We start from the raw sequence: 57671 nt of genomic DNA, 5'->3' as shown, positions 1-57671 counted from the left end.
TGCTCAACTTCCTCGCAGGATTCAAGATCCTGTTCCATAACAGCAATGGCTTGGGCCAGACTAAGGCCGGAGCGGTACAGAATCTTGTAGGCTTTCTTAAGATTGCGGCGTGCGACATCGCTTACACCGGCGCGGGAGATACCCACACTGTTTAAACCGCATACTTTAGCTGGATGACCGTCAACAATAACAAACGGTGGAATGTCCTGTACAACCTTAGAAGCACCGCCTACCATGGTGTTACGGCCAATCTTCACAAACTGGTGTATACCGGCTAAACCGCCAATAACAGCGCGGTCCTCGACGACCACATGGCCTGCCAGTGTTGCCGCATTGGACATAACAACATGGTTGCCAACAACGCAATTGTGAGCCACATGGGTATAAGCCATCAGGAGACAGTTAGAACCAACCCGGGTCTCTTCCCCTTCGCCTGTCGCCCGGTTAATTGTAGCAAATTCTCGAATTTTAGTATTATCACCAATAAATACGTAGCTCTTCTCGCCACGGAATTTCAAATCTTGCGGATCAGCGCCGATGGACGCACTAGGGTAGATAACGCAGTTTTTACCAATGCTGGTCCATCCTTCAACAACAACATGAGCCCCAATTTGTGTCCCATCCCCTATGAGTACGTTTTCGCCAATCACAGCATAAGGCCCGATTTCTACGTCTTTACCAATACGGGCGTTAGGGTGGACTACTGCAGTTTCATGTATTTTACGCAACGGTATTACAACCGATTCCGGTTTCATATTAAAATCAACTCCCCACTAAATTAGAACTTATATAAGCAGGTCCTGTGTGTCGTTTATTGTTATATATATTCCGACTGGACAGTCGAAAAATGGCATACTGAAATTAGGCAAAATTAACCTAAATCACCCGAAAACAACCATTATTACCGTTTAACAACCAGTTTTCAGTGGTTATATCAGTATTTCAACTATTATCGGGAGGTAAGCGCAAACAAAAACTCGGCTTCAGCCACGACCTGACCCTCGACAAAGGCTTGAGCCCACACTTTGCCAGCTGAGCCGCGCAGTTTAATTATCTCGGCCACCATGTATAGTTGGTCGCCAGGGGTTACAGGTTTTCTAAATTTAACCCGGTCCATGCCGGCAAAGAAGGCCAGTTTTCCCCGGTATTCTTCTGGATAAAGCATAGCTACCCCGCCAACCTGGGCCATGGCTTCTAAAATAAGCACGCCTGGCATAACAGGCTTTTCGGGGAAATGCCCCATGAAAAAGTGCTCATTAATTGTAACGTTTTTTATGCCTACTGCCCGTTTCATTGGCTCAAGCTCAACAATACGGTCAACCAGCAGCATGGGAAAACGGTGCGGAATAACCTCTTGAATCTCGGTTGATGATAAAATCACAGGAAAGCGCCTCCTCATAAATCAATCACATACTTGCTTTTACTATTTCTTTTGCCAGCGCGGTATTGAGCGCATGACTGGATTTTACTGCAATAACATGACCGGCAATACGTCCAGCCAGCGCCAAATCGCCAATTACATCTAAAATTTTATGCCGAACCAGCTCATCAGTGAACCTAAGCGGCGTTAGGCAATTTTTGTCGTCATATACTACTGCATTCTCCAGGCTGCCACCCAAGGCTAAGCCTTGCGCCTTAAGTGCCTCGACCTCGTGCATAAAACCGATGGTGCGGGCCGGAGCCAGCTCCCGGGCAAAAACTTCAGGAGTGATCTCATAGTCGCCAAACTGAACACCTAACAGCGGATGCGGGTTAATTGAGGTAAAAGTGATGCGAAATCCGTCATAAGGCAAAATGGCAATAAATTTATCAGGATAACGCACTGAGATGGCTTCTTTAACAACAATCGGCGGCTGGCGCAGTTCATCTTGACAGGCAAGGCCTGCTGACTCAATCAGTTGAAGAAAAGGCAGAGAACTGCCGTCAGCGACTGGCGGTTCCACCGATGATATCTCCACCAGGCAATTATCAATACCCATCGCGTAAAAGGCAGCCAACAGGTGTTCTACGGTAAAAACCTTGGCTTCTCCTCGCTCTAGGGTAGTAGCGCGCATTGTATTGGTTACATTGACAGCTTGAGCAGACACACGTGGCAAGCCAGCAAGGTCAGTGCGCTCAAATACAATGCCACTATCAGCAGGGGCCGGATTGAGTGCAATTGTCACGTCCCGCCCAGAATGCAGGCCAATGCCTGTATACACTACGCGCGAAGCGACTGTGGTTTGGCGTTCCATTAGGGTTCCTCCTGAATTGTCTAATTCCAATTTATTCTACAGGAATTTATCCTTTTGTGCAAGCATGAGATTAAAAATTATGGAGGGGAGATTGCTCCTATGCTATACGTTTGCCAGCCAGGGTACGGGCGCTGGTATTCAGCTGATACTCGATAAGCTCTTTATACTGGCAGCCAACGTGGGAAACCGGATTTACAAATACCTGACTGGGTATGCCAGACTCGACAATCGCGCCCTTTTCCATAAGCACAATGCGGTCGGCCACATGCAGGGCAAAGGCAATTTCATGGGTAACTACCAGCATGGTGGCAGCCCGGTATTTTGCCAGTTCTTCCATGACTACTAGTACCTCTCTGACAAGCATGGGGTCAAGCGAAGCAGTTGGCTCGTCCCATAACATGAGCTCAGGTTCGAACGCCAGAGCGCGGGCGATACCCACCCGCTGCTGCTGACCACCAGATAGTTGACCTGGTTTGTGATCAATCAACTGCTCCATACCTACTTTTGTCAGTGCCGCCAGGGCTTTATCATAGGCTTCTTCCTTGGATTGGCCGCCCATGACCAGGCCTAGCATGACATTCTCCACCGCGCTGAGGCGGTTGATGAGATTGAAGTGCTGAAACACATACCCGATGCGTTTGCGCATGTTTCTTAGGGTATGATCATCTAATTGGGTAATATCTACTCCGTCAAATAGGATTGAGCCGCTATCAGCCTCAATCAGCCTGTTGATCATCCGGATTGTTGTTGATTTGCCGCAGCCTGATGGCCCCATAATAACGACTGTTTCCCCTGGAGCCACGGACAGGTTCAGGTTGTTAACTGCGACAAGGCTGCCAAACGTTTTATACAGGTTTTGGATATTGAGCACCTAGCTCACCTCCTATCTATTTAAATTTTACTTTACGTTGATTGAGTTTTTGCATTAGACCTGGACGACCGCTGGGGATAACGATCTCGCGCATTACTTCATCCATAGAAAGGCCTAGTGCCTCGCCGGCCATAACTTCCTCACCGGCAATCGGGCTGATTTTTTCGGTATAACAGGCAACCACCAGACCAAGCATGGCTCCCAGGAATGGCACGCCAATCCAGGGAAGATACGGGATACCGCCGCCTGACAGAATGAACATGGCTGTTAGCATTACCGCCCCTACACCCATACCATAGCTGCGTTCAGGGGCACTAAAGGTGATTGTCATGCGTTCAACTACTTTGCGCCAGCCGGTAAGAGGTACTTTTTTGCTTAGACGCTTACGGCGTATGACTGTCATAATCGCGGTGTGGTCAAGCCCCAGGAATAAGATGGTAATAATTATGGCCGTCATACCGGCCAGAATACTCTTAACCTCGGTGAGCACCTGATACAGCTCACCACGTGGATCAGGTTCGATTACCCCCAGCGCTGTCGAATACAGTGATACATTTTCATGGCCTGCCTGCTTATGAACAACAGGAGCGACCGAGTTAACATCAATGCTGCTGGTAGTCAAAATCTGGATTCGTGCACCAGGAATTACTTGTCCGGCAATGAATTTATCCAACAAATTGATTGAGTGGTTAATTTCTTCGTCTTTAAGGTTAGGAACAGCACCTGCCAGGTACTGAACCTGGGTAGTAATTATGGGCACATTCAATTCCTGCAGTGCCCCCAGACGGGTATTAGCACTTGTGAGACTGGTTCTTGCACCATTCACGTCAAAGGCTTGCAAAGTAGCTATGGTATTTTGACCATTGGCGACAATATTGTCAATGGCTGACTTAGCGCGTCTGGCATTGGCTGCTACATCGTCCAGCTGAGACAGGTTGGAGCTTAAGTTACTCAAATTCTGCTGGGCTCCACTAAGATTACTGATGGTTGTACCAACATCACCATTGACCAAACGAAGTACCTGCAAGCTATTGGCCAGGCCTCCGAGTGTGCGGGACGAATTGTCAAGCTGGTAGCGGATACCGCTGGTATCGATCCCAGCAAGCGCACTGGTCGCTGCCTGAATTGTGCCGCCAGCTACTTGCAGACTGGACAGTATCTGTTCCAGCGCAGCAACACCGCTGCCATAGTTATCTAGAGCTCCAAGGGCCACAGAACTAAGACTCTTAGTATCTTGGGCAAAGCCGGGGATTTGTCCGACAAGTTTGCCTGTTTCGCTAAGAGCGGTTCCCAATTCCTGACGCGGATTTTTGTATGTCGCTGTTACTATTTGTCCACTTACAGCATTTTTCTCGAGTTTATAGCCTTGGGCATTGCCTGTCTGGTTGCCTAACCAGGAGGCATCACCTTCGGTGATACGGCCTTCGGCTGCACCATTAGCACTAGTTGCTGTAATTTCCACAACAACATTGCCTTTTGCCGGGGCACTCCCAGCTTGTGGAGCTGTAGCAGCCGTTCCCTGAAAGACAACAATATCCCCTTTAGCCAGTTGAGTACCGGCGCCTGGGGTAACTGTAACTTGAGCCGCATATGCCTGTAGGAAACGTTTCAGTTCCAGCATGGTGCTAACCATGTAGGTCATATCATCATTTTTACCGTCAACAGATACGTTTTGGGCATATTCAAGGCGGAGGTCTTTCTGCATGGTTTCAGCAATAGCTTCACCCAGTCGCACTGGGTTGGAAGGCTCACTGCCTACTGGGAAACTGATTTCAATTACCTGATAGTCCTTCAACACTGTCTTGATCGCAGCACTAACAGTAGAAGATTTGTCAAGCGAGCTTAATATTACGCCCACTGATCCACCATCCCGGAAAGCAAAGCGGACGCCTTCCATCTGCATAATGCGCTCGATTAGCATATTTCTTGCACCTTCCGGTACACCCCGGACAGTCAAACGTGGTTCGGTCATAACGCCGACACTGCCGCCGCCAGGGATGCCGCCAAAGCTTTTCGTCAAATCTTCGTACACTTTTTTAGTTTTATATTGGTCCGGTAAAGAAACAAAAAACGGCGTCTTACCAGTAATGTTTGGACCAGCTTTCACTTTACCACCTGGAAACACTTCATTTACAATCTTTTCGATGTGAACAGCTGCATCTTCGCGATTTTCTTCTCTGACTTGAATGATTACGTCATATTCACCATAATCGCCCACAAGATTGGACAGGGTTTTCGAAAAATAAGTATTCGCGGCCATGGAGACCGAACCAGCCAACAATGAGCCTATGAGTACACTGACAGTAATCAGTGTCAGAATATCGCGTTGAATCGAGTCTTTAAACATACTTTTCATGAATTTAATGATTTTGTTTCCTTGTGTTAACATGGATTCAGTCACCTCATTTCTGGTGTACATTATATCACGTATATCATTTTATTGTCTATAAGTATATCAAAAAATGTGTTTTTGTATATATTGTAAGTAATTAAAAAGAGATTGCTTCGCTGATGCGAAGCAATCTCGACTTTTACATGGCAGGCGGCGGTGTCTTCCAGCGGTTGTGCAGCCAAAACCATTCATGTGGATATTTTCTAACATGGTTTTCAATAATCTGTGTCAAACGCTGTGTAGTAATACGAATATCATAGTCGCGATCTGCTGTTTTTTCCACGATAAGGTGGGGATGAATGATTGCCGTGTGAGTTCCGTCTGGGTTCGTTGTAATAAAGGCCGGAACTATCGGGGCATTATTCAGGCGGCCTAAGGCTGCAGCTCCCTGTGGAGTGGAAGCAGGCCTGGAAAAGAATTCGATAAACACACCATCCCGGTGATTGTCTTGATCCATTAACAGCCCGATAATCTTGCCTGAACAAAGCAACTTCACCATCTCCCGGACGCCTTGCTTATAGGTAACATGCATGCCGGCTTTGGTTCGGTATTCATTGATAAAGCTGTCCATGGCGGCGTTTGTCTGCCGCTGAACAACAGCAACCAGGGGAAATCCATGCATAGCCAGGGCCGCGCCAAGCAGTTCCCAGTTACCGCTGTGCGCGGTGGCCAATACGGCTCCCCGCCCCAGCTTTAAAGCGGCTTCAAGATGCTCGTGGCCGCTTAGTTTGACAACCTGTCCAATGTTATCTTTCGTTAAGCGCGGCATATAGAGAACTTCCATAAACATCGGGCCAAACCGCACTGCGCTGGCCTTTGCCAGCGCGTATGCCTGGCGTTCATCAACGCCAAGACTGCGGCAAATATTATTAATCGCCATGTTACGCCTTTTGACCGGAACAAATGGCCAGCATAGGTTACCTATCAGACAGCCCAGACCCCGTCTAAGCCTGGCTGGCAACAAACAGACCAGGCTGCTTAGACATTTCACCAAATGATACTGCATATCGCTACTCCTAATATGTGTAACTTAACCCAAAGTAGGTTTCACTATGACGCCAGCCGGCATCAATTTTTAGACCTGGAACAATTGCCATGCGTGCCCCATAGTTCATCCGGTCGCCATCCCACTCGGCAATCAGGGTAGTAGCAGGGAATACGTTGTTGCCGGTAATAATACCGACTGGGTTAATGGTTTTTTCTACAGCGGCAAATACACCGTCATAACGCCCGTCACCAATACCGGCATGTATGCGGAAACCGAACGGAAGTGCTTTGCTTGCTGCGGCATAATAGGTGCGCTTGTCACGATTACCAGCATCTTCTACCCCAATGGCCAAGCCTGGAGTAAGAATAGTCTCTGGCACCAGACCAAATTTGGCATTAAAATAGGTTTGATTTTCTTTGTTGCTATCGTTGTCATAGCGGAATCCGGCTACACCAACTTCCAGCTTGTTAGCCAGACTGATGTTAAAACTACCAACACCGCCCTCTTTTAAGTGATGATAACCAAGGGAAAACTGGCCCTCCTGCAGGACGTCAGCTGATGGGGTATTGATTAGACCTGTTGAGCCGTTGATTGATGGTGCGGCATATACGGGAGCTGCTGCCAAAAGTAATACTGCAGCTGCAAGAATGGTTTTTTTCATAAATATTCTCCTTACTAAGATTGTATATAGTGTGCTATAAGTTTATATTAATTCCCTGTTATGCGAAAAAATCCTGCTAGCTGGTGTCCGCCAATTTGTGGGGATAAAAAAATCGAGGCATACACACGTATACCTCGTTGTTTCTGTTATTTTTCAACCTCTGCTAAGCGCTGTTCAAGTTCACGGACTTTCTTGATGAGTTCCGGCAACCGGCCAACCGCCGCTTCAGAGCGCAGCCATTCTCTATGAGGCCGGGCAGGAAAACCAGCACAAAAGGAGTTGGCCGGGGTGTCGTTGATAGGTGCTGATCTGGCGGCAAATACGCAATTATCACCAATGGTCAAGTGACCGGCACTACCTGATTGACCGGCAAAGGTTACGTTATTGCCAATCTTTGCGCTGCCGGCAATCCCGGTTTGAGCAACAAAGAAACAGTTTTCACCCACCACCACATTGTGAGCCAAATGCACTAAATTATCAATTTTGGTGCCTTGTTTTACAATGGTGCTGCCGGTAGTGGCCCGGTCAAGACAGGTATTGGCGCCAATCTCAACATCATCTTCAATGATTACATTACCTACTTGCGGCACTTTCTGATGTTTGCCGCCTACGGTAACAAATCCAAAGCCGTCGCTGCCAATTACAGCACCGCTTTGAATAATCACCCGGTTGCCCACCTGGCAGTTTTCCCTGATGGTCACATTGGGATAAATGAGCGTATCACTGCCAACAATAGCATGGCGTCCTATATACGTATGCGGATATAGGATTGTGTTATCGCCAATTACAGCGTTATCATCAACAACTACATGGGCCATGACAGCCACATTAGCACCCAGCTTAGCTGAGGCACTTACAACCGCAGCAGGATGGACGCCAGGAGACACGTCCGGCTTGGGTGTAAACAGGCTCAATAACGTGGTAAAGGCCATCCGGGGATTAGCCACCCGGATAGCCGGTTTGGGAAATGATTGCGTGGTATCAGGAATGATTACGGCTGCAGCGCCGCATTTACCTGCTTTTTCAATGTGTGGCGGCACTGCAAAAGTAATATCACCAGAACCGGCATCATCAATATTGGTGATACCGGTGATTTCTATGCCGGCAGCCTCGGTGGCCGTACCGTTCAGCAGGGCGGCAAGCTCAACTAACGTCTTCTTCACAAAAGCTGCCTCCTGCTTATTGCATTTTCTTAATTACATCATCAGTTATGTCAGTGCCGCCTTGGGCTACACTGTTTTTGTAGAGAACAACGCCAAGTTTTTTCTCTTTGCTTACTTGCTCAATGGCTTGTTTAATAGCGTTGTCAATTTGTGTTTCCAGGTCTTGTTTAATCTTGAGGAATTCACCATACGCTGTTTCCTGGCGCTTTTGGAACTCTTCAGCGCTGATGCTGGCTTTGTCTTTTTCCAGTTGATCGCTCAATTCTTTGCCTTTGACATTAAGCTGATCCTGAAATTGCTTTACCTTAGGGCTATCAGCCATGACTTTGTTTACATCAAGGACGCCAATGGCTGCTTGGCCGGTATTGCACCCTGTCAACGCTAACCCAGCGACAAAAACCAATACTAATACTAATATCATTCTAATTTGTTTGTTCATCACAGAATCCTCCTTCGGAACCTCCAACGAGACGCATTTATTCCTGCCCTCGCGGGTCTCTCTCTATTGCTCCTAGTATGCGCAGGCAAATTATTTCTTAAACGCGCCAATAACCGCTTCAGTAATATCTACTGCGCTTACGTTTACTTTATGCCCGGTCAGTACGACCTCCAGGCCGCGTTCAGTAGCCACTTTGGCTGCTTTATCCCGGATATCGTTCAGGATATATTCTTCCAGAACGCTAATCTCCTGTTGTTTCATCCCCAGCTGTTGATCAAGAGCCTGGATGCTGGCTGATGCAGCAGGCGCTTTGGGTAACTGTGCTATTTTTCCAGCCATATCTGACGTTTGAGCTGCGATTTTATTGCTGAGTTCAACGTTCAGCTGTTTAGCATAGGCGGCCAATTCTTGTTCGATAGCGGCTTTATCTGGAGTTAGAGCTGCATCCATACTCTGAACCAACTCTTTCTCCCTGGCTGCCAGCTTATTTGCTTGTTCGGCTTTCAGGGCATCAAGGGCTTTTTTAAGCTCAGCAGATTCTTTTTCATCCATACGGACAGTTTGCATTTTTAACTGCAGGTTAAACAGCTGTGGCTGATATTCTTTGTCAAGCTGCTCAGCATAGGTATTAAGCTGAGCGGATAACTCGCCATGGATTTTGTTCGCCTTGCCGGCAAGTCTCGCCTGGAGTTCCTGCTGTTTTGCCGACATTTTAGCATTAAACTCTTGCTCTGCGGCTGATTTTAGGCCGTCTGATGCGCTCCCTGGCAGATTCATCGCCGGCAGTTGTGCTGTAGTGTTTGAAGCCTTACCGGCCTCGGTAGCCAGTTGCTGTTGCAGTGTGTTCGCTTGCTGTTTAAGTTTTTGCCATTCCTGGTGTTTAGGATGAGCATTAATGGCTTTGTCCATGTCAATTACGCCTACCCTGGGCGCTTCGGGCGTTTTGGTTTCAGGTGTCGAACGGGCGCAGCCTGCTAAAAGTACAGCACCAAGAAGTAGTGCGGCCAGAAACCTAATTGGTGTTGTAGATTTTTTAAGATTAAACACCAAATCACCCTCTCTAATCTTAAGGTTAAAGCCGAGCACAGACTAAACCGGCTCGGCTCAATTATACACCGGAATTATGTGATTATCCGATGACTAACCCGCTCTAAGACTCCCTCTTCTACAAGTGGGAGTTAAGAGCGGCTAAGTCCCTGGATAAGGGCGACTAACCTTCAGGTGGGGTTAAAATCCCATCTGAAGCTAAGTCTACTTTATTTACCGGTAAGTTTTTTCAGAACATCATCAGTGATATCCTGGGCACCGTAGACGATGTTGTTGACATCAAGCACTACGGCAAGACCCTTAGTATCAGCTACTGATTTAACGGCGGCATCAATTTGGCTAAAGATCGGGGCTTTGAGTTCTTGTTCTTTAAGGGACAGTCTTTCACGCAGCTGGTTACTATATGCTTCTTTTTCTTTATCATTCATAGTTTTGGACTTTTCTTCAAAATCCTTTTGCGCTTGAGCAACTTCACCTTGCATGGTTTCTTTGAATTTACTGAGCTCAGGGCTTTCATTAATTAAGCGTTGGTAATTGACTTTGCCAATATTGGATGCAGTACCGGCACTGGCTGCGTAGCCTGTACCGCTCTGTGAGATTGCCAGACCAAATACGCCTAACAGAAATACTCCGACTACGGCAATCGCCACAATCCTAGCTACTTTTTTGTCTTTAAACATTCTTAAACCTTCTTTCCTGCCACTTGGCAATAAATTCCCCTCTACCTTATCAATTATAACAGGCAGTACTTTATTGAGCAAGTCTTACAAGTTCGCCACAAGTCTAAGCCAGTTTTCTTTTTCTGTAATAACATATTCAGCGCTGAGGAAATCATGCAGCTTATATCTTACCCCAAATTCATTAAACTCAGACTTTGGCATGTGTTCAAAACGGATGGTCCAGTTAGAACCAACATATTGATTTAGCCACAGTGTACTTTCTTTATCAGAAAAGTTATACCTTATGCCGGCCATTGTATTCTCAGTAAACTTGTGGCCCCAACCCGGATCAAACTTCCAGGTCAGGTTATCCGGGAGAAATTTCACTTCAAAAAAGACCTCATCCCGGTTGCCAGTGAATTTACCAATATGAAGCTTGGCTGAGGTGTTATCGTCCTGGTGGCCCATATCCAGGTTGCCTTCCAGTGTTACCCGGTATTTCACCGTTTCCGCATTAAGAGTAATCTGAGTTTCTGTTCCTGTGTGAATGACCGGAGTTAGTGTTATGCCGTATTTGCTGGCTGCCGGATGTCTGGCAGCCGCCTGTGATATCTCAGCTGAGAAATAGTCTTTATGTCTCTCGACAAAGGCCACTGGCAAACCGCGCAACATACCTGCCGCTTCCCTGACAGGCGGGCTGGCTTCGGCTAATAAGATATTCGGTATGGTACGGGATCTCAAGGAAAGCTGGACATTATCAATTACCGGCCCTGCTGGAACAAGCGAGAGTTTGATATTGGTATGCTGACCGGCCGTAATCTCAAGATTGCTTCTAAATTCTGGCAGCTCAGCTGCTAATAATTCGCGGATTACAGCCTTTGATACCCCGCCAGCCCATTCTACAGAGTCTACCGGCAGACCGATCAGCACATTGGCGACCTGGTCTTCTACTTTACCCATATCTTTTTTAATCAACTTCACCAAATCAGGTGATAGGCCGCTAAGGTCAATTTCCAGTGAGACGCTCTGCACAACATCACCCCATGGCACCACTGCTACTGAGATGTGAGTTGTACTACCTGGCAAAATGTTGACTTGGTCGACTGTATAGCCAACAAGTACCCGGTCAAATATCTCCCGTACCAGTTTTTCATAGCTGGCCTTATTTGTTTCTACGTCACCGACCGTTCGACCAAGAAGCATCTGCTCACCGACTGTCGTAACACTTGTTGTCATCCGTTTGGCTATTCTATCTGGCGGCGGCTCGGCAGCACTAATCGTCACGGTGATTTTATCCACTGTAGCTGCTGCGGCTAACCCAGTACCTGACCAGACGATAAGCAACAGGGCCACGAGGCTGAGATATAGAGAGTGACGCAGATATTTTATAGGAATAACGCCCACCTCCTCTTAGTAAACGAGCCAGGCCGATGGCCTGACTCGTTAGCTATCATTGGTTAGAACTGACCGCCAAAGCTAAAGTGGGTACGACCACCCTGGGAGCCTTGGGCATAGTCAATACGGATCGGACCTATCGGTGTGGTTACACGGATACCGACACCTACGCTGGCGTTGAGATCATCAAGCTTGTACCCTTCACCATCATAAGCGTTACCGATATCTGTGAAAACGACCCCCTGAACTTTGTTAACTACCGGGAAGCGATATTCAACAGACCCAGCCAACATTTTGTCACCTTCAAATTGATCATCTTTGTAGCCACGCAGACTATCAGCACCACCTACTGAGAATTGACCAGCCTCAGGCATGTTGCCATCAGCATAACCAGCTGTAAGGCGAGCTGCAATTACGTGGTCACGGCCTACTTTGTAGTATTTACGTCCTTCAGCGGTATATTTGTTGTAATCGAAATCGCCGCCAAACGCTTTGCCGGCAAACTCAGCCGACAGCGATAAACGGGCTCCTTCGGTAGGACTAAATACGTTGTCACGCGAATCAAATACATGCATTAGTGTGACGCTGCGGGTTAGGCCAAAGTTATCTTTGAGGTATTGAGGATCTGTTGAATAGTCTATAGGACCTTCAACATATTCAACATGTGTGTCTTTGCGATTTTTAAAAGTAATATAGTTGTGGCTATACTCGCTACTTGGACGTCCAAGGGTAACTTCAAAGCCTTTACGTTTTTTGTCATAAGTTGATTCCAGGTCACCATCGCTGTCATAATCGCTATACTCGTTAGTCATGTCGTATAAACTAAAGCTCAACGAGGTTTGCTTACTGTCAAGCCATGGACGGGTATAACTTACCTCGTAGTTTTTGCTGCTAGCGCCGCCAAACTCCCAGTGGAATTTAACTTTGTCGCCACTGCCTCTAAAGTTGTTGTCACCTAATTCAATAATACCGATCATGCCGTCGGCCTTGCTATAACCGCCGCCGATCGAGAAAGTACCTGTTTTTTGCTCAACAACGCTGGTCTCAAGAATAACGGCATTAGGCTCCTTGCCGGGGTTGAGCTTCATGTTAACATCCTCAAAGTGACCAAGGTTGTACACTTTTTGCATACTACGACGGGCTTCCTTTACATTGAAGGGTTCGCCAGCCTTAACCTTCATTTCCCGGGTGATAACCTCGGTCTTGGTCTTTTCGTTGCCTTTGACAACAATGCCTTCCAATGAGCCTTCACTAATGGTAAGGGTTAGCACCCCGCCTGGTGACATGGCTACATCGCTTACTTTGGCCAGGATATAACCCTGGTCATGGTAATACGCCTCAATGGCGCGGACATTGGTGTTCAACGTCCTGGTGTTTAAGATACCACCTTTGCCTGTAGTCACTAGCTCTTTAATTTTATCGGCAGACACCTTATTGTTGCCTTTGACAACAATATCGGTTAACTGCGGGTTTTCCATGACTGTGTATATTACTTTGACGCCTTCAGGCACTTCAGTAAAGTTGGCAACAACGTCAAAAAAGTAACCTAAGTCGTAGATTGCCTGCATATCTTGCTTTACCTTTTCAGCTGTCAAAGCATCACCTGGCCGAGTTTTAACCACGCCTGTAACAGTACTTTCGGCGACTTGGCTAAGACCGGTAACTGTAACGGCCGTGGCTGTTTTTCCTTCGATATCAGCCGCATAGGCTGGCAAAACCAAGCCTATAGCCATGCTTAAAACAATGGCTGCCGCAATAAATATTTTGCAGCGTGTAATGGTCTTCATGCATTACCTCCTTATTAATTTGTTATTGCCCACGCAGTGATTTTCCAGCTAAACGGATAAGTTTGTTAATCTCGTCAGGCGTCAATGGCACATCTTTGGGTCGATCTGCTTCTGAAACTGACCTGGACGACTCTTCCCGCGCCGGCGGTGCAGATGGCTGCTGAGAAGCAGCTGTATAGTGGGTATCAGTTGCAGCCTTACTGGCATTAGGCTCAGATGCCGGTGTCATCTGTACCATTGTGGGCGTTATCGCGCCTGAAGCGGCATTGGCCTTGCCTAAATTGTTCTCAGCCGCTGGGGCTGATTGCTCAACTTGCAGCGGCCTTAGGGTGCTGTGACGGCTTATCCCCCATAAATAGCTGGCAGTCATCCCACCAGCGGCGATCACAATGGCCAAACCAATGGCCAAGCTGTGCCGGAGAGCAGGGTATTTGTGCCGCCAATAGCGGGAATGGTTAGCTTCTTTGGCATGAGTAAGTTCTGCCTGAGCTAAAAATAGGTTAAGCTCGCCGCGAATATCACTATCTTTCTCAAAAGCCTGTTCGGCTTCTGATAGCCACTGCTGAGCTGAGTTTAGATGCCTATTAATATTTTGTTTACCCTCCGCCACATTCACCACCCCTATTATAACATTAAATATAGTCCTGAGAAGAGGCCAGATTCTGGTCATTGACTAACAAGCAAAAACGGGCAAATATCGCAATTAGCCCGTTGATGGTAGTTATTTTGACTCGATTCGACTGATTTGCTTAGTATTTGAACATGGGCGTTTATCGCCAGTTTCCCATTAGTTTGGACATCATGCCTCTCAAACGTCTGATCCCCTGCTTCTGCAGACGATAGATGTGTGATACGCTTAGCTCCATGTTTGCCGCCAATTCCTTGGGCTCACAGTCGTCAAGGTATACGCCGCTTAACACTTGCTGTTCTTTGACTGGCAAACGTTCCATAGCCGTTCTCAGCTGCTGAACAAGGTAATTGTGCTCTGCTTGGGCAGCCACTTCCGCGTGCGCGTCGATGAGTAAATCCGCGATTGTTGACTGGCTGCTGTCAGCTGTCATCGGGCTGTCTATCCACACCAGACTTTCATCTTCGCGTGTTAGGTGATTAATGATCCGGCCCCTGATACGGTGTACGGCAAACAGGCTAAAGGCAACCCCCCGGGTGTAGTCGTAGTTTTCGACAGCTTCGATAAGCCCGACTGTGCCTTCCTGAATAACATCCAGCATAGTCGCTTCAGAGAGCCGCCAGCGCATGGCTGTTTTAAAAACCAATGGCTGATAGCTTTCTATAAGACGGCGACGGCACCCAAGGTCACCGCCGTCTTTATATCCTTGCCAGAGAGCACGCTCTTCTTCAGGCGTTAGTATGCGAACATTTTTCAGTTCTGCCAGATATTGACCAAGTACCATTGTATCAATCCCTTTATCTTAGTCGATCGATCTTATTTAGAAAGCAAACCTGGTCTCAACAGTAAGCAGGCTTTTGGTTGTGCCGCCGAATGAGCCACCTATCCCAATATTTCTGGTGATGTCATACCGAAATCCAATGCTGTTGTTATGCTGGTCAAGACCCATGGTATAGCTTAATAAAAATTTATCTGTGAGGTATTTGCCAATTTCAATATTATATCCCTGAAACTGGCTGTCAGCTTCGTTACTGCGTGTGCCTCTTGTGCTGGTATCAAATATTGATGAGCGTACCAGGCGGAATTCGTCAACTCCTAAAGTATCTTGCAGGGTACTTTCGACTTCGGCGATAAACCGCATCTGGAGACCTGCATCAAGCAAACTGACCAACTCATCACGCCCAAGACTGCTGTCATGCCCGGAGGAATTCGATTTGGAAAAATACCCGCCACGCAAGGTCAGAAGTGACATGATTTCTTGCTGGCTCATGGCCGGCTCTGAGGTCAGTTTAAGCTCCATGGCTGTGGCCGGGCCGTTTATCGCTAAATTAATGGTCGTACGCTCAAGCTTGGCTTCAGCCTGCAGCTTGATTATCGGCTCAATGGAGCGGTACTGAGTGAACTCAGCGCTGCCGCTCACAATAGTAAAGCGATTAGTTAAATACTTTACCGTACCGCGCAGGGCTTCAATGCGGCCGGAAGCTTCTGGTTTTTGGAGTGTCCCGGAAAATTTAACTTTGCCGGCAGTCCTAAAATCATACAGATAGGGGTTATACATCCTGACTTTGTCACCGATAACAAATTCAACATCTAATCCGGCGTCAAAATCAATTTCACCGCTGTCAGGCACAGCTGGAATATTGACAGTTGCATTGGCAACCATGAGTTTGCCATAAAGATGCGGCTTGCCATTTTGACTTGTTAGTGATAAAACACCCTCTAAAGGTCCGTCAAAGTATTTATGGTTAACGCCTAAGCGCGCTAACGTAAGCGTAATGTTATAGTCGTCAAGTGCTAAGCCATTTACTCTGGCCGAACCATTGAGGGAGTAAGAACCGCCACCCATTTCACCATCGAAAGCGTTTATCTCTATTTTATCACCTTTGAACTGAATATCAATCCCTACTTTTTGGATAGGGTCTGCCAGCGCCTTTAGCTTGATGGTACCGTTAACCACAGCTACCTGGCCATCAAGCGTAGGCTGTGAAAGTGTGCCACCGATGGCGATCTCGCCTGTAGTCGGACCAGAAGCCCAGGCTATATCCTTAGTTAGCAGTGGCAGTATACTTAGATCAGCATTATCAAGCCGCAATTTAAGGTCCATGGCGTCTGTAATATCTGCTTTATTACGTCCCTGGCTGTTTAGCGCCTTCAACGGTACAGTACCGTAGGCACTTGCTTTATAGGCTCCACGCGCCAGAAACAGCTGGTTAACATGGATGCTGCCTTTGTTATAAATGAACAGGCCATAGAGATTATCAAATTCAGCATTAGCGACACTACCGTTTTGTACTTCCAGGGAAACAGAAACATTAGGATCGGCTGTAGCGCCGCCAGCCTGGGCATTAAAACTGAACTTTCCTTTAGTTTCAACCGTTGTATCGAATAGCGCTGTAATAATACCGGCATCAATAGCACGGCCGCCTACTTCAAAGTCCATTTCACCGTTTAGATCTGCCTGACCTTTGGCGACAAGTACACCATCGGCTCCCTGTTTGGCCATAAGATTATTGATTGTAATTACCTTATTATTAAGCTCGGCATCTATATCAACACTATCAAACAGGTAATTTTTTATTTTGCCGTTTACTATCGCGCCTCGCAGCAAGATGTTAGGATTCTCGATACTGCCGCTTAACGCAATTTCTCCATTCAATTTGCCACGAATACCACGATCCGGTGTATTGGCCATCGCCAGTATTCCTGCTAATTCGCCGCCTTCGGCTCTTAGCATTCCGTCAATTCCACGGGTTTTAACATCAACTGCACCGTTAAAAACGTAGTTACCCTGGCCTTGAGCAAAGCGCAGTTCTTTGATATCAGCCTGACCATCAGAATAGCTTACATTGGCATAAATATTTTTCAATTCCTGACCATTTAGCAAGACTCCACTTGAAGTCAGTTGAGCGCGGGCTTCAGGCCGAAGCACATTGCCTGTTACTTGTCCTGTTAGATTAAATATACCGGACACAGGGTAGGGATATTCTGCTTTTAGCCTGGAAATATCAATATTCTCGGCTACAACAGCAACGTTGAGGCTGTTATCAGACGCCACTGTTCCTGACAGTTTTACTTTGGTATTCAGTGAGTTTATGGTAAGATCGTTGACCGTTATGACGCCATTCTGCCGCTCATATGTGCCCTCAGCTTTGGCAACAAGGTATCCGGCCAGACTGCCGTCAGATAATCTCATTCTGCCGCGAGCAGCCAGGTTATCTACAGGTCCGCTCACTGTCATTTCGTGCTCAAGATTGCCGGTTAACGTAATCTCTGGCATAATCAGCCGGGAAAATGTTTCAGCCCTGGCAGAACGGGTTAGCAGTGTAAGATTGACCTCTGGTCGTGCTCCTGCCAGCAGTATGGTTCCAGAAAGTTCATGCGTGGCGACACCATCGCTAATGGTTACTTGCTCGACTGATACTGAGCTAGGCGAGGCTTTAAATATACCGCTAGCCTGACCTAATGCTTGCTGATTCAGAGTAATATTAACAGCGTTAAAATCCATGGCAAGCTGCGGCTGAGTTGTCGTACCAGTTATTTCTCCCTGAAAACCAGCTTTACCGGCAAAACTGATATTTTTTATCGTAGCAAAGGGTAGGTCTGTCAGTTCAATGCCTTGCCCTTCTATTTTTACGTTAAGTTTATCCTCTTGTATTGTCCCTGCAGCTGTAATAAGACCTGAGGGCAGCAGGATATCATAGTGTTTAATTTCGGTTATCTTACCGCTGCGCTCAATAAGCCCGGTCATTTTAGTATAGGGTACACCCTCCAATTGGCCGGAGGCAAGTGTTACCGCAGCTAAACCATTCATGTTCTTCCAGTCATTGCCTTGGCCGTTAACCGCTAGAGTGATGTCACCTCTGCCGCTTAGCGTAACAGGCAATCCACTGACTGCCGAAGCATCAATATTACTGGCAGCCAGTTGCACTTGATAGGCCTCTCTGACTGTATCAAACATCCCTTGGGCGCGTACCTGACCACCGATCATCTGTGTGGCAAACTCGCTGAACGTGATCATCTTATCGGCAAAATTGACTTTGGCACTGGTATCCTGCAGCCTATAGCCTGAGGCAGTCACATCTTTGGCTGTTAGTTCAGCTGCAACAATAGGGCTTTTGGGGCTTCCGGTAAGTGACGCGTTAAAAGCAACAACGCCGGCAAACGGGAGATTACGGCTTACAGCCGCAGGATCAAAGCCCTGCGAGGTTACATTTAAGTCAAAGACAGGCTGATCACCCGCTATGCCGATTTTACCGCGTACTGTTACCGGTTGGCTGGCCACAAGAGCGCTGCTGCCAAGTATGTATATATTGTTATTGGTAAAGCTTACCTGACCACGCGCATCTTCAATAGTGATACCTGCGGCCTTTGCAGCCAGGGTATCAATCGAGAATTCGCCTGCGTAATTCAAGCCTGTTGAGCTATTGGCAAGAGTCACTTCTATATTATTTAGGAAACCGCCGGTAAATGTAATGTCGGTACCCGCCGGAAGCAGCTTATTATAAGCTGCTGGATTCAGTTTATCGGCTTTGACAGTCAGAGACAGGTTGTTCTTGGCATTGTCAAGAAAGCCCTGCACACTCACACGCGAATCATTATGGCTTGCTGTTAGTTTCACATCAACAGCCTGACTGTCTTTGATCCCAAGCTGTCCATCGACACCAGTAAGGTGCCATTCCCCCAGAAGAGCCTGGATACTGACAGTTGCCTGTTCAATGACAACTTTACCATTAAAGCTCGGGCTATTAGGCTGATTTTTTTGTTTTAGGCACTGGGCATTCCAGGTGCCGTCAGCATCTTCGATCAGCTTGATGTTAGGTTGGGTAAGAGTAATCTTGCGCACAGCGTCAATGGCAGTTCGGCCACGTGCCAGACTTAGCAAACTATATTCTACAGTCACCTGCTTGATAGCAGCCAATTCCCGGCCCTGCTTATCAAAAAGGATCACATTATTTACAGACGCCGAGGTTAGTCCAGCTGCTTGAATTTGCCCAATGTCAACTTTGATGTCCAGCGCCTGGGTAAGCTCTGCAGCCAGCGTATTTTCAAGCTGGGAAAAAATCGTCTGGCTCTGGGTAGACCACCAACCAAAGGCGACCGTGCCAAGCACAAACAATAGTACAGTTAAAATTACGGCTTTGGTTCGCATGCTGCTCCTCCCTTGGCCTTTTAGGTACTCATTAAGTTCGACACTGTCTTGTCTTCTTCCTTTATGATATTCCTGGGATTTTTAACGAAAGGCAATCTCGAATCTAAAAAAAATGGTTTCGGCACTTATGCCAAAACCATTTTTTCTGTTGAAAATTATTTAACTGCCACGCCCATGGCTTTGTCAAGCTTAGCACGGCTGGTGTTGTAGTCGTACAGGGCTTGAACATAATCAGTTTTGGCTGAGGTTAAGGCAACCTGAGAATCGATAACATCAAGATTAGTGCCTACTCCGGCACTGTAGCGCACTTGAGCAATTTTAAAATCTTCTTCACCTTTGGTTACAGCTACTTTGCTTGTGTCAATGCGTTTTTCGGCTTCTTTCATATTTAGGTAGGCCTGACGCACTTCTAGTTGGGCGGCATCTTTAATCTGACGCAGCTGCTCGCTTACTTTATCCAGGGTGACTTCTGCGCCCTTCACTTTTGACTTGGTAATGCCTGCATCAAAAAGATTATAGCTGGCATTAATGCCAATAGCCCAGGTGTTGTTGTCTGTACCAGGAAATTCACTGTCACTCCATTTCTCAGAAGCAGTGGCAGCTACTGAAAGCTTACTGCCGCTCTCAGCCACTTTAATGTCAGCTTTGGCACTCTCGACACTGGTATTTGCCTGAGCTAAATCAGGACGATTTGCCAGCGCAAGCTTAATGCAGTCTTCTAGTGTCTGACTAAATTCCTCGTATTTTAGTTCTTCTTTAACGGCAATCTCAGTCTCAAGCGGTAACCCAATCACATTGTTAAGGTTTGATATAGCCAGCTCATAAGAGTTTTTGGCTATAATTAAATTCTGTTCGGCTTTCGCTTTTTCTACTTCAGAACGCAAGACATCAGATTTAGCTACCGTCCCTGCACCATACTGAGCCTCAACATTTTTTAAATGTGCGGTGAGCTGGTTTACGGACTCTTCACGAAGTTTCACAAGGTTACGGGTTTGGAGAATGCTGTAATAACCGTTAGTCGCATCAAGCTTAACCTGCTGCTGGGCTTTCTCCACACCGAAATCAGCTGATTTACGCCCTAGCTTGGCTTTTTCAATTGTTCCCTCTAGTCTGCCGCCAGTATATAAAGGCAATGTCATGTCAACGCTGTTGGCAAATTTGTTGCCGATGCTACTTGGGATCGTAACACCAAGAATTTTAGATTCTGCACTCTTAGAGCGGCTGGCGTTATGAGAAAGATCCACTGACGGCGCTTTCCCCGCTTTAGCCGCTTTTATATCCCAATCGGCTTTTTTTACATCAGATTCAGAGATTTTAATTGCAGGGTTACTCTTGAGCGCCATAACAATGGCTTCATCCAGCGTAAGTTCCACAGGTGCAGCAAAGCCTGGGAGCGCAGCAGCTGCCAACATACCGCCGGTAAGCAAGGCCGTTATGCGCTTGGCCATTCTGTCGGATAATTTAATTTGTGTCATGGAATTATATGACCTCCTTGACGTATCATCACTATTTTACAGGCCTGACTGTTCAGTCAGGCACTTATAATTATATGTCCAACCCTAAGCGGTGTCAATGAGATTAAGAAAATCTAAAACGCCTGCCGTATACCAAAATAAGATGTTTTTTCATCCCGTTTATTCAGGTCAGCGGACTGACCGACAATAAAGGTACCTGGTGCTATCTGGTACTGGGTACGCAGCTTGACTCGCACATCATTTGGGTCGTATACATCCAGTGACATGCGCAGTTGATTGCCAAGCTTGGCATCAACGCCGACACCGGCTTTGCTGTCAATAATGCCGTAACGCTGATTAAAAGCCGGACCGCTTTTTCCTAGCTGGAGGTTTAGTTTACTGTCTTCACCGATATCACTGACGCCAATAACAGTAAAGTCCCTAGGGGAGGTGCTGATAGTAACATCGGCACTGCTTTGGTATTTGTGCTTATCTGAGTTGTATAGTGTTTCAACACTGGTCTCGGCTTTTATATCACTTACTTTATCTAGCATTTTATTGGCCTTCGCTGTCGCATCGCGAGCGTTTCTCAAGGTTTCTTTGATATTTTTTGAGGTTTCAGGGTCGGTTACAACCCCTTCTAGGGCAGCTGCCATTTTTTCGACCCGGCTGCTAGTTTGCCTAAGCGCAGCGATGGTCTCACGCAAATCTTTGGCTGTCTGCCCGTCATTGTCGACATTGGTGATCATTTTATCTACCCTGGCTGCTGTGTCCTTGAGACTGGCAGACATGGCTTTTAGGTTGCCTACCATAGCGGTCACATCTCCCTGGTTATTTTCAGCCAGGGTCGCTAAGGTTAACGTTAATCTGTTAAGGTTTGCCGTTATTTCACGAGTGTTTAATGCTGTTTCCTTGAGCGCTGCTTTTACCTTGTCGTCAGCTAATACATCATTAAGCGCCTTGACTAATATCTTAACCTCAGCCAATACCTGATTGGCTGTGACCATCATTTCGTCGAGCCCTTGAGGATTCTCACCATACACTTTATCGTGCGGGACTAAGAAGCCTTTGAGTTCCCGAGGCGGCATAATATTTATGTATTTTTCGCCTAGCAGGCCGTCTGAGCCGATGGTAAAGGCAGAACCTGCCGGTACTTTGACACCCGGGTTTAGCAGGATGTCGGCAGCCACGCCCTCAGGCAATACCCTGACATCGGCCACTCTGCCTACCTCGACACCGGCATAACGGACAATGTTACCTGGTTTCAAACCATTTACCTGCCCAAACACGGCCTGGATAGGATAGCCTTTGTCGCCAAAGCTAACGCCACTCAGATAGACAAGCATTCCACCCAGTAAAACAAGGCCGGCAAGAGTGATAGCTCCAACCTTGGCCTCGGTATTCATATTTTCGCCCTCCCTTTACTTTCCGGCAGGGCAGATGCCCCTCGGATAAACTTAGCCACAATCGGGTTTTCAGACTGTTTGATAGTATCTGGTGTACCTATTTCAATAATGCTGCCATCATAGATCATGGCAATCCGGTCGGCAATGCGAAAAGCACTCGACATATCATGGGTAACAACCACTGAGGTAGCGTCAATCATTCGCCTTGTACTCACAATAAGCCGATCAATGGTATTAGACATAATGGGGTCAAGTCCAGCAGTTGGCTCATCATAAAGAACAAGATGAGGGTTGATCGCAATGGCTCTGGCCAAACTGACCCTTTTTTTCATACCGCCTGATAACTCGTTCGGCATAGCATTCTCCTGTCCCCTGAGGCCTACCATGCGCAACTTGCGCCGCACTGTCCGCAAAATCTCTTCCTCTGGCATATCGGTATGCTGCCTAAGACCAAAAGCCACATTTTCTCCTACAGACATTGAATCAAATAGGGCTGAGTACTGAAAAACCATCCCCATTTCCAACCTGACTTTGTTGAGCTCATCTTCAGTCATGCGGGTGATTTCCCGGTCACTGACCCAGACCTCGCCGGAGGTGGGCTTCAACAACCCGATTATCAGGCGAAGCAGCGTGCTTTTGCCTGATCCACTGGGGCCGATGATGACCATGATCTCCCCTTGCTTCACTGTCAGGTTAATGTCTCTGAGGGTTTGTTTGCCGCGAAAGTTCATATTGACATTAACTAGCTTAATCATGGATTTACCTCGTTTAATGTTACTAACGGTATAATAGTACTGATAAAAAGTAATTACTAACAAAAATCAGAACAATAGACAGTACGACAGAGCCTGTTGTTGCCTGTCCAACGCCTTCAGCGCCTTGCGCGGTAGTTAGTCCTTTGTGACAGCCGATAATGGCAACAATACCGCCAAAGAACATGGCCTTAACCAAACCACCGGTAATATCGTGCGGTATAGCAAAGACCTTGATCGAGTTAAAGAATGTAAAAGAACTGATGCCAGAGTATGTTGTAGCAATCATGTAGCTGCCAATTGTACCAATGATATCGGCAAAGATAACTAATACCGGCACCATGACCATGCACGCAATCATCCGGGGAACTACCAAGTAGGCAACCGGGTTTACGGCCATAACCCGCAGGGCATCGATTTGCTCAGTTACCTTCATAGAGCCAATCTCAGCCGTAATTGCGGCTCCCACCCGTCCGGCAAACACAACCCCGGTCAAAACGGGCGATAGCTCGCGCCCCATAGCCACTGCTACCAAACCACCGACAGACGACTGTGCCCCGTATTTTACAAATTCATGAGCCGTCTGTACCGTCATTACCATGCCGGTGAACAGCATAGTGAGCAACACGATTGGCAGTGAATCTGCACCCAAATGCGCCATTTGCCTAAGCAGCAGTGTACTATTCATTTGTCGTAAGTGATAAATCGTCTGACCAAACAAGATTAGCACTTGCCCTATATTCTCAAAAGCACTGATAACACTTCTTCCAGTACGGGAAAACAGTTCAATAAGCATAGCTATGCTCCTTAGACCTTACTCAGACTCGGTAAATTAAGATAATGTTTTATTAGTATTCAATATCTATTTGCAATTCCCTGCTAAATCACAGTCATTTTAAATTTCCGAAATTTTCCGCATTTCAAGATGGCGGGCAGTTCTCTTTGAAATGAAAAAGCCGCTTAGCGCGGCTTTTCCATTATTAAACCATTATTTTGTTATGTTTATCATGACTTGAGTGTCACCATCTATGATGTAATCTGTGGATATTGATACTTTGCGCTTGCCGTCGTCGACTTTGCCCGCTTTGGCGGTTTCATTGCCGGTGTGTCCTGTTTTGGCAGGTTTCTTACCAGCAACACCGGGAAGTGCAGGATTAGGTGTTGGTTCAAACTTATCGGCAACCGGTTTGGCGCTTTTGCCTTCGCCATTCGGATTAGTGTCAGGCATATTCATCTCAATGGTCTCCACAACGATGTCGTTATTTCTGTCACGATTGACCAGTTCTTTAACAGCTTCGTCCAGGGATTTTGGCCGGGCTTTGGTCATAAACAGTTTGCTGAGATCTTCCTCACCGTTTTGGCGTTTGCCAATAAGCTGCGCCATAGAGACCATACCGCCGCCGCGCACTGATAGCATCAGCGTTCCAGGCTGCTGCTCTTTCGGCACAGTATAAGTAATATGCCTAGTTATGGGCTCAAGCCGGAATGGTTTGATTTTAACAGCGATATCTACCTTATCGCCAGGTTTGGCCGCAGCAGTGTTGACCTTTGCTTCAAGAATAGTTGCTGTGCGCCGTTCGCTGTCTACGGTAACGTTTACTTTAACATCCATAATGTCAACAGCACTGAACTGGTTGCCTGCTAAAAGCGCCAATGCTTCATGAACCTCGGCTACCGCCAGCTCACCTATATTTCCTTGCGTATAGAACATATTCTCGCGTTTCAACACGCCGCCGGGAATACCAGCTGCACTGATTTCAAAGTTGATTCTGGCAGTACCTGAACCAATGCGGTCGGTGGTCTTTTCAATAGCATTAAACACACTGACTGCCGAAAGAACAGGTGCAAGTTCTTCATCCTGCACAACCTGCGCCCATAGGTCATTGGTACGCCCCAGTGTTTTATCGGTAACACTAATCCGAAGTGGCACAATACCAGGAAATTGTCCAAGTTTACCGGCAATACCGGCGCCTCGATCCTGGGTGATCATGCCGATGGTTTCAGTTGAGGTTCCCACTTTGAACGAATTTTCCAAGCCGCTTAATGTAGTATATACCTCAGCATCTGTCAGGAAATAGTTAGCCTTACCCCGTTTAAGGAACTGATGGCCAAAGGCCAGTATTTTGTCTCCTTCCACATGGGTTACAGTGCCCAAAGCACCTACGCTGATATCACCCCGTACCAGTTGTACACCAACTGTGCTGCCAGGCTCAACTGTTTTGTAGGCAATGCCATTGTTGCTATCAGACATGCTGCCGCTCACTGCGTAAGGAGTCAAATTGTAGGGCTTTAGCTTGTCTGCCAGCAGCTTGAGAGCCTGCTCGCCAAAACCAGACACCATAAGCGGCGTACTTACGGCGTTACCCTGCTCTTCTTGCCCCCGAGTCTGCAGTTCACCCTGACCGCTATTCAGCTCCCATAACTTAAGCATATCGGCAATGGGTGTTACCATGCCGATCTTATGGTCGGTCAACGACCAGCCATAAGCGATGGCCCCAACCAGCTTACCATTTATATATACTGGGCTGCCACTCATTCCCTGAGCAATGCCGCCTGTTCGCTCGATAACGTCGCCATAGGTGCGAACCAAAATAAGATCACCGGACGGACCTTTTTGCTTCATAACTCCCAATACTTCTACGCCAAATTCCTCAATTTGGCTGCCTGCAACAACAGTTTTGGCTGTACCATGCATGCCTTTGACAATTTGATCAACAGGCATAAATTCAGGCGCAGCCTGGGCAAAAATCGGCAGCATTACGAATACCGCCACTAGCGCCGCCAGGCAACGCCCTATAAGTATACGCATATGTTCATCCTTTCGTAATTACCGCTTAATGGGTTCTATTCGTACTAATGTATCACCGCTTCTCACTTTGTCACCCGGCTTAGCCAATACTTCACGGACAATGCCGTCAATGTTGGCGCGTACAGCAACCGCCGGCCCGGTAAGGGTCTCAACATATACCAGAATATCGCCTTCCCGCGCCATAGCGCCAGGGGCAATCAAACCGTTTGATAACACATTCCCTGATAATACGCCACGCTGGTCTACCATCTGGCCAGCTGCCAGTGACCATAGAGCCGCGCTGACAACCAGCAGCAGAGTAATAACAATTATACTCTTTTTATGAGTCATACATAACACCTGCCTTTTGATTTTTGTGGAAAGGCTTCTCTACTTTCATTATATCGCATTTTCCCTAATTGGCAACACGGGAAATTACCAGAGCGTCTCCCACCCGCCGTTCACGCTTGTCTGAAGGCTTGTTGACAATCTTGCCCTTTATTACCATTTCACTTGAGCCGCCGCCATCTAAATTCATAGCATCTTGTGCACCCAATTCCTGCATGAAGAGCGCTAGCTCTAAAAGCGTCATGCCAATGCTGTTCTCCTGGCGCCCATCCACGACCACTGCCAGAAGATGGCTGTCAGCTTTCAGACCAATCGCTGTCCGCGGGGCACGTCCGCCAGCCACATCTGAGCCAAATTCTTCAACTTTTGTCGTTAAAAATACGCTGTTATTCCTAACCAGCATAGGGCCAGCGCCAAGCGCATGCTGGGTTTTATCCCATACTGGACCTATGGTCTGATTTATTTTCACACTGTCTCCCACCTTAAGGCAGGATATCAGTCTGGCGGCAGCACCATGCGCTGACAACACCAGCCCCTCGGCCGGTATTGTGGAATTGTTAGTATTAACGGCAGTTACCTTACCATTGACTACGACGTATTCTATTCCATAATTGTTACTACCAGTCGCAGGGGCATATAAGCCATTATAGAGTACAAGCTCGTCATCCGCACGTTCTCTGTTAACGGCGTTGATCGGTACTGTCCGGCTATCAGGCAATTCAATCTTGCCTTCATAGTGAACCTGATCAATGAGCAGCTTGCCATCAGGCATAATACCAAGTGCAGTACGGGGCAATTCAAGTGTGCTGACAATTTCGCCGTCCATCTTGAGCAAACCAATTATTGAGCCATCAAGCCCAAAATAAGAGCCGTTAACAGCAGCAAGCGCACGAGACCGTTCAACCATGGGCACTAGCGGTTCAAGCCCTTGCACTGCGCCATTGGATAAAACAGGCATGATAGCAAAGCCTGAATTCAGATCAACATCCAGGATATGGGCCCATACCGGGCCGCTAGCGGTACTCCTTAGCCATGAGGTATATTTCATGCCTGGCGCTACTTCTTCTACCAGCTTCTGCTCATAATTTTTAATAATGTCTACAATCAGGCGGTTTGGATTCTTTAAAGTAAATACTTTGTACATATAGGCTGTTTTGAGATCAACAACCGCCCTAAGTTTGCCTGGCTCAGTTTCAGCCAGCCTTACTTTATCAACGGTCCGGTCATTGAAAACAAATTGAGCTGCTGCCTTGCTTACAGCACCTGGCATATCAATGACCAGTCTAAGAGGGTTCTCCAGTGTTGTCACTGTATAGTCAGGCAATGTGGTAACATCAAAAACAATCCGCACTGTTTCAGCTGTCTGGCTTGTCCTGATTTTACTTACAACTGCATTCGGGGCGGCTGCTAATGCAGTACTCTGGATAATTAGCATAATGAGCGCCATAACAAGCAGACACCGCCGGAAATAATTAGTCATAATACCACATCCTTTGAATAAATAGACTTAGTTAATGTCAACGGAACCGTCCCCTTGACAGCGTTCCCCTGACAATATGTAGAGGAAGGCCAGGCTATTGAGCAGCCTGGCCTTTGACAGTGTTTTTACTCAACTGACGGTAGAGCATATCGGCCAGCCCCATACCGCCAGCTTTCGCCATGTCTTTTGTTAATTCTGTGTCTAATAATGATTGCATGGTCTCTTCGCCAGAAGTTTCGCCCAAGAGCTTAGTCTTAGGCACAGTGGCTCGCATACGCGAGAGCATCATGTTGAGGAAAACCGCTTCCATCTCCTGACAAGCAGTTTTGAGCTTAGCATCCTCACTTTGCTTTATCGAATCTGAAGCCGGCGATTTTGTAGACTGCTCTGACTCCTGGACGGCTTTCGCCAAACGATCGGCAAATGAAGCTCCTTGATCAGGCACGACTGCTCCGCTACTTACCGGGATTGTGTTCGGTTGTATGAGATTATTATTTATTTTCAAAATAAATTCACCCCTTAATAAGAGGCCCGCAGCTGGTTAGAAATGTCCAGCTGCTAGGCGCGACGAGGACGTGATCGTAGTCGTACTGGGAAGTACGTCGGAGGGAACGCCCGCAGGAGTAACAACGCAGATGGGCGTTTATAACCTGCTGCTTACATTACTTGGAGTTCTGCATGCATTGCTCCCGCCGCTTTTATGGCCTGCAGAATAGAGATGATATCTCGTGGGGTTGCACCTACAGCATTGAGGGCGGCAACTACATCACCGACGTTTGCCGAAGCTGGTAATACAATTAATCCTGCTGGCTGTTCCTTGGCCTCTACAGTAGTGTCTGTCGTAACTACTGTATTGCCGTCAGAGAAGGGCGGTGGTTGAGATACATTAGTTGTCTGTCCAATTTTGACAGTGAGACCGCCTTGGGCGACAGCCACTTGGTCGATGGTCACATTACTGCCGATAACAACGGTGCCAGTGCGTTCGTTAATGACGACTTTTGCCACTGTATCAGGGGTAACAGCCAACTCTTCAATTGCTGCAATAAAGCCGATAAGGTTATCACTGTAATAGTAAGGCACATTGATACTCACTGTACCTGGATCTTTTGCTATGGTTATCGGGCCAAAACGCTGATCAATAGCTTCACTGATACGGTTTGCAGTAGTAAAGTCAGGCTGGTTGAGGGCTAAATTAATTTTACCTTTGTCCTTATCAGCAAATGTCATAGGCACTTCACGCTCAACTAAGGCACCGCTGGGGATATTCCCTACGGTAGGGAAGTTTTTCTGCTGGCTGGAACCGCCACCGCTGGCCGAAAAACCGCCGGTTGATAACGCTCCTTGGCCAACAGCGTAGACTTGGCCATTAGCCGCCCTCAGCGGGGCTTGCAAGAGCGTCCCCCCTTGCAAGCTTTTGGCATCACCCATAGATGATACTGTAATATCGATTGAATCGCCTGATTTGGCGAATGGCGGTAGATTGGCTGTTACCATAACTGCAGCCACGTTTTTGGACTGTAGCTGGGCTGAGCTAACCATAACGCCGAATGACTTGAGCATATTGGCAACCGATTGAACGGTAAATACACTTTTATTCGAATCACCGGTACCTGCCAGACCTACGACTAAACCATAACCGACCAATTGGTTGCTGCGCACTCCCTGTACCTTGGCCACATCCTTAATTCGAGCACTAACTTGTGTTGGAACAGCCATTGCCGGAATTGTCAAACTTACGGCCAGCACAGCGACCAGAAGGATTGCTGTAAATTTGCGCATATGTCCTCCGTTTGTGTTTATCATTGTCCTTAGAATACGAAGTTGAAGATTTGTGTCAGTATTCCTTGCCGTTGTTTACGTGTTAGCGGGCCTTTGCCATCGATTCTAAGCTGGGCATCAGCCACATTGCTTGACAATACCGTATTATCAGCAGTTACATCTGCCGGTCTGACGATACCGGTTATAGTAATTTTCTGTTCTTCACCATTCTGCTTGATACTCTGGGTACCAGAAATAACCATCTGCCCATTTGGTTTAAGTTCAGTAACTTTAACGGTTACACGGCCTGTCACCTTGTTGGTATTAGCGATAGACCCTTTCGACTGAAAATCATCAGATGTCGCGGCACTTGCTGCAGCTAAGAAACTAAATATCCCTACGCCAGCATCAAGATTGGCACTAGCTGATTTTGAGTTAGCGGAACTTCCTGAACGGCTAGCACTTGAAGACTCACTGATAACGATTGTAATAACGTCACCAACGGCATGGGCCCGGTGGTCAGTAAACAGGTTGGCAGAAGGCACGGCATCTACCCAGAGAGATTCGGCTTGCGCAGTTGGAATAGACACCATAATGACTGTGAGTACCAGCAAGAAACCAACAAGCTTACGCATCAATACCTCACCTTACTTTCGGCTATATATGGGTCTGGATCGTAGTTTCATCTACTACCTGACCAGTAATCATCTTTTTAGAATTGGCGTTTTGCACTCGAATAAACTGACCTTGGCTGCCATTTTGCAGAGCAATCCCAGGCACACTTACCGCAATGTGGCCGATTTGGGCAACAATGCGAACTGTTTTGCCACGTTTGACTAGTATTGGCTTTTCCAGCATACTGTCAGTGATGGCTGTCCCTGGAGCCAATTGCCGCTTCACAGACAATCCTAGTATTTTATTAAGATCTGTAAAATATCCGGGCGGCATACGCCCGATATCACGCCGCTCAAAGGTTATGTCTGCAGAATCAATCAATTCACGCGCGGCTAAGGCGCGGCTTACAACAGCAACTTGTTCATATTTTTTTATATCAAATCTTAGGTTAGCCTTATTATATAGCTGACCAGCTACTGTAATCCCCACAGTTACATTGGTAGGTGCATTGTACTTAACGCCATATGGCAGTTCAATGGTAACCACAATCTCGCCTGGCGGAACAAGCACATCCTGGGTTCTGCCGGCTGGCGTAATAACAATATCGCTGCCAACAAGGCGCTCTTTCAGATAGTTTTCTGCCTGGTCTACAAGCCGCTGTCCAGTGATTAGCTGAGACAGTGCTGTTATTCTGAATTGCGGCGGGACTTGCCAGCTAATACCGGTAAAGTCTGTATGGCTAGCACTCAATCTTACACCTAAAAGTTCCCCTGTGAGCACCACACTTCGCCCTGGTGCCGGGGTATTCCCCAGCCTGATTTGACGTAAATTATCGATACGCTGATTGTCTTCACCACTTATAGTGGCGATGTCCCCAAGGGTAAAATACTGCCCACTAACCAGCGATTCGGCAGCAACATTAATTGTCAGCCCTTGAGCCTTGGCGCTGTTGCCGATAAATAATATACCGGCAACACATAGGAGTACCATGGTAAGCCGGTATAATTTAATCTTCATTGATTATTCCCTACCGTTTCAGGTTAGCTGCTTTCTCAAGCATATCATCAGCAGTCTGGATGGCTTTGGAGTTAACCTCATAAGCCCGTTGGGCAACAATCATATTAACCATTTCTTCAACTACCTGGACATTAGACATTTCGATATATTGCTGCCGCAGCGTTCCTGCACCGTCAGTGCCAGGATTACCAACAGTCGCCGTTCCCGAAGCTTCAGTTTCTTTGAGCAGATTACTCCCCATACTCAGTAAGCCTGCCGGATTCACAAAACGTGCGATGGTAATCTGCCCTGCATCTACGTCGCCGTTTGGGGTAGTATCAGTAACACGGCCATCAGTTGCGATTGTAAAGCCAGTAGATTGTTCGTTGAGGGTAATCGCCGGTTCCAACAGATACCCTTCAGAGGTTACGATCCGCCCCTGGGAGTCTTTCTTAAAGGAACCGTCCCGGGTATAGGCCAAAGTTCCGTCAGGCATAGTGATTTGAAAGAAACCATCACCTTCAATGGCAACATCATAGTCACTGCCACTACTTTGAAAATTACCTTGTAAATATAGTTTTTGGGTAGCCACCAGCCGGACACCATGCCCCTGTTGGATGCCACTCGGCACTTGAGTATCAGGGCCGGTTGCAGCACCGGGCTGGCGGATGGTCTGATACATTAGGTCTTGAAAATCAGTACGGCTTTTTTTGAAGCCGGTGGTATTTACGTTAGCCAAGTTATTGGAAATGGTGTCAAGATTGGCTTGCTGTGCAGCCATGCCTGTCCCAGCAGTCCACAATGCTCGAATCATTTACATTACCCCCATAAATAAAAATAAGCGAATGCCGCCTCAGTCGATCAGCAGCATGGGGGCTCCCTCTAGGTCCAGCCCCATACAAATTAAATCGAATTGTTTTCCCAATTACTTAAGTGTAAATTGCACCACCCGGTTAAACTTTACCTACTTCATTAACCGCTTTATCAAGCAGTTGGTCATGTGCCTGCACTGTTTTAGCGTTGACTTCATAGGCTCGGTATCCGGAAATAAGATTAACCATCTCTGAGACTATATTGACATTAGATTGTTCTAAAACTCCCTGTACCACCTTACCGGCTGCGGCCTGACCATTATTGGGAGCGCTAAAGAGACTCGCCCCCTCTTTAAGCAGCTGGCGGTCATCCGCAAAGTCAACCAGTCTCAGCTGACCGGCATCAACACCGTCAACTGTCACTCTGCCTGTTTCTTCAACAGATACTTTGCCGTCCGGAATTCTAATCGCCCCATTTTGACCAAGTACCCGGTACCCGTCACTAGTAACCAGCTCACCTTGCTTATTTCGGGAAAAAGCACCATTTCTGGTAAAACGTACGCCTGCAGGTGTTTCGACAGCGAAGTAGCCTTTCCCGTCAACAGCAAAATCGAGCGAATTACCAGTTGGGCGCATACTACCACCGGTCTGAATTGTCGCTATTTCGTCAATTATCGTACCAAGACCCAATCTGCCAATTGTTGCTGGGTTCTGGCCGTCATTTATGCGCTGGATTAAAATGTTAGCAAAATCTTTAGATATAGCAATGTCTTTTTTATAACCTGCTGTATTGCCATTTGCCAGGTTGTTGGCAATGGTATCTGTTCTTGTAGTTTCAGCCATCATTCCGGAAGCCGCAGTATAAATTCCCCGAATCAATAGTTACACCCCCTATGTATATATCGTTCTAGTTACACTACACCTTAACCGGCTAAGGTACCTTTTTTGAGCGTCGTGAGACTGTCTTGCAGGCTTTCCAGCGCATCAAGCGCCTTACCTGTGCCTAAGGCGACGCAGGATAAGGGGTCCTCAGCTAAGTATGTGGGGATGCCAGTTTCTTGGTTAATAAGCTTGTCCAAACCGTGAATCAGCGAACCGCCGCCGGTCATCACAATACCGCGGTCAACAATATCTGCAGCTAATTCGGGTGGAGTTTTTTCAAGTACAGATTTGACACATTCGACGATCAGCGATACCGGTTCAGCAAGTGCCTCCCTCGTCTCGGCTGAGCTCATCCGCATGGTCTTAGGCAAACCTGATACCAAGTCACGCCCGCGAATTTCCATGGTTTCGTTGCGACCATCGGGGTACGCTGTGGCAATGGCTACTTTAATGGCTTCGGCCGTACGCTCGCCAATTAGGATATTATATTCTTTTTTTACATGGCGAATAAGCGCTTCATCAAACTTATCTCCACCAATCCGGAGTGATTCACTGACAACAATGCCGCCAAGGCTAAGTACGGCAACATCAGTCGTACCACCGCCAATATCAACAACCATGGCACCGCATGGTTCGGAAATTTCTAAACCAGCACCAAGCGCGGCAGCCAACGGTTCCTCGATAAGATAGGTCTTACGTGCCCCAGCCTGCATAGCGGCTTCCAATACGGCCCGTTTCTCGACAGTAGTCACACCTGATGGAATGCACACCATAATCCTAGGTTTGAAAAAGAAGTTCTTACCAGCGACTTTTTGAATAAAATGCCTGAGCATACTCTCGGTGGTATCATAATCGGCAATTACACCCTCGCGCAAAGGCCGGATGGCGATAATATTGCCTGGCGTCCGGCCAAGCATCCGGCGAGCCTCCTCGCCAATTGCCAAAATGCGGTTACTATCACGATCAATGGCAACCACTGACGGTTCTCTTAATACAATACCTTTACCCTTTATGTATACTAAAACGTTCGCAGTTCCCAAATCAACGCCAATATCCATGGTTCCAAACATGCAGAATTCTAACCCCTTTCAAGCTATCTTCCATTTACTCTAAACCTGTCCTAAATTTTCACAAAGAAAAAAAGAGTAAATAGCAAGATACATACAAGTGTATTAGTTATTCTACAAATAAATCAAAAGTCCTCTATTTTTCGCTATTTTCGAATGCGAACCTCATTTTTTTATCCTAACAAAATATATAACATTCTCTATTTGTATATTATTCTTCTTTTTCTTCTTTGTATTTCTTTCTAGTAGCCTCACCCCCACGGATATGCCGCTCTGCTTTATTTAGTTCCAGGATATTCTTGACTTTTGCTGCCAGCCGCTTATTTATTTCCGGGAGACGTTCAATCATGTCTTTGTGAACAGTACTCTTGCTTACGCCAAAGATAGTAGCAGTCTGGCGTACAGTGTGCTTTGTTTCCATAATGTGATTGCATATATCCAGCACCCGCTTGCGAATATATTCTTTCATCCAGTCTCTTCCCCCCCGCGCCCGTCCTTTTAACCCTTTGCTAACATGTATATGCGAAGGAAAAGAAAAAATGACCTTACGAAAAGGTCATTAATTTTGGAAAAGTTAATTTAATTAGGCATATTGGGAAATATCTCGCGCGGATCAACGAGCTGTTTACCGTCATTGGCTCTGACAGCTAAGTGCAGATGCGGTTCGGGTTCACTTGTGCTGATTCCCATCGAGCCGATCGGTTTACCTGTGTTAATCATGGTGTTTTTTTGTACGGCAACACTAGCCAGTGAACCATAGTAGAGGGTGTATCTGCCACTTTTCACGGCTACAGTTAAACCATACTGCGTATCGGTCATCACATCAACAACTTCACCACTTAGCAGTGCTGGCACTACCTGGCCTTCACCGCCGCTAATATCGAGTCCGTTATGATACCGCCAATCCTGGTACAGCGGATGGAGTTGCCAGCCAAATCCATGTGTGATTGTACCAGACCATAAGTCACGGATAGCCTCATTGCCAGTTTCGAGCTCGTGCTCTGCTGTTGCCCGATGGGCAGGTGGAGACTTGGTTTCAGTTATCAGTGGTACTTCTTGATTACCTGCTAGGTTAACATGTGATTGAGGAACTAAAGCAGTTTGTGCAGGCTGCATTGGTTCTGAGACTTGTTCTGTCTTAACAACTGGCGGCTTCGATGCCGGTTCGAATGTGCTGATAACAGCGAACATAAGTAGCGAGGCAGCTGTGAGCAGTACCCCTGCTGTTAATACCTGTCCTAAATAACTAGAACGTGTTATCTTAGGCAATATCTTTCCGAACATATTATCACCTCATAGATAGTATGCCCAGGAATTGCTTGTATATAAACGTGGTAGTGGTAAGCGAAGTGTGGCCCCTCTCTTTACGATCCGAATATATTCTTAATAGCTGCACCCGTATAATAGTAGGTTAGAATCTGCCGGAAGTTCTGGTTCTCTTTTGCTTGACCGTTAGCGCCATATTGGCATAAGCCTACGCCATGACCGTAGCCGAATGTTTTAAATATCAACTTATCACCAGCCGGTTCCACGCTAAAGTTGGTTGAACGGAGTTCTAGCTTTTGCCTTACTTCAAGCCCTGTCAGGGTTTTGGCTCCTATCCGCACTTTATTTACCCGCCCTGAATCTGTAAAATCAATAACACCTGCAATGCTGGCGCTGCCACCGCTTTGAGCGGCGGCAATAATACCGGCGTCAGTACCCAGCCGGGCTTCAAGTTCGGTCAAGGTGATTTCTTTGGTATCCTGGTAGCGCGGTGATTTCTGGTCCCAGGTGCAGGCTACACTTTTTAGGTAAGGGTAGTCAAACCCCCATACTTCCTTGGCACTGGCTGTTCGTTCACCGCTGGTAGAATGAAATACGGCATTAATAGGTTCACCGTTATAAGTAATAATCAGTCCTTTTGTTTCATTAGTGGCGCGACTGACTTTGCCCCAATACTTAGCATAATTTGCGCCCCATTTGGCTTTTAATGTAGTCTCGTTGTGCCATGCCTGACTGTTATTGTGGTCAGTAGTCACATCTGCACCCGGGTACTCACTCGAACCTGCACCACCAAACAACGCCATATGTTTCACAGCATAGGTGCGCGCCGCCACTGCCTGGGCTTTCAGCGCTTCCAGCTCAAACTCGGCAGGCATTTCTGCAGCCACTACTCCTTTTACATAATCTTCAAGGTTCATAGATACAATCTGTTTAATTTCATGCATATATACTTTGATCGTAATATCCTCCCCCCGGTACACTTGGGGAAGATTGGCGACCGCCGGTTCCCGGTTCCAATCATCGATTCCCCATATTATTACCGCCGGAATGGCGATTACAGTCAATATAACCAGCAATATACTGAACACTACTATATACCTCATTGACTCACCTTCTTCCGGCACTTTAGGCCGCTATGCACATATATTTCATAATATGCAAACAAGCTGAGCCGTATGAGTGGAAAAAAGGAAACGAGATTGCCACGCTATCGCTCGCAATGACGGCAGGAAAAACCCATTCGTCATTGCGGGCACAGGCGAAGCAATCTCGCTTTTTCTTTTAAGAAGTACGTTTCCTTAATCTAATTATTAGTTCAACTAGCCCACGCGTTCAATATCAGCGCCAATACTGCGGAATTTTTCAACTAGTTTATCATAACCGCGATCAATATGATGAATATACCCAATCTCTGTTTGACCTTCAGCTACCAGGCCTGCCAACACAAGGGCTGCGCCAGCTCTAAGATCAGTCGCTTTTACAGGACAGCCGGTTAACTTAGGCACTCCTTCAACAACAGCACAGCGGCCGTCAATTTTAATGGATGCGCCCATTCGTTTAAGTTCGTCAACATGCATAAAGCGGTTCTCAAATACTGTTTCAGTAACAATGCCGGTACCTTGGGCAACTGTCAGAAGCGCCATAAATTGGGCCTGCATATCTGTAGGAAAACCAGGATAAGGCAGAGTTTTAATGTCAACCGAGCGAATGCCGCCTGTAGCACACACTCTTACACCGTTAACATCTTCTTCAATCATCACACCCGCTTCTTTCAGCTTAGCAATGACGGGTTTTAAGTGTTCAGTCAGGGCGTTTTCCACATATACGTCGCCACCAGTCATAGCAGCAGCCACCATGTAGGTGCCAGCTTCAATTCTGTCAGGAATAACGCAGTGGCAGGCACCTCTAAGCTCAGTAACACCTTCAATTCGAATCATCTTGGTACCGGCGCCGCGAATGTTGGCGCCCATGTGATTCAGCATGTTAGCCAAATCAACAATTTCAGGCTCTTCAGCCGGGTTTTCAATAATGGTCTGACCTCTGGCCATACTTGCGGCCATCATAATGTTTTCAGTGGCGCCAACACTAGGAAAGTCCAGGTAGATACGGGCACCCTTTAAACCTTGCGGCGCTTTGGCTTCAATAAAGCCATGACCCATGACAATTTCCGCACCTAAGGCCTCAAAGCCTTTTAAATGCAAATCAATCGGCCTTGTGCCGATGGCACAGCCGCCTGGCAGCGAAATCTTTGCGCAGCCTTCCCGTGCTAAAAGTGGTCCCATAACAAGAAAAGAAGCCCGCATTTTCCGCACAAGTTCATAAGGAGCCTCACAGGCTGTGATATTAGTGCTGTCAACATATAATGTTCCTGGTTCGATTTTTACCGCCGCTCCTAAATGCTCAAGCACTTCGGCAATTGTGCGGACATCCTCCAGGTCTGGTATCTCTTCCAGGGTGCTGGGAGTTGTACCCAGCAGCGTTGCCGCAATCACCGGCAGCACAGCGTTTTTTGCGCCGCTGACTTTTACTGTGCCAGAAAGACGGTTGCCCCCTCGAACAATTAATTTTTCCACAAAAGTATCCTCCCACCACAATGGTGCATGTACAGTTTTCCTATAATAGTTTACCATCAGGCTAATAGCTAAGCAAGAGGCCAGAGCCGCAAAAATAAAGTAAAATAAAACCGTTATCATCATTTTTGCCAGTATTTAGGCAGGTTATTCAATGTAAATTATGGTGAGCTTAAAAAAAAGAGATTGCTTCACTCTGCGTGCAATGACCCAAAATATTACTCGTCATTGCAAACGTCAGTGAAGCAATCTCACTTGTTTACTTATTATTATTTCTTTTCCGCTACTCTGAGACGCATCATCGCACGTTTAAGAGCTACTTCAGCCCGCTGAACATCAATATCACTACTAGCTTTTAGCCGCGATTCGGCACGCTCTTTGGCAGCCGCAGCGCGTTTGACGTCAATCTCTTCCGGCAACTCGGCGCAGCTTGCCAGTACTGTTATCTTCTGAGGGCGGACTTCAATAAACCCGCCACACAGCGATAGTTGCTGCTCGCCTTCGTCATTCAAAATTCTAAGCGGCCAAACATCAAGGCCGGCTATGAGCGGCGCATGACCTGCTAGAATACCAAGATCGCCGTCAGTCGCTCTGGCGATTACCATATTAACGTCTTCGGAATAGACCATCCTATCAGGAGTAACAATATCCAGCCTAATCTTATTGGCCATATATTATTCCCCCTTCATCTTTTGAGCCTTTTCCACTGCCTCGTCAATAGTACCTACCATGTAGAAGGCTGTTTCCGGGAGTTCGTCATGCTTGCCGCTTAAGATTTCCTTAAAGCCGCGAATTGTTTCCTTGAGCGGTACATATTTGCCTGGTGAGCCGGTAAAGGCTTCAGCAACGAAGAACGGTTGGCTCAGGAATCTCTGGATCTTCCGTGCCCGTGCTACAGTCTGACGGTCTTCGTCTGACAGCTCTTCCATACCGAGAATGGCAATAATATCTTGAAGCTCTTTATAGCGTTGGAGTACTTCCTGCACGCCACGGGCCACCTGATAATGTTCTTCACCAAGTACATTTGGGTCCATAATCCGCGAGGTTGAATCCAGCGGATCAACAGCCGGGTAAATACCAAGCTCTGATATCTGGCGTGACAATACTGTGGTGGCGTCAAGGTGGGCAAAAGTAGCCGCCGGAGCCGGGTCAGTCAAGTCATCAGCAGGCACATATACGGCTTGAACTGAGGTAATTGACCCCTTCTTAGTAGAGGTAATCCGTTCCTGCAATGCACCAACGTCAGTGCTCAGCGTAGGCTGATACCCTACCGCCGATGGCATCCGGCCTAAGAGCGCCGAAACCTCAGAGCCAGCCTGGATGAATCTGAAGATGTTGTCAACAAACAGGAGAACGTCCTGGCCGCCAACATCACGGAAATATTCAGCCATTGTCAAACCGGTAAGACCTACGCGCATCCGCGCTCCAGGCGGCTCGTTCATCTGGCCGTATACAAGTGCGGTTTTGTCGATAACACCGGATTCAATCATTTCGTTCCACAGGTCATTACCCTCACGAGTACGCTCGCCTACACCGGCAAATACCGAGTAGCCGCCATGTTCTGTGGCGATGTTGCGGATAAGTTCCATAATAAGTACGGTTTTACCTACGCCAGCACCGCCGAACAGACCAATTTTACCACCTAGTGCATAGGGGGCAATGAGGTCAACGACCTTGATGCCTGTTTCCAGTATTTGTGTCGATGTCTCCTGGTCTTCAAATGCCGGCGCCGGCCGGTGAATGGGCCAAAATTCATCAGCAACAACTTGCTCTGGGTTTTTATCAACGGTTTCGCCAAGTACGTTAAATACCCGGCCTAAGGTACCTTTACCAACAGGAATTTTAATTGGCGCCCCGGTATCTGCTGCCTTCATGCCGCGAGTCAGGCCGTCAGTAGAAGACATAGCCACACAACGGACGGTGTTATCGCCCAAGTGCTGCATTACTTCTGCAGTCAGCTTAACATGCACATCGCCAACTGTCTCGTCAATTGTGACAGCATTGTATATGGCAGGCAGTTTTTCCGGGGGAAACTCAGCGTCAATAACAGGACCGATAACTTGAATAATTCTACCGATATTCACTAGGGTTTCCCCTCCTTAACTTCTTAGAGCCTTCTACTTAAGCGCCTCGGCACCGCCCACAATCTCGGATATTTCCCGGGTAATGGTGGCCTGGCGAACCTTGTTGTAGTTCAGCGTCAGTTTGGAAATGAGTTCTTGCGCATTATCAGTAGCCGAGCCCATCGCAGTCATCCGGGCCCCCAGCTCACTTGCTGCTGATTGTAAGAGCGCACCGTAAATTACTGTTTCCAGGTAACGTGGTAATAGCAGGCTAAGAACCTCACCGGCTGATGGTTCAAAAATGTACTCAGTCTGGGGTGTTTCCTCCCCATCACCAATACCGGCTACCGGCAGTAATTTAACGGTTGTTGGTTTCTGATTAATCGGCGAATAGAAATGAGTATAGGTCAGATAAATCTCGTCATATTCACCTGCTGCAAACTTATCAGCCATAAGCTGAGCCAGCATCACTGCATCCTGGTAAGACGGTCTTTCTGAAAAGCCAGTGTACTCGCCGTCAATATTGTATCCACGCCTTTTAAAGTAATCACGGGCTTTGCGGCCCACGGTTACCAGCTTAGCGTTATTCTTACCGCGCACCTGTGGCAAAACCTCTTTCATGAGGTTAGAGGAATAGGCCCCAGCCAAGCCTTTGTCAGCACTTAATACCAGATAGCCAATCTGTTTTACTTCCCGTGCTTCAAGCAGCGGATGAGAGGCATCGCGGGCATTTGCTGCGACACTCCCCAATACTTCTTTAATCTTATCAGTATAGGGTTTGCTGGCAATAGCCCGTTCCTGCGCCCGGCGTAACCGGGCAGCAGCTACCATCTTCATGGCTTTGGTTATTTGTTGAATATTTTTTACACTTTTAATGCGGCGGCGGATATCTCTGGCGCTAGCCATGTTTTATCACCTCGCCGCTTCGACTTTAACAAAAGTGTCTTTGAATTCTTTTACGGCTTTTTTAATAGCCGCTTCAGTTTCCGCGTCAAGGACCTTCTTCTCCCTGATGGTTTTAGCTACTTCGGCGTAATTGCTGCGCATGAACTTCAGGAAGTCCTGCTCAAACTTAGTTACATCCTCAATAGGCACATCATCAAGGTAGCCGTTGATGCCGCTATAAATAACCATGACCTGTTCTTCTACCGCCATAGGCACATACTGTGGCTGCTTTAGGATTTCCATCATGCGCTGGCCACGGTCAAGCTGAGCTTTGGTCGATTTATCAAGGTCAGAGCCGAACTGGGCAAACGCCGCTAATTCACGGTATTGCGCCAAGTCCAGACGCAAGCGTCCTGCAACCTGTTTCATGGCTTTAATCTGGGCTGAACCGCCTACACGGGATACTGACAGACCAGCATTAATAGCCGGACGGATACCTGAATAGAACAGTTCGCCTTCCAGGAATATCTGTCCATCGGTAATAGAGATTACGTTGGTCGGTATATAGGCAGATACGTCACCAGCCAGTGTTTCAATAACAGGCAGCGCTGTAATTGAGCCGCCGCCAAGTTCAGCTGATAGCTTCGCCGCCCGTTCCAACAGACGGGAATGTAAGTAGAATACGTCGCCAGGATAGGCTTCACGTCCTGGAGGACGACGTAAGAGGAGCGACATAGCGCGATATGCTACAGCGTGTTTCGATAAGTCATCATATACGCAGAGCACAGCTCCACCTTTATACATAAAGTACTCACCCATGGTAACACCGGCATAAGGAGCCAGGTATTGCAACGGAGCACTGTCAGAAGCAGTGGCAGCAACAACAATGGTGTATTCCATAGCGCCAGCTTCTTCGAGGGTCTTAACAATACGGGCTACTGTAGATGCTTTTTGACCAATGGCAACATAAATACAAACTACGCCCTGACCTTTTTGGTTAATGATGGTATCAACAGCAATGGCTGTTTTACCGGTACCACGGTCGCCGATAATAAGCTCACGCTGGCCGCGCCCGATAGGTACCATGGCGTCGATGGCTTTGATCCCCGTTTGCAGCGGCTCTTTAACCGACTGTCTATCGGCAATGCCAGGTGCACGGTATTCAACCGGCCGGAATTCAGTGGTATTAATCGGGCCTTTCCCATCAATGGGCTGCCCAATGGCGTTAACAACACGACCAACCATGGCTTCACCTACAGGAACCTGCATGATGCGCCCAGTCCGGCGCACGGTATCGCCTTCCTTGATTTCGACCTCGCCACCTAATAAAACGGCGCCGACATTGTCCTCTTCCAGGTTTAAGACCATGCCAAATACTTCATGTGGAAATTCTAATAATTCGCCGGCCATGGCCTTTTCCAAGCCGTGGATCCGAGCGATACCATCGCCTACTTCGATAACGGTACCGATATCATCAACATTGAGGTCTACTTGATAATGCTCTATCTGTTGTTTGATAATCGCCGTTATTTCTTCTGGCCTCATTTTCATAAGTTAAGATCTCACCCCAATCATAAAGTAGACTTAGCTTCAGGAGAGTCATAGCCCTACCTGAACTATAGTCGCCCTTATCCAGTGACTTAGTCATCGGATAAAGTCCTCGACCTCGACTATACGGCAGCGGCTTGGTTCGTCATAAGTGCCGCTTTGAGTGCCTTAAGCTGACGGGCCACGCTGCCATCAATCAGTTTATCACCGATTTTAACAACTACACCGCCAAGCAGTTCTTGGTCTATGCTTGTCTTGAGTACAATATTCTTGCCTGTAACCTTGCTTAATTTGCCCGCCAGCGCCTCAAGCTGTGCTGCACTAAGTTCTTTGGCGGTAAAGACTTCGGCCTCGGCAATATTTCTGGCTTCGTTGGCCAGACGTATGTACTCGCTAATAATGGCTGGAAGCGCCGGTTCCCTGCGTTTATCAATCAAGAGCAGCAGAAAGTTCTGGACAAACCCATCCAAATCCCCAGCAAAAACCCGGTTGATTGTTTCTTTTTTAGCAGGAGCCGGTACAATCGGATGATACATCAGGGTAGCCAAATCAGCATGTCCGGCAATGGTGGCTTCTACCAGCTTAAGCTGTTTCTCCACATTGTCCAGCATAGCTTTTTCGCTGGCAATTTCATATATGGCCTGTGCATATTTGATCGCCAACTTATTTGTTAGCATGGCAAACCACCTATTTTCTTACCATCCAAATTATTGATAAAGTCGTCAACAATCTTGGCGTTGGCGGTTTCGTCCATGTTCTGGGCAATAATCTTAGAAGCAGCGGCAACAGCAAGCGTCACGACCTCACCCTTGAGTTCGGCAATAGCGAGGTCACGTTCGCGGGCAATTTCTTCCTGTGTGGCTTTTAAGAGCCGTGCACTTTCTTCGCGAGCTTCTTTGAGCATTTCTTCTTTGGTCTGTTCAGCCAGCTTGGCGGCCTTTTCAACAATAGCCTGTGCCTGGGTACGCGCTTCGGCCAGTTGAGCAAGATATTCCTGCCTAAGTTTCTCAGCAGCTTGCTTTTCCTGTTCAGCTGTTTCCAGACTGTCAGCAATTTTGGCCTGCCGGTCAGCTAGCGCCTGCATTAGCGGTTTGTATGCCACTTTGGTTAAGATAGCAACAAGTATAAGAAAATTTATAATTTGCGCTATTAGCGTCGCATTCAAGTCAACCAATTGAGGGCCCCTCCTCTTTCCGGCGTATAAGGGGAGCGCTGGCAGAAGACATAAATTGTTTCTGCCAGTCGCCCGATAACGCTTAGATTACTTAATAAACGGATTGGCAAATACCAGTACGATAGCAATAACCGCTGCAATAATAGGAATAGACTCGATCAAACCTACCGAAATCAGCATGTTTACAAGAATAGTTCCTTTTGCTTCTGGTTGTCTTGCCATACCCTCAATTGCCTTGGCAGTAACTGCTCCGTCACCGATACCGGCACCTATGGCGGCGAGTCCGATAGCCAAACCCGCTCCGATAGCAGAGGCTGCAATAATGATAGCTTGTTCCACAAAAAACTCCTCCTTTTTCTCTTGTTTCAGTATAAGCATTCAGATTGAGCAAAAATTTAATGGTGCTCGTCTTGCAATGAGTTGGACAGATATGACATGGACAGCATGGTAAAAATAAACGCCTGAACAACGCCAACAAACACGCTGAAGGCCAACCACGCCGTTGGAACAACATACGGCACGAGCATGCCCAGAACGATGAGTAAAATCTCACCTGCCAGAATGTTGCCAAATAGACGGAAGGATAAGGTAATCGGTTTGGCTATTTCCTCGATTATGTTGATAATGACAAAGGGGATATAGGGTTCAAAAAAATGTTTCAAATACCTAATAGGTCCCCGATTCATCATACCCAGAATATGTACCAAGATGACAACCATCAGGGCCAGGCCCAGTGTTGTGTTGATATCATTGGTCGGCGAGGTAAATCCTGGAATTAAACCCAACTCGTTACCAACAACAAGGAACAAAAACAGCGTGATAATAAGCGGCGCCAATTTCCTGCCCTTCGGCCCCATGGTGTTATCAATCTGGTCTAACAAAGCGGTAACAGCCATCTCAAGGAAATTCTGCCATCCCCGGGGAACAATCTCTGCCCGGCGAGTCGCAACTACTGCCAAAATAATGACTATTGCCATAGTCAGCCATGTCATGTATAAGGTATCGAGATTAAAGGTAAGTCCAGCAAAATGCGCCAGCTTATGTCCACCAATCTCATGGCCTCCTCCACCATGTCCCATATTTTCGTTTTCACTCCCTTCCTGAGTCAAATTTCGACTTTCCTAAATTTGGTATAAGTCCGGAAACCACGATAACTACGGCATTTATCATTAATACTATGTGAAGTGAGAATAACCCCACTACTGCCGCCCAAAAATCAATTCCTGGTACATGTACCGACAAAACAAGTATGGAAATCAGGAAACTGAACCGTACAAGCCAGCCGACGCGCATAGAAGCTACAGCTTGTCCTGGCGACAGTTCAGCGCTTTTTTTAACCCGGCGGCACATAAGCAGGAAGTATATTACACTTCCCGACCACCCTGTTAATAAACCGGGTATAATAAATACTTGATTTGATAATAAAGCGCCAAGGGTTACAAATAAGCCCCAGGCTGCCAAATGCATTAATGTCTGCTTCACTTGAGCGGCGTAATTATCAGCAAAACCTACCTTAAACAAATTAAACCTCCCAAGAATGGCTATAAACGACCATCTGCTTCGTTGCTCCTCAGACGTTTTGCTTACGTACTACCCGTACGCCGCGCTGCAACGCCTTCCGGTGCGCCTTGCACCTGGCCATTTCTAGCCATTCTTGACTATCCTCTTATAAGTACCCCATAACCCGGCCGCCATACCAAGCACAATACCTGATACAGTAAACCAGGGAAACGAATTCAAATAACTGTCAGCCCACCGGCCCAAAAATAGTCCGACAGCCACAGCAGCTGCCATATTAAGCCCAATCGAGCCTGCTAAACTAAAGGCTGACCATAACCCGTCATTCTTGCCAGGCACATCTTCACCTCGTAGAGCTAGACTTCTTAGCTATTATAACCATGGAAACAAGGAGATATTATTTCCACCAAAAAAGGCCAATGTCCGTCAGTACTATTCTCTATCAATATGGCAAATTCCTGCTTCAAGTTACAGAAAACAATAAAAATTTAGCAAATTTACATCAACTGTAAGCACGGTAGCTAAAAATTTCCGGCAATAAATTCGTCTGGGATACCATCGGCTAAGCCATATTTCCACAAAATTGCTTTGACAATCCGCCTAGAGGCCTGTCCATCCCCGTAAGGGTTTACAGCGTTAGCCATATGTTGATATTCAACACCGTCGACTATGAGCTTTTGGGTTTCGGCATATACCCGTTCCCGGTCTGTGCCAATCAGTTTAACTGTGCCTGATGTCACGGCTTCAGGACGTTCAGTGGTGTCTCTTAGTACCAGTACCGGCTTGCCTAGCGCCGGTGCTTCTTCTTGGATACCGCCTGAGTCAGTAAGCACTAGATAAGATCTGGCGATAAGATTGGCAAACGGCTGGTAGTCCAGCGGATCAATCAGGTGAACACGTTCCAGCCCGCCCAATTCATCTTGAACCACCTGGCGGACTAAAGGATTTTTATGTACTGGGAAAACAATTTCCACATCTGGATACGCAGTGACAATATCTTTGAGGGCCTGATAAACATGACGCATTGGCTCGCCTAAGTTCTCCCGGCGGTGGGTTGTAACCAGAATGACTTTTCGGCTGCGGTAATCAATTTGTTGTAGCAGTGGATCTGTAAATCTATACCCATCGTCGACGGTGGCCTTCAAGGCGTCGATGACCGTATTGCCTGTGACGAAAGCCGCCTGGTCAGAAATATTCTCCTGCAGCAGATTTTGCTTTGCCGTAACCGTTGGCGCAAAATGGAGATCAGCTAAAGCGCCTGTCAGTTTACGATTCATTTCCTCGGGAAAGGGCGAATGCTTATTACCTGTACGAAGACCAGCCTCAACATGACCGACAGTTATCTGGTGATAGAAAGCTGCCATGGCTCCGGCAAATGTAGTCGTCGTATCGCCGTGAACAAGCACAAGGTCAGGCTTTTCTTTAATAAGCACCTGATTAAGCCCCTGCATGGCCCGGCAGGTAATATCAAACAGCGTTTGCCCCTGACTCATAATATCAAGATCATGATCAGGGGTAATGTTAAACAAATTAAGTACTTGGTCAAGCATTTCCCGGTGCTGGGCAGTAACTGCCACCACTGGTGTTATGTACTCAGGATGTTTGGATAACTCCAGAACAACAGGGGCCATTTTTATGGCCTCAGGCCTAGTGCCGAAGACAGTCATAACTTTTATGCGGGACATTAAACGACTTCCTTTCCTGGTCTCCAGTTTGAATTCACTTTCATTAATTTATAGCATAAGGCGGGCAAAAATTGCCCGCCCTATTATCTTGCAAAGTTGCATTATGAACGCAGTTCAGCTTAATGGCTTTTCACTGAATCGCTGCTTTTAAGCACACCGTCATTATTTTTTAGTACACCAATCTTCTTGGCCCCGAAAAAGGCAACCGTAATAATGGCAAGCAAAATTAATGCAGCAACCATCTGACTTACTTCAGTCAAAGCAATGGCACTTACCCCCAGGCAACCGCTGATTACATACATCAACAGCACAGCCTGCTTTTGGGTTAAACCCATGGCTAATAGACGATGATGTAAATGACCCTTATCTGGTTTAAAAATAGGCCGCCCGCTCATATAGCGGCGGATGATAGCAAACGCGGTATCCATAATAGGCAGACCTAATGCTACAATCGGCACTACCAGCGCAATGGTGGCTGCGCTTTTTACTGTTCCCAATATAGAAACAGCGGCCAGCATATAGCCCAAAAACATACTCCCAGTATCACCCATGAAGATTTTAGCCGGATTAAAGTTATGCTGCAAAAAGCCTAATGCACTACCAGCCAATGCAGCTGTCAGAATGGCTACTGTCCAGAGATTCTGCTCAAGCGCCACTAAGAGAATAGTCACCGACGCGATTGTCGATACCCCAGCTGCCAGTCCATCCAGACCGTCAATTAAGTTGACAGTGTTAGTCAGGCTGACCACCCACATAATGGTGAGTGGAATGGACAGGTAGTTAACATAGATCATATCGCCAAACGGGTTTGTCAACCATTCAATACGGATATCGAACATAATGAGCACAGCAGCTGCCACAATCTGACCTAACAGTTTGACCTTAGCAGGTAGTTGCTTCAAATCGTCGATGATGCCGACAGCTAAAATAACCGTACCGCCCAATAACAATCCTAAAATTTCATGACTGATCCGCATGCTGGACAATACAGCCAGCACAAAACCAAAATATATCGCCAACCCACCCATGCGGGGAATTGGAATGGTATGCACCTTACGAGCATCAGGGGCATCAAGTGCTCCTGCCTTGATGGCTAACTCCTTAATATGAGGAGTAATAAAGTAAGCTGCTGCTAAAGCAACAGTAAAAGCCACTACATATGTTTGCATATGATAACACCTCTTTTCTACGCAACACCCATTGTACCTCAAGTGTGTAAAAGTTGTCAATCAGCCCTTAGCCGTCAATACGCCTGTATCGTTATTATTTTCATTACCAATAGCTATATGCATCAAATATGTGTAGTATACCTCTGTCTTTCTCGCTCGCATACATCTTCTCTTAACAATAGCCTTTACGGCGAAGCTTATCGACATGCGCGGCAACAAGCGCCGGTATGTTTACAGCATGCCTCTCAGCCAGTATGTACATCATAGTAAAGCAGCATTGGGCAACATCCAGCAGCTCCAGGGCGGCACCACGGTTTACTTGGTCGGCATCAAGTCTTGATTGTTCACCTGACGCGCCAGCATATTTTCCAAGAAACTGGGTTAATTCTCCAAGCTCCTCCTGGATTTTGCATACAGTTGTCAGTAATGTGACATCATCAATTTTCAGATGCGGCAGGCTAATGCACTTATAGTTTCCGCCATGCAGATTCTTGGTGGTGGTGATGCGATAGCTTTGACTGTTATCATCATACACATACCCCTTATCTGTCAGTTTAACCAAATGTTCGCCAATGAGGCTATCAGCATCAATACTGAATGAATCTTCCATAACAAAGATCATGGTTACACAGGTTTGGGCAACATCCAGCAGTTCTTCCTTAACATCGGCGAGCAGATTGACTGCATGGGGCTGTGCAGTCAATTCGGCCGGGGTCAACTGTTCCCATGGCATAAATTTGAGCACAGCACGAGCCAGTTCTCCTGCCTCTTCCATAGCTTTTAGTAGGGTTGAATCAAGTGTAGGTGCGAGGTTATTAAGTTTTGGTAAATAAATGGCTTCTAACATGCAAATTCTCCTATAGAAAGGCTGGTTTACGCATCCCAAAAAGCAGATACCAAACCAGCCATTAATTAATGATTTAATTCGCTGAAATTCGGCTAAATCCTCCTTGTTTTCCCAAGGGTCGAGAATTTCCTATTAGAATGGCACTAGACCTAAAAAAAACTGCCCACATTAGTGTGGGCAGCAGGCAGTTATATTATCAACCAAAGCAAACATATTCTATTCCAGCCTCTGCGATGAGCTGCTCTGCCAGTTTGTCAGGATAGCTATATTGGTAGACAACCCGCTTAATACCGGCATTTAAGAGAATCTTGGTACAAGCCGAACATGGCTGATGGGTAGAATAAATGGTTGCTCCATGAATCGAAACACCATACCTGGCTGCCTGGACGACAGCACTTTGCTCCGCATGGAGACCCCGGCAAAGCTCCTGGCGCTCTCCCGATGGCACCTGATTGACAGCGCGAACACAGCCTGTTTCGCCACAGTGAGCCAGACCGCTTGGCGCACCATTATACCCTGTAGATAACAGGCGCTGATCTTTAACAATGACAGCGCCGATCTGACGTCGTAGACAGGTTGATCTGGTAGCAACTACATTGGTTATATTCATAAAGTATTCGTCCCAGGACGGACGGTCAAGCTCTGTCTTATCACTCAAGCTGTTTACCCCCCTTGGCCAAACGGTATAATAACAGTATATTCGCGGCCCAGGTATAACGTGCGATTATCCGATGACTAACCCGCTCTAAGACTCCCTCTTCTACAAGTGGGAGTTAAGAGCGGCTAAGTCCCTGGATAAGGGCGACTAACCTTCAGGTGGGGTTAAAACCCCATCTGAAGCTAAGTCTACTTTATTTGGTGCCAAAAATGCGGTCTCCGGCATCACCTAAACCTGGCACAATATAGCCATGTTCGTTGAGGTGGCTGTCAACAGCTGCTACATATACTTCAACATCAGGATGATGATCGTTTACCATGTTCACGCCTTCTGGAGCGGCTACCAAACACATCAGTTTAATGTGCCTGGCACCTCTGGCTTTCAGCATATCAATAGCAGCCACAGACGACCCCCCTGTTGCCAGCATAGGATCAATAACAATAAGCTCGCGGTCAGCTACATCTTTCGGCAGCTTGCAATAATATTCCACAGGCTTCAAGGTTTCATGATCCCGGTACACGCCGATATGCCCCACCTTGGCGGCAGGAATGAGTTTCAGAATGCCATTTACCATTCCAAGACCGGCACGCAGAATGGGAACTACGCCGATCTTCTTGCCTGACAGCATCTTGCAGGTGCAGGTAGTCAGAGGTGTCTCAATTTGGGTCTCTTCCAGCGGCATATTCCGAGTCAGCTCAAAGGCCATCAGCATTGAGATTTCTTCTAAGAGCTCACGGAATTCTTTGGTTCCTGTTCTGATGTCACGAATGAGTGATAGTTTATGTTGAATTAACGGATGGTCGATTATTTTTACTTGCATGAAACATCTCTCCTTAATAAAATACCTATTTAGCGTATAAAGGATATTTGTGGCATAGATTTGCCACCATAGCGCGCGCCTTATCCTGACTCACGCCGTCTTCAGGCTTGGTCAGCGTCATGGCAATAATATCGCCAATGACCACCATGTCTTGTTCAACCATACCGCGCGAAGTAACAGCCGGAACACCAATTCGGACACCACTAGTTACCAGCGGACTGGCTGGATCGTTAGGGATAGCATTTTTATTCACAGTAACACCTACTTCATCCAAGAGGTGTTCAGCCTGTTTACCTGTAAGATTTTGAGCGCGCAGATCAACAAGCATCAAATGATTGTCGGTGCCGCCAGAGACCAGGGTAAAACCATTTTGCTTAAGCCGCTCGGCCAAAGCCTGCGCATTCTTGATGATCTGGCCTTGATAAAGGCGGAATTCTTCACTGAGCGCTTCTTTGAAAGAAACAGCCTTAGCCGCGATAACATGCATTAAGGGGCCACCCTGGATACCGGGGAATATGGCTTTATCAATGGCCTTAGCATATTGAGCCCGGCACAAAATCATGCCGCCGCGCGGGCCGCGCAGTGTCTTGTGCGTGGTTGTTGTAACAATGTCGGCATGTGGCACCGGACTGGGATGAAAACCAGCAGCAACAAGACCGGCAATATGGGCCATGTCAACCATGAACATGGCTCCTGCATCGCGGGCAATTTGTCCCAAACGCGCAAAGTCAATTATCCGCGAATAAGCACTGGCTCCAGCTACCAGTATTTTGGGCTTGTGTTTCATGGAAAGTTCGGCAACCTGATCATAATCAATGCGATGAGTAACCTCATCAACACCATAAGCAACAACATTGAAGTATTGTCCTGAGATATTAACAGGGCTGCCATGGGTCAGATGGCCGCCATGGGCCAGGTTCATACCTAGAATAGTATCACCAGGCTTCAAGAACGCAAAGTACACAGCTGTATTGGCCTGAGCTCCCGAATGGGCTTGCACATTTGCATGCTCAGCACCGAATAGTTCTTTTGCCCGGTCAATCGCCAGCTGTTCGACAACATCGACATATTCACAGCCACCGTAATAACGATGCCCCGGATACCCTTCAGCATATTTATTGGTGAGCACCGAACCCTGAGCCTCCATTACGGCTTTGCTGACAAAATTCTCGGATGCGATAAGCTCCAGCTTATTTTGCTGACGACCACGTTCAAGGCCAACAGCCTGTGCAACTTCTGGGTCTACACTTGCAAGGATTGTCATATGTATCTTCTCCTCCATTCAATAACTAAAAGTGCTTAGAAATGTTCAAATGTGCTAAGCAGTTCCTATGACAGTTGATAGATGGCGCGTGCCCCGCCGACCAACTTCGGTCTGGCGCGTGCGGCAGTCAAATAGGCTTCACCGATATATTTCGGGGTCAAACGCACCGGAACTGCAACTTTTTTTATATGCATACCAATGAGCGTACTACCAATATCAAGACCGGCATGGGCCGAAATCGCTTCAACCACCATAGGACAGGCAAACTCACGCATAGCTTGCGCAGCCAGCGCCCCACCAGCCTTAGCAACCGGAATGACTGTCACTTCTTCAAGATTATATTTATCGGCTACAGCCTGCTCAACAACAAGTGCCCGGTTGAGATGCTCACAGCACTGTATAGCCAGCGATACCTGATACCAGGAACAAACCTTCAGCAGGCTCGATAAAATTCGTGCCGCCACTACATCCGAACCATAGGAGCCGATACGGGCTCCCTGTACTTCGCTGGTACTGCACCCTACCACAAGGATTTGCCCAGGCTTTAACTGGGCTGTCTTTATTAGCTCTTCAGCCGCCAGCACTGTTTGACGGCCAATTGTTGCCAAATCTGTATCCATGCATCATTCACTCCATTTGAGCTCTTATCTACACTTTTCCAATTGCATAATCTTGTCCACTCGACAGCCATGCCTGCCACCGGCAAATTCTGTCTTGAGCCATACCTCAACAATCATCCGGGCTAAGCCAGGACCAATCACCCGTTCACCCAGTGTCAGGATATTGGCGTCATTATGTTCACGCGACATCTGCGCCGAAAAAACATCATTACAAAGCGCTGCCCTGATTCCGTTAATTTTATTGGCGGCAATGCTGACGCCAATACCTGTGCCACACACAATAATGCCCCGCTCATACTCACCACTTACCACCGACTCAGCTACTTGGCGGGAAATATCGGGGTAGTCAACCGAGTCTGTAGTATATGTCCCAAAATCATGGTTGTCTACCTTGAGCTCTGTTAACAGGGCTTTGATTTCTTCTTTTAGGCGATAACCGCCGTGGTCGCTGCCAATGGCTACCTTCATTCTGTAACACTTCCTATTGTATGTATTTGCGCGTCTTTCACTTTTTCAACGTTAATTACTATTTTCCTGCCAAACTGACAATTTTTTCCCACGCTTGAGTCAACAAGTGTTTGAGCTGCCCGGCGCACATACGGTATTCAGCCTCGCTGCCACCGAATGGATCAGACACATCAGCAGCTTGTCCTGCAAATTCGGCCAGTGTGTATATTTTGCCTGTCATGCCTCGCGTCATGTTGGCTACAGCGCGTTTGTGCGACACCGTCATCGTCAGTACTAAATCGGCAGTTTCGAGCTTAGCCGGTACCAGCTGCTTTGAACAATGCTTGTCCAGCTGCAGCCCGGCCTGGCGCATAACAGCCTGGGCCTGGTTGGAAGCTGGCTGGCACCCTGCGGCAATCCCAGCCGACTCAACAGCTATTTTGTCAGCCAGCCCAGCTTGTAGAACCATATCGGTGAGAAGCGCGGCAGCCATGGGGCTGCGGCACGTGTTGCCTGTACATACAAGCAAAATCTTGAACATTCAAGCTCACCCCCATATTTTGTGTCTTGAGAAATATCTCATACCAAATTATGCTTTGCTTAGTAAATTGTCGTCCATAAAATGTGTATTCCCAATAGAACCAAAACAACGCCGCCGATCAGTTCTGCCCGTGCGCCGACATACCGCCCCAACTTACGGCCAAGTCCCAGCCCAAAGAGAGCAATCACAAAGATAACGGCACCTAAAATCATGCTCAACTGGAATAAATCGACATCAATCATCCCCAGACTGAATCCGGCGGCCAAAGCGTCAATACTGACACTTGCTGCCAGCATGATAAGCGCTCCACCATGCAAGGGATTGCCTGATGAAAACTCCGCTTGGCCGCTGATGTTTTCTCTAATCATGTTTGCGCCCAGCCCAGTCAATACCAGTGCGCCAATAATTGTAGCAAAGTTTTGCACACTGGCTACCGGCCAATCAATATGATAGGCCCCAACATGTTCAACAACAGTACCCAGCCAGTGACCAATATGGTACCCAGCCAGAATCATAATAATGTGAAATACGGCAAAAACAATGGCTGACTGGACAATAACCAGCCGCCGCACTTTGTTCATGCCAATTGGCACGGCCACAGAAAACAGATCAGTTCCAAGGGCTGCGCTTAAGACAAACAGTTCAAACATGCTCACAAATTCCACCCCTTACCTAAGAGCGTTCAGAACATCCCAGGCCCAACAACGCAGATGGGATTACGGTTTGTTCATATATATGTTCCAGCAGGGGTCAATATGAAAGCATACCTTGTACTATTCGCGGATAATGCGGTAACCGGCAGCTTTTCGCAGCCTGTTCATAACGGCCAGTCCCAAGTCCTGTTCGGCTATTCCCTCAGCATAAATCACGTCAACTGCCTTGTTATCAAAACTTCTGAGGGCAGTGTACAGATTAGCGGCAATAAGTGCTGTATCGGTACGCGGACCATAAACAGACGCTATCACTTGAGGAGGCAGGCTGTCTGCCATTTCAGCAGATACTACCGCCCCCACAGTGTGTCCTGCTGCCAGCGCCCCATTTATTTCACGGTTCAGGATAAAAGCAGCGTAATCTGCCCCAGACTCAACCAGAAACATCGGCGCAACAGGCGCGTAATGGGTATATTTCATGCCTGGTGATCTAGGTATTGACTGAGAGCAGGCCAACGCGGGGTCCACTTCGATCTCGCCCAACACCTCAATCAGCATTTCGTAGGTTATACCGCCTGGCCGGAGCAATGTCGGCACCGGTGTGGTACAGTCAACAACAGTTGACTCCACACCGATAGCGCACGGCCCGGCGTCAATGATAGCGTCAATCTTGCCTTCAAGGTCACTTAGTACATCCTGTGCTGTCGTCGGGCTTGGCCGGCCTGAGGTGTTAGCGCTGGGAGCAGCTACCGGTACACCAGCCAAGCGGATAAGCTCCCTGGCAGTCAGCGATGCTGGCAGGCGTACAGCCACAGTATCAAGGCCGCCTGTTACCACATTCGGCACATGAGATTGGCGCTTTACTACCACAGTAAGCGGCCCTGGCCAATATCGGCCGATAAGCGCCCGGGCACTTGCAGGAATAGCTGCTGCCAAATCATTTAATTGTTCAACTGTATCAATATGTAAAATGAGCGGGTTGTCAGCTGGCCGCCCCTTAGCCTCAAATATCCCGGCCACAGCCTCAGCATCAAGGCCGTTAGCCCCAAGACCATATACTGTCTCGGTCGGAAATGCCACCAGCCTGCCCTGCCGCAGCAACTCAGCCGCCTCTGCCAATACAGTTAAGTCAGGATTAGCCGAATCAACCTTATAATACTTAGTACGCAAATAAATCATCTCCATACGGATTGCCTATCGTAAGCCAAAAACCACTACCCGTTCTATCCCGGCATAATCTTTGACAATAGCCTCAACCTTTAGTCTGCTAGCTTGGTCAGCAAGTCTGGCCACCGGCCCAGCCTGGTCAATCCCTACTTCTACAGCAATGAAACCGCCAGAATTCAGATATTCAGCCCCTTGAGCCACAATGCGCCGATAAAAATTCAGGCCGTCAGCTCCGCCTGCGAGCGCCAACCGAGGTTCTTGCCGTACTTCGGCACTTAATCCAGCGATATCGCTGTCTGGGATGTACGGCGGGTTTGATAATATAGCGTCAAACGTCTTGCCAGCAAGCGGCCCAAGCATGTCGCCCTGACATAAATTCAGTCGTTCATCAACACCTTGCCTAACGGCATTTTCCTTAGCAACCGCCAGTGCGTCTGGTGAGATATCTACAGCCACGCCCGTGCCTGTAGCTAGTTTAGTCAGAATGCTGACAATAATTGCACCACTGCCTGTCCCCAAATCAGCAATAAGCGGAGCTCCATGGGAAGTAAGCCGTTCGAGCGCTGTTTCCACTAGAATTTCAGTATCTGGCCGTGGAATCAGGACAGCTGGGCTAACAGCAAAGTTCAGCCCCATAAATTCCTTATAGCCAGTAATATAAGCCACCGGCGCACGGACAGCCCGACGCTTGACAGTATCACGATAAGCAGTAAGTTCTTCGGGGGTTAGTGGTTGGTCAAACTGTGTGTATAGATATAGCCGGTCTTTACCCAGGATATGGGAAAGCAGTACCTCGGCATCCAAACGGGGATTATCAATCCCCTTGGAGCCGAAGTACTGCTTAGTCCAATTTAAAATTGACGCGATGGTCCATTGTTCACTCATAAAATCTTCCTTACTCTCTAGTGAGTAGTTTAGAATGCTCAGATGCTAGGCGCACCGGAAGACGTTTGCCGCGCCGCGTACTGGTGTACGCAAGCAAAACGTCTGAGGAGCAACGACGCAGATGGGCGTTCTAAACTATCTCACTCTACGTCTTTGAGTTTTTCGCTCTGTCCGGTGGTTATCAGCGCCGAAACCAGCTCATCCAGATCGCCGTTGAGGACAAAATCCAGCTTATGCAGTGTTAAGCCAATACGATGGTCAGTCACACGGCCTTGCGGGAAATTGTAGGTTCTGATCCGTTCACTGCGGTCGCCAGTACCTACCTGGCTTTTACGGTTTTCAGCCACCTCTGCCGCCTGCTCTGCCTGAGCTAGCTCCAATATCTTGGCCCGGAGTACCCGCATCGCCTTGTCGCGGTTCTTAAGCTGGGATTTTTCATCCTGGCACTGCACGACTACGCCTGTCGGCAAGTGGGTAATGCGCACCGCTGATTCGGTTTTATTGACATGCTGTCCGCCGGCACCGCTGGCACAGTAGGTATCAATCCTGAGATCATTCTGATTGACATTAACATCTACATCCTCGGCTTCAGGCAGTACGGCTACTGTCACGGTTGATGTATGGATACGGCCGCTTGACTCGGTGGTCGGCACCCGCTGAACGCGGTGCACACCGCTTTCGTACTTAAGTTTAGAATATGCGCCATCGCCTTGGATGGAAAACACAACTTCCTTAAAACCGCCCAGCTCAGGGGCGTTAGCATCAAGCATCTCAACTCGCCAGCCCTGGTTTTCGGCGTACCGGGTATACATACGAAACAAATCGCCGGCAAACAGCGCCGCTTCATCACCACCGGCACCGCCTCTAATCTCAACAATGACATTCTTATCATCATTCGGGTCTTTCGGCAAAAGCAGTACTCTTAACTCTTCTTCCAGGGCCACTACTTTACCCTTGGCCTCGTAGTACTCACCCTCAACCATCTCACGAAACTCATCGTCAAGCTTGTCTTTCAGCATCTCGCGGGCATCCTCAATGGCCTGCAGTGTTTTCTTGTACTCACGGAACTTTTCTATTATGGAAACCATTTTGCTGTGAGCTTTGGTCAGCTTCTGCCATTCACCCATGTCTGCCATCACGGCTGGGTCACTAATCCGGCCTTCGAGTTCCATAAATTTATCTTCAAGGGCCTGCATTTTATCAAGCATTTGTTGTCACCTCTACGTTTTGGTCAGGGCGCACAGCGTTTAAGGCTGCAATGGCCACTTCAATCTGGTCGTCACTTGGCTCACGGGTGGTCAATTGCTGCAGCCATAAGCCAGGGGTAATGGCACAGGCTACCCAGCGGGCTTTACTCCGTCCGGCAAACCGGATAATCTCATAGGCAATGCCAGCAACTACTGGCAGAAGAACAACCCTGGATAAAATTCTAAGCCAGAGATCAGGCCAGCCTAAAAAGGCAAACATGATAATACTGACTACCATAACAATGAGTAAAAAATTGGTGCCGCAGCGAGGATGCAGACGGCTGTATTTGCGGATATTTTCCACAGTCAGCTCCTGTCCAGCTTCGTAAGCATGAATGGTTTTATGCTCAGCACCGTGGTACTGAAAAACCCGCTGAATGTCTTTCATTAGTGATATTCCGACAATATATAAGAAAAAAATCACCAGCCGCAAAATTCCCTCAAAAGTATTTAGAAGCCGGGGATCAGTTACGGCACTATGAATATATTTTGCAGCATAGGTAGGAATAACGACAAATAACAAAATAGCCAGCCCCAGTGAAAATACCATGGTCATGGCAATTTCCTTAGTGGATAAGGCTTCTTCTTCCTCACCTGCTGCTTGCGCTGAAAACGATAATGCTTTAAGACCGTAGACCAATGATTCGGCAAGCGCCACAACGCCACGCAGCATTGGTTTTTTCAAGATAGGATAACGGTCAGTCACCGAGGTTAGCCGTTCCTTTTGCACAGTAATAGTACCGGACGGTTCGCGAACTGCAGTGGCAATATATTCCGGCCCGCGCATCATAACCCCTTCGATAACGGCCTGGCCGCCGACAAAAGGTTTTTTCTCACTCACGATATCCGCCCTCCTTTAATTTGAGCATATTCGTT

Annotated in this window: 58 protein-coding genes (1 of these 58 only partly in view); all 58 read right to left on the bottom strand. The window is 47.4% G+C overall.

Annotated elements, in window-relative coordinates:
* Positions 1 to 755, bottom strand: the 5' portion of a protein-coding gene (gene lpxA / locus B9A22_RS02500) for an acyl-ACP--UDP-N-acetylglucosamine O-acyltransferase (RefSeq protein WP_084574027.1). Its footprint begins 67 nt before the window's first position; 755 of the gene's 822 nt are visible here — the first part of the coding sequence; it begins with the start codon at positions 753 to 755; its stop codon lies off the left edge, out of view.
* A gap of 194 nt (positions 756 to 949) precedes the next feature.
* Positions 950 to 1378 (bottom strand): 3-hydroxyacyl-ACP dehydratase FabZ, encoded by a 429-nt coding sequence (fabZ, locus tag B9A22_RS02495; RefSeq protein ID WP_084574355.1) that lies wholly within the window; start codon positions 1376 to 1378, stop codon positions 950 to 952.
* 28 nt (positions 1379 to 1406) lie between these two features.
* Entirely contained in the window at positions 1407 to 2234 is an 828-nt protein-coding gene (gene lpxC / locus B9A22_RS02490) for a UDP-3-O-acyl-N-acetylglucosamine deacetylase (protein ID WP_084574026.1), read from the bottom strand.
* 97 nt (positions 2235 to 2331) lie between these two features.
* Positions 2332 to 3105 carry an amino acid ABC transporter ATP-binding protein gene (locus B9A22_RS02485; protein WP_084574025.1) on the bottom strand — a complete coding sequence of 258 codons (774 nt, stop codon included), beginning with the start codon at positions 3103 to 3105 and terminating at the stop codon, positions 2332 to 2334.
* 16 nt (positions 3106 to 3121) lie between these two features.
* Positions 3122 to 5494: a hypothetical protein gene (locus B9A22_RS02480; protein ID WP_084574024.1), complete on the bottom strand. Its 2373-nt coding sequence runs from the start codon at positions 5492 to 5494 to the stop codon at positions 3122 to 3124.
* Positions 5495 to 5636: 142 nt separating this feature from the next.
* Positions 5637 to 6503: a lysophospholipid acyltransferase family protein gene (locus B9A22_RS02475; RefSeq protein ID WP_084574023.1), complete on the bottom strand. Its 867-nt coding sequence runs from the start codon at positions 6501 to 6503 to the stop codon at positions 5637 to 5639.
* Positions 6504 to 6513: 10 nt separating this feature from the next.
* Positions 6514 to 7146: a YjbH domain-containing protein gene (locus tag B9A22_RS02470; protein WP_084574022.1), complete on the bottom strand. Its 633-nt coding sequence runs from the start codon at positions 7144 to 7146 to the stop codon at positions 6514 to 6516.
* A 146-nt stretch (positions 7147 to 7292) separates the two neighbouring features.
* The gene (gene lpxD, locus B9A22_RS02465) at positions 7293 to 8309 is read right to left on the bottom strand and encodes a UDP-3-O-(3-hydroxymyristoyl)glucosamine N-acyltransferase (RefSeq protein WP_084574021.1); all 1017 of its coding nucleotides are present in this window, start codon (positions 8307 to 8309) and stop codon (positions 7293 to 7295) included.
* 16 nt (positions 8310 to 8325) lie between these two features.
* Positions 8326 to 8748, bottom strand: coding sequence for an OmpH/Skp family outer membrane protein (locus B9A22_RS02460; RefSeq protein ID WP_084574020.1), 423 nt, complete (start codon positions 8746 to 8748; stop codon positions 8326 to 8328).
* Between the two features lie 90 nt (positions 8749 to 8838).
* Positions 8839 to 9795, bottom strand: coding sequence for a hypothetical protein (locus B9A22_RS02455; RefSeq protein ID WP_084574019.1), 957 nt, complete (start codon positions 9793 to 9795; stop codon positions 8839 to 8841).
* Positions 9796 to 10004: 209 nt separating this feature from the next.
* The gene (locus B9A22_RS02450) at positions 10005 to 10475 is read right to left on the bottom strand and encodes an OmpH/Skp family outer membrane protein (RefSeq protein ID WP_084574018.1); all 471 of its coding nucleotides are present in this window, start codon (positions 10473 to 10475) and stop codon (positions 10005 to 10007) included.
* Positions 10476 to 10559: 84 nt separating this feature from the next.
* Entirely contained in the window at positions 10560 to 11858 is a 1299-nt protein-coding gene (locus B9A22_RS02445) for a hypothetical protein (protein ID WP_245823761.1), read from the bottom strand.
* Positions 11859 to 11911: 53 nt separating this feature from the next.
* Entirely contained in the window at positions 11912 to 13636 is a 1725-nt protein-coding gene (locus tag B9A22_RS02440) for a BamA/OMP85 family outer membrane protein (RefSeq protein WP_084574017.1), read from the bottom strand.
* A 22-nt stretch (positions 13637 to 13658) separates the two neighbouring features.
* Positions 13659 to 14246: a hypothetical protein gene (locus B9A22_RS02435; protein ID WP_084574016.1), complete on the bottom strand. Its 588-nt coding sequence runs from the start codon at positions 14244 to 14246 to the stop codon at positions 13659 to 13661.
* A gap of 160 nt (positions 14247 to 14406) precedes the next feature.
* On the bottom strand, positions 14407 to 15048 hold the full coding sequence (locus B9A22_RS02430) for a sigma-70 family RNA polymerase sigma factor (RefSeq protein WP_084574015.1): 642 nt from the start codon (positions 15046 to 15048) through the stop codon (positions 14407 to 14409).
* A 36-nt stretch (positions 15049 to 15084) separates the two neighbouring features.
* Positions 15085 to 19413: a translocation/assembly module TamB domain-containing protein gene (locus tag B9A22_RS02425; RefSeq protein ID WP_084574014.1), complete on the bottom strand. Its 4329-nt coding sequence runs from the start codon at positions 19411 to 19413 to the stop codon at positions 15085 to 15087.
* Between the two features lie 155 nt (positions 19414 to 19568).
* Entirely contained in the window at positions 19569 to 20888 is a 1320-nt protein-coding gene (locus B9A22_RS02420) for a TolC family protein (protein ID WP_245823760.1), read from the bottom strand.
* 113 nt (positions 20889 to 21001) lie between these two features.
* Positions 21002 to 22273, bottom strand: coding sequence for an MlaD family protein (locus B9A22_RS02415; RefSeq protein ID WP_084574013.1), 1272 nt, complete (start codon positions 22271 to 22273; stop codon positions 21002 to 21004).
* The gene (locus B9A22_RS02410) at positions 22270 to 23028 is read right to left on the bottom strand and encodes an ABC transporter ATP-binding protein (RefSeq protein WP_084574012.1); all 759 of its coding nucleotides are present in this window, start codon (positions 23026 to 23028) and stop codon (positions 22270 to 22272) included. Before B9A22_RS02410 ends, B9A22_RS02415 begins: the two co-directional genes overlap by 4 nt.
* Before the next feature lie 22 nt (positions 23029 to 23050).
* Positions 23051 to 23821, bottom strand: coding sequence for an MlaE family ABC transporter permease (locus B9A22_RS02405; protein WP_084574011.1), 771 nt, complete (start codon positions 23819 to 23821; stop codon positions 23051 to 23053).
* A 192-nt stretch (positions 23822 to 24013) separates the two neighbouring features.
* A complete protein-coding gene (locus B9A22_RS02400) occupies positions 24014 to 25834 on the bottom strand; it encodes a SpoIVB peptidase S55 domain-containing protein (protein WP_084574010.1) in 1821 nt (606 codons plus the stop codon).
* An 18-nt stretch (positions 25835 to 25852) separates the two neighbouring features.
* Positions 25853 to 26164 (bottom strand): biotin/lipoyl attachment domain-containing protein, encoded by a 312-nt coding sequence (locus B9A22_RS02395; RefSeq protein ID WP_084574009.1) that lies wholly within the window; start codon positions 26162 to 26164, stop codon positions 25853 to 25855.
* Positions 26165 to 26228: 64 nt separating this feature from the next.
* On the bottom strand, positions 26229 to 27641 hold the full coding sequence (locus B9A22_RS02390) for a phosphodiester glycosidase family protein (RefSeq protein WP_084574008.1): 1413 nt from the start codon (positions 27639 to 27641) through the stop codon (positions 26229 to 26231).
* A 94-nt stretch (positions 27642 to 27735) separates the two neighbouring features.
* Entirely contained in the window at positions 27736 to 28146 is a 411-nt protein-coding gene (locus tag B9A22_RS02385; protein WP_245823759.1) for a rod-binding protein, read from the bottom strand.
* Between the two features lie 152 nt (positions 28147 to 28298).
* The gene (locus B9A22_RS02380) at positions 28299 to 29420 is read right to left on the bottom strand and encodes a flagellar basal body P-ring protein FlgI (RefSeq protein ID WP_084574007.1); all 1122 of its coding nucleotides are present in this window, start codon (positions 29418 to 29420) and stop codon (positions 28299 to 28301) included.
* Between the two features lie 29 nt (positions 29421 to 29449).
* Complete coding sequence (locus B9A22_RS02375) at positions 29450 to 30034, bottom strand: flagellar basal body L-ring protein FlgH (RefSeq protein ID WP_084574006.1); 585 nt, start codon at positions 30032 to 30034, stop codon at positions 29450 to 29452.
* A gap of 22 nt (positions 30035 to 30056) precedes the next feature.
* Positions 30057 to 31031 (bottom strand): flagellar basal body P-ring formation chaperone FlgA, encoded by a 975-nt coding sequence (gene flgA, locus B9A22_RS02370; protein ID WP_084574005.1) that lies wholly within the window; start codon positions 31029 to 31031, stop codon positions 30057 to 30059.
* A gap of 10 nt (positions 31032 to 31041) precedes the next feature.
* The gene (gene flgG, locus B9A22_RS02365; protein ID WP_084574004.1) at positions 31042 to 31824 is read right to left on the bottom strand and encodes a flagellar basal-body rod protein FlgG; all 783 of its coding nucleotides are present in this window, start codon (positions 31822 to 31824) and stop codon (positions 31042 to 31044) included.
* A gap of 139 nt (positions 31825 to 31963) precedes the next feature.
* Positions 31964 to 32701, bottom strand: coding sequence for a flagellar basal-body rod protein FlgF (flgF, locus tag B9A22_RS02360; protein WP_084574003.1), 738 nt, complete (start codon positions 32699 to 32701; stop codon positions 31964 to 31966).
* A gap of 44 nt (positions 32702 to 32745) precedes the next feature.
* Entirely contained in the window at positions 32746 to 33774 is a 1029-nt protein-coding gene (mreB, locus tag B9A22_RS02355) for a rod shape-determining protein (RefSeq protein WP_084574002.1), read from the bottom strand.
* Positions 33775 to 33982: 208 nt separating this feature from the next.
* Positions 33983 to 34240, bottom strand: coding sequence for a sporulation transcriptional regulator SpoIIID (gene spoIIID, locus B9A22_RS02350; RefSeq protein ID WP_084574001.1), 258 nt, complete (start codon positions 34238 to 34240; stop codon positions 33983 to 33985).
* 110 nt (positions 34241 to 34350) lie between these two features.
* Positions 34351 to 35055, bottom strand: coding sequence for a M23 family metallopeptidase (locus B9A22_RS02345; RefSeq protein ID WP_084574000.1), 705 nt, complete (start codon positions 35053 to 35055; stop codon positions 34351 to 34353).
* A gap of 80 nt (positions 35056 to 35135) precedes the next feature.
* On the bottom strand, positions 35136 to 36140 hold the full coding sequence (gene spoIID, locus B9A22_RS02340; protein WP_084573999.1) for a stage II sporulation protein D: 1005 nt from the start codon (positions 36138 to 36140) through the stop codon (positions 35136 to 35138).
* A 216-nt stretch (positions 36141 to 36356) separates the two neighbouring features.
* Positions 36357 to 37610: a UDP-N-acetylglucosamine 1-carboxyvinyltransferase gene (gene murA, locus B9A22_RS02335; RefSeq protein WP_084573998.1), complete on the bottom strand. Its 1254-nt coding sequence runs from the start codon at positions 37608 to 37610 to the stop codon at positions 36357 to 36359.
* Between the two features lie 266 nt (positions 37611 to 37876).
* Entirely contained in the window at positions 37877 to 38278 is a 402-nt protein-coding gene (locus B9A22_RS02330; RefSeq protein ID WP_084573997.1) for a F0F1 ATP synthase subunit epsilon, read from the bottom strand.
* Positions 38279 to 38281: 3 nt separating this feature from the next.
* Positions 38282 to 39691 (bottom strand): F0F1 ATP synthase subunit beta, encoded by a 1410-nt coding sequence (gene atpD / locus B9A22_RS02325; protein ID WP_084573996.1) that lies wholly within the window; start codon positions 39689 to 39691, stop codon positions 38282 to 38284.
* Between the two features lie 33 nt (positions 39692 to 39724).
* Positions 39725 to 40576, bottom strand: coding sequence for an ATP synthase F1 subunit gamma (gene atpG, locus B9A22_RS02320; protein WP_084573995.1), 852 nt, complete (start codon positions 40574 to 40576; stop codon positions 39725 to 39727).
* Between the two features lie 6 nt (positions 40577 to 40582).
* Entirely contained in the window at positions 40583 to 42106 is a 1524-nt protein-coding gene (atpA, locus tag B9A22_RS02315) for a F0F1 ATP synthase subunit alpha (RefSeq protein ID WP_084573994.1), read from the bottom strand.
* Between the two features lie 119 nt (positions 42107 to 42225).
* Entirely contained in the window at positions 42226 to 42780 is a 555-nt protein-coding gene (locus B9A22_RS02310) for a F0F1 ATP synthase subunit delta (RefSeq protein WP_084573993.1), read from the bottom strand.
* A complete protein-coding gene (gene atpF, locus B9A22_RS02305) occupies positions 42774 to 43277 on the bottom strand; it encodes a F0F1 ATP synthase subunit B (protein WP_084573992.1) in 504 nt (167 codons plus the stop codon). The genes B9A22_RS02310 and atpF overlap by 7 nt, the downstream gene beginning before the upstream one ends.
* Positions 43278 to 43364: 87 nt before the next feature.
* Positions 43365 to 43616: a F0F1 ATP synthase subunit C gene (atpE, locus tag B9A22_RS02300; protein ID WP_075757102.1), complete on the bottom strand. Its 252-nt coding sequence runs from the start codon at positions 43614 to 43616 to the stop codon at positions 43365 to 43367.
* Positions 43617 to 43672: 56 nt separating this feature from the next.
* Positions 43673 to 44356 (bottom strand): F0F1 ATP synthase subunit A, encoded by a 684-nt coding sequence (gene atpB / locus B9A22_RS02295; protein ID WP_084573991.1) that lies wholly within the window; start codon positions 44354 to 44356, stop codon positions 43673 to 43675.
* A 10-nt stretch (positions 44357 to 44366) separates the two neighbouring features.
* Positions 44367 to 44798, bottom strand: a complete 432-nt coding sequence (locus B9A22_RS02290) for an ATP synthase subunit I (protein WP_084573990.1) — start codon at positions 44796 to 44798, stop codon at positions 44367 to 44369.
* Positions 44799 to 44921: 123 nt separating this feature from the next.
* On the bottom strand, positions 44922 to 45134 hold the full coding sequence (locus B9A22_RS02285; RefSeq protein WP_084573989.1) for an AtpZ/AtpI family protein: 213 nt from the start codon (positions 45132 to 45134) through the stop codon (positions 44922 to 44924).
* A 182-nt stretch (positions 45135 to 45316) separates the two neighbouring features.
* Positions 45317 to 46480 carry a non-hydrolyzing UDP-N-acetylglucosamine 2-epimerase gene (gene wecB, locus B9A22_RS02280; protein ID WP_084573988.1) on the bottom strand — a complete coding sequence of 388 codons (1164 nt, stop codon included), beginning with the start codon at positions 46478 to 46480 and terminating at the stop codon, positions 45317 to 45319.
* Positions 46481 to 46599: 119 nt separating this feature from the next.
* Positions 46600 to 47649 carry an MraY family glycosyltransferase gene (locus B9A22_RS02275; RefSeq protein ID WP_084573987.1) on the bottom strand — a complete coding sequence of 350 codons (1050 nt, stop codon included), beginning with the start codon at positions 47647 to 47649 and terminating at the stop codon, positions 46600 to 46602.
* A gap of 172 nt (positions 47650 to 47821) precedes the next feature.
* A complete protein-coding gene (locus B9A22_RS02270; protein ID WP_084573986.1) occupies positions 47822 to 48496 on the bottom strand; it encodes a MazG-like family protein in 675 nt (224 codons plus the stop codon).
* 196 nt (positions 48497 to 48692) lie between these two features.
* Positions 48693 to 49154, bottom strand: coding sequence for a deoxycytidylate deaminase (locus B9A22_RS02265; RefSeq protein ID WP_245823758.1), 462 nt, complete (start codon positions 49152 to 49154; stop codon positions 48693 to 48695).
* Between the two features lie 193 nt (positions 49155 to 49347).
* Positions 49348 to 49974, bottom strand: coding sequence for a uracil phosphoribosyltransferase (gene upp / locus B9A22_RS02260; RefSeq protein WP_084573985.1), 627 nt, complete (start codon positions 49972 to 49974; stop codon positions 49348 to 49350).
* Between the two features lie 25 nt (positions 49975 to 49999).
* A complete protein-coding gene (locus B9A22_RS02255; protein ID WP_084573984.1) occupies positions 50000 to 51238 on the bottom strand; it encodes a serine hydroxymethyltransferase in 1239 nt (412 codons plus the stop codon).
* 65 nt (positions 51239 to 51303) lie between these two features.
* Positions 51304 to 51858, bottom strand: coding sequence for a TIGR01440 family protein (locus tag B9A22_RS02250; RefSeq protein ID WP_084573983.1), 555 nt, complete (start codon positions 51856 to 51858; stop codon positions 51304 to 51306).
* A gap of 24 nt (positions 51859 to 51882) precedes the next feature.
* Entirely contained in the window at positions 51883 to 52326 is a 444-nt protein-coding gene (rpiB, locus tag B9A22_RS02245; RefSeq protein ID WP_084573982.1) for a ribose 5-phosphate isomerase B, read from the bottom strand.
* A gap of 58 nt (positions 52327 to 52384) precedes the next feature.
* Positions 52385 to 52846, bottom strand: a complete 462-nt coding sequence (locus B9A22_RS02240; RefSeq protein ID WP_084573981.1) for a low molecular weight protein arginine phosphatase — start codon at positions 52844 to 52846, stop codon at positions 52385 to 52387.
* Positions 52847 to 52905: 59 nt separating this feature from the next.
* Positions 52906 to 53496 (bottom strand): manganese efflux pump MntP, encoded by a 591-nt coding sequence (locus B9A22_RS02235; RefSeq protein ID WP_245823773.1) that lies wholly within the window; start codon positions 53494 to 53496, stop codon positions 52906 to 52908.
* Positions 53497 to 53619: 123 nt separating this feature from the next.
* Positions 53620 to 54666: an L-threonylcarbamoyladenylate synthase gene (locus B9A22_RS02230; protein ID WP_084573979.1), complete on the bottom strand. Its 1047-nt coding sequence runs from the start codon at positions 54664 to 54666 to the stop codon at positions 53620 to 53622.
* A 24-nt stretch (positions 54667 to 54690) separates the two neighbouring features.
* Positions 54691 to 55548: a peptide chain release factor N(5)-glutamine methyltransferase gene (gene prmC / locus B9A22_RS02225; RefSeq protein WP_084573978.1), complete on the bottom strand. Its 858-nt coding sequence runs from the start codon at positions 55546 to 55548 to the stop codon at positions 54691 to 54693.
* Between the two features lie 140 nt (positions 55549 to 55688).
* Positions 55689 to 56756 carry a peptide chain release factor 1 gene (prfA, locus tag B9A22_RS02220; protein WP_084573977.1) on the bottom strand — a complete coding sequence of 356 codons (1068 nt, stop codon included), beginning with the start codon at positions 56754 to 56756 and terminating at the stop codon, positions 55689 to 55691.
* Positions 56749 to 57585: a DUF1385 domain-containing protein gene (locus tag B9A22_RS02215; protein ID WP_084574347.1), complete on the bottom strand. Its 837-nt coding sequence runs from the start codon at positions 57583 to 57585 to the stop codon at positions 56749 to 56751. The genes prfA and B9A22_RS02215 overlap by 8 nt, the downstream gene beginning before the upstream one ends.
* Positions 57586 to 57671: the final 86 nt, after the last annotated feature.

It is taken from the genome of Sporomusa malonica (assembly GCF_900176355.1).
Lineage (GTDB): Bacteria > Bacillota > Negativicutes > Sporomusales > Sporomusaceae > Sporomusa > Sporomusa malonica.
Note: the sequence above shows the minus strand (reverse complement) of the source record. Positions and strands in the feature narration are given on the sequence as shown.

Bases quoted from the DNA above. Each gene is read 5' to 3' on its own strand.
- lpxC (WP_084574026.1), bottom strand. From the start codon at position 2,234: ATGGAACGCCAAACCACAGTCGCTTCGCGCGTAGTGTATACAGGCATT.
- B9A22_RS02480 (WP_084574024.1), bottom strand. From the start codon at position 5,494: ATGTTAACACAAGGAAACAAAATCATTAAATTCATGAAAAGTATGTTT.
- B9A22_RS02475 (WP_084574023.1), bottom strand. From the start codon at position 6,503: ATGCAGTATCATTTGGTGAAATGTCTAAGCAGCCTGGTCTGTTTGTTG.
- B9A22_RS02470 (WP_084574022.1), bottom strand. From the start codon at position 7,146: ATGAAAAAAACCATTCTTGCAGCTGCAGTATTACTTTTGGCAGCAGCT.
- B9A22_RS02460 (WP_084574020.1), bottom strand. From the start codon at position 8,748: ATGAACAAACAAATTAGAATGATATTAGTATTAGTATTGGTTTTTGTC.
- B9A22_RS02450 (WP_084574018.1), bottom strand. From the start codon at position 10,475: ATGTTTAAAGACAAAAAAGTAGCTAGGATTGTGGCGATTGCCGTAGTC.
- B9A22_RS02440 (WP_084574017.1), bottom strand. From the start codon at position 13,636: ATGAAGACCATTACACGCTGCAAAATATTTATTGCGGCAGCCATTGTT.
- B9A22_RS02430 (WP_084574015.1), bottom strand. From the start codon at position 15,048: ATGGTACTTGGTCAATATCTGGCAGAACTGAAAAATGTTCGCATACTA.
- B9A22_RS02425 (WP_084574014.1), bottom strand. From the start codon at position 19,413: ATGCGAACCAAAGCCGTAATTTTAACTGTACTATTGTTTGTGCTTGGC.
- B9A22_RS02420 (WP_245823760.1), bottom strand. From the start codon at position 20,888: ATGACACAAATTAAATTATCCGACAGAATGGCCAAGCGCATAACGGCC.
- B9A22_RS02415 (WP_084574013.1), bottom strand. From the start codon at position 22,273: ATGAATACCGAGGCCAAGGTTGGAGCTATCACTCTTGCCGGCCTTGTT.
- B9A22_RS02410 (WP_084574012.1), bottom strand. From the start codon at position 23,028: ATGATTAAGCTAGTTAATGTCAATATGAACTTTCGCGGCAAACAAACC.
- B9A22_RS02405 (WP_084574011.1), bottom strand. From the start codon at position 23,821: ATGCTTATTGAACTGTTTTCCCGTACTGGAAGAAGTGTTATCAGTGCT.
- B9A22_RS02400 (WP_084574010.1), bottom strand. From the start codon at position 25,834: ATGCGTATACTTATAGGGCGTTGCCTGGCGGCGCTAGTGGCGGTATTC.
- B9A22_RS02395 (WP_084574009.1), bottom strand. From the start codon at position 26,164: ATGACTCATAAAAAGAGTATAATTGTTATTACTCTGCTGCTGGTTGTC.
- B9A22_RS02390 (WP_084574008.1), bottom strand. From the start codon at position 27,641: ATGACTAATTATTTCCGGCGGTGTCTGCTTGTTATGGCGCTCATTATG.
- B9A22_RS02380 (WP_084574007.1), bottom strand. From the start codon at position 29,420: ATGCGCAAATTTACAGCAATCCTTCTGGTCGCTGTGCTGGCCGTAAGT.
- B9A22_RS02375 (WP_084574006.1), bottom strand. From the start codon at position 30,034: ATGCGTAAGCTTGTTGGTTTCTTGCTGGTACTCACAGTCATTATGGTG.
- flgA (WP_084574005.1), bottom strand. From the start codon at position 31,031: ATGAAGATTAAATTATACCGGCTTACCATGGTACTCCTATGTGTTGCC.
- flgG (WP_084574004.1), bottom strand. From the start codon at position 31,824: ATGATTCGAGCATTGTGGACTGCTGGGACAGGCATGGCTGCACAGCAA.
- mreB (WP_084574002.1), bottom strand. From the start codon at position 33,774: ATGTTTGGAACCATGGATATTGGCGTTGATTTGGGAACTGCGAACGTT.
- spoIIID (WP_084574001.1), bottom strand. From the start codon at position 34,240: ATGAAAGAATATATTCGCAAGCGGGTGCTGGATATATGCAATCACATT.
- B9A22_RS02345 (WP_084574000.1), bottom strand. From the start codon at position 35,055: ATGTTCGGAAAGATATTGCCTAAGATAACACGTTCTAGTTATTTAGGA.
- spoIID (WP_084573999.1), bottom strand. From the start codon at position 36,140: ATGAGGTATATAGTAGTGTTCAGTATATTGCTGGTTATATTGACTGTA.
- B9A22_RS02330 (WP_084573997.1), bottom strand. From the start codon at position 38,278: ATGGCCAATAAGATTAGGCTGGATATTGTTACTCCTGATAGGATGGTC.
- atpG (WP_084573995.1), bottom strand. From the start codon at position 40,576: ATGGCTAGCGCCAGAGATATCCGCCGCCGCATTAAAAGTGTAAAAAAT.
- atpA (WP_084573994.1), bottom strand. From the start codon at position 42,106: ATGAAAATGAGGCCAGAAGAAATAACGGCGATTATCAAACAACAGATA.
- B9A22_RS02310 (WP_084573993.1), bottom strand. From the start codon at position 42,780: ATGCTAACAAATAAGTTGGCGATCAAATATGCACAGGCCATATATGAA.
- atpB (WP_084573991.1), bottom strand. From the start codon at position 44,356: ATGGGACATGGTGGAGGAGGCCATGAGATTGGTGGACATAAGCTGGCG.
- wecB (WP_084573988.1), bottom strand. From the start codon at position 46,480: ATGTCCCGCATAAAAGTTATGACTGTCTTCGGCACTAGGCCTGAGGCC.
- B9A22_RS02275 (WP_084573987.1), bottom strand. From the start codon at position 47,649: ATGCAAACATATGTAGTGGCTTTTACTGTTGCTTTAGCAGCAGCTTAC.
- B9A22_RS02270 (WP_084573986.1), bottom strand. From the start codon at position 48,496: ATGTTAGAAGCCATTTATTTACCAAAACTTAATAACCTCGCACCTACA.
- upp (WP_084573985.1), bottom strand. From the start codon at position 49,974: ATGCAAGTAAAAATAATCGACCATCCGTTAATTCAACATAAACTATCA.
- B9A22_RS02255 (WP_084573984.1), bottom strand. From the start codon at position 51,238: ATGACAATCCTTGCAAGTGTAGACCCAGAAGTTGCACAGGCTGTTGGC.
- B9A22_RS02250 (WP_084573983.1), bottom strand. From the start codon at position 51,858: ATGGATACAGATTTGGCAACAATTGGCCGTCAAACAGTGCTGGCGGCT.
- rpiB (WP_084573982.1), bottom strand. From the start codon at position 52,326: ATGAAGGTAGCCATTGGCAGCGACCACGGCGGTTATCGCCTAAAAGAA.
- B9A22_RS02240 (WP_084573981.1), bottom strand. From the start codon at position 52,846: ATGTTCAAGATTTTGCTTGTATGTACAGGCAACACGTGCCGCAGCCCC.
- B9A22_RS02235 (WP_245823773.1), bottom strand. From the start codon at position 53,496: ATGTTTGAACTGTTTGTCTTAAGCGCAGCCCTTGGAACTGATCTGTTT.
- prmC (WP_084573978.1), bottom strand. From the start codon at position 55,548: ATGAGTGAACAATGGACCATCGCGTCAATTTTAAATTGGACTAAGCAG.
- prfA (WP_084573977.1), bottom strand. From the start codon at position 56,756: ATGCTTGATAAAATGCAGGCCCTTGAAGATAAATTTATGGAACTCGAA.
- B9A22_RS02215 (WP_084574347.1), bottom strand. From the start codon at position 57,585: ATGATGCGCGGGCCGGAATATATTGCCACTGCAGTTCGCGAACCGTCC.